55 protein-coding genes and 1 pseudogene (2 of these 56 only partly in view) are annotated in these 56,548 nt (G+C 65.2%); 23 read left to right on the top strand and 33 right to left on the bottom strand.

The window, feature by feature from the left end:
• From sctR to QW887_RS13900, 8 genes are all read right to left on the bottom strand, one after another.
• Window positions 1-373: the 5' portion of a type III secretion system export apparatus subunit SctR gene (sctR, locus tag QW887_RS13865; protein WP_315715073.1), read on the bottom strand. 275 nt of this gene lie to the left of the window's left edge; the window shows 373 of its 648 coding nt (coding positions 1-373); its start codon is at window positions 371-373; the stop codon falls past the left edge of the window.
• Window positions 374-382: 9 nt separating this feature from the next.
• Window positions 383-1,450, bottom strand: a complete 1,068-nt coding sequence (sctQ, locus tag QW887_RS13870) for a type III secretion system cytoplasmic ring protein SctQ (protein ID WP_315715072.1) — start codon at window positions 1,448-1,450, stop codon at window positions 383-385.
• Window positions 1,447-1,899, bottom strand: a complete 453-nt coding sequence (locus QW887_RS13875) for a hypothetical protein (protein ID WP_315715071.1) — start codon at window positions 1,897-1,899, stop codon at window positions 1,447-1,449. The genes sctQ and QW887_RS13875 overlap by 4 nt, the downstream gene beginning before the upstream one ends.
• 32 nt (window positions 1,900-1,931) lie before the next feature.
• Window positions 1,932-3,275: a FliI/YscN family ATPase gene (locus QW887_RS13880; protein ID WP_315729338.1), complete on the bottom strand. Its 1,344-nt coding sequence runs from the start codon at window positions 3,273-3,275 to the stop codon at window positions 1,932-1,934.
• Window positions 3,275-3,892 (bottom strand): type III secretion system stator protein SctL, encoded by a 618-nt coding sequence (sctL, locus tag QW887_RS13885; RefSeq protein ID WP_315715069.1) that lies wholly within the window; start codon window positions 3,890-3,892, stop codon window positions 3,275-3,277. Before sctL ends, QW887_RS13880 begins: the two co-directional genes overlap by 1 nt.
• The gene (locus QW887_RS13890) at window positions 3,889-4,551 is read right to left on the bottom strand and encodes a SctK family type III secretion system sorting platform protein (protein ID WP_315715068.1); all 663 of its coding nucleotides are present in this window, start codon (window positions 4,549-4,551) and stop codon (window positions 3,889-3,891) included. The genes sctL and QW887_RS13890 overlap by 4 nt, the downstream gene beginning before the upstream one ends.
• A 63-nt stretch (window positions 4,552-4,614) precedes the next feature.
• Entirely contained in the window at window positions 4,615-5,472 is an 858-nt protein-coding gene (gene sctJ, locus QW887_RS13895; RefSeq protein WP_315715067.1) for a type III secretion system inner membrane ring lipoprotein SctJ, read from the bottom strand.
• A gap of 2 nt (window positions 5,473-5,474) precedes the next feature.
• Window positions 5,475-5,912: a hypothetical protein gene (locus tag QW887_RS13900; protein ID WP_315715066.1), complete on the bottom strand. Its 438-nt coding sequence runs from the start codon at window positions 5,910-5,912 to the stop codon at window positions 5,475-5,477.
• 351 nt (window positions 5,913-6,263) lie between these two features.
• Between QW887_RS13900 and QW887_RS13905 the strand changes: the two genes are divergently transcribed.
• From QW887_RS13905 to QW887_RS13945, 9 genes are all read left to right on the top strand, one after another.
• Window positions 6,264-6,851: a nodulation protein NolW gene (locus QW887_RS13905; RefSeq protein ID WP_316173581.1), complete on the top strand. Its 588-nt coding sequence runs from the start codon at window positions 6,264-6,266 to the stop codon at window positions 6,849-6,851.
• A gap of 61 nt (window positions 6,852-6,912) precedes the next feature.
• Window positions 6,913-7,125 carry a hypothetical protein gene (locus QW887_RS13910; RefSeq protein ID WP_315715064.1) on the top strand — a complete coding sequence of 71 codons (213 nt, stop codon included), beginning with the start codon at window positions 6,913-6,915 and terminating at the stop codon, window positions 7,123-7,125.
• A gap of 326 nt (window positions 7,126-7,451) precedes the next feature.
• The gene (locus QW887_RS13915; RefSeq protein ID WP_315715063.1) at window positions 7,452-7,904 is read left to right on the top strand and encodes a hypothetical protein; all 453 of its coding nucleotides are present in this window, start codon (window positions 7,452-7,454) and stop codon (window positions 7,902-7,904) included.
• Window positions 7,905-8,417: 513 nt separating this feature from the next.
• The gene (locus tag QW887_RS13920) at window positions 8,418-9,407 is read left to right on the top strand and encodes an FHA domain-containing protein (RefSeq protein WP_315715062.1); all 990 of its coding nucleotides are present in this window, start codon (window positions 8,418-8,420) and stop codon (window positions 9,405-9,407) included.
• Window positions 9,408-9,476: 69 nt separating this feature from the next.
• Complete coding sequence (locus QW887_RS13925; protein WP_315715061.1) at window positions 9,477-11,477, top strand: flagellar biosynthesis protein FlhA; 2,001 nt, start codon at window positions 9,477-9,479, stop codon at window positions 11,475-11,477.
• A 148-nt stretch (window positions 11,478-11,625) separates the two neighbouring features.
• Window positions 11,626-12,246 (top strand): tetratricopeptide repeat protein, encoded by a 621-nt coding sequence (locus QW887_RS13930; protein ID WP_315715060.1) that lies wholly within the window; start codon window positions 11,626-11,628, stop codon window positions 12,244-12,246.
• Between the two features lie 62 nt (window positions 12,247-12,308).
• On the top strand, window positions 12,309-13,595 hold the full coding sequence (locus tag QW887_RS13935) for a type II and III secretion system protein family protein (RefSeq protein ID WP_315768101.1): 1,287 nt from the start codon (window positions 12,309-12,311) through the stop codon (window positions 13,593-13,595).
• Between the two features lie 23 nt (window positions 13,596-13,618).
• Complete coding sequence (locus tag QW887_RS13940; protein WP_315715058.1) at window positions 13,619-14,239, top strand: hypothetical protein; 621 nt, start codon at window positions 13,619-13,621, stop codon at window positions 14,237-14,239.
• A gap of 431 nt (window positions 14,240-14,670) precedes the next feature.
• On the top strand, window positions 14,671-15,177 hold the full coding sequence (locus QW887_RS13945) for a hypothetical protein (RefSeq protein ID WP_315715057.1): 507 nt from the start codon (window positions 14,671-14,673) through the stop codon (window positions 15,175-15,177).
• A 13-nt stretch (window positions 15,178-15,190) separates the two neighbouring features.
• On the opposite strand, the gene QW887_RS13950 is transcribed toward QW887_RS13945, so the two are convergent.
• The 4 genes from QW887_RS13950 to QW887_RS13965 all read right to left on the bottom strand — a co-directional run bounded on the left by QW887_RS13950 (window position 15,191) and on the right by QW887_RS13965 (window position 18,668).
• Window positions 15,191-16,387, bottom strand: coding sequence for an acyl-CoA dehydrogenase family protein (locus tag QW887_RS13950; protein ID WP_315715056.1), 1,197 nt, complete (start codon window positions 16,385-16,387; stop codon window positions 15,191-15,193).
• Window positions 16,388-16,482: 95 nt separating this feature from the next.
• A complete protein-coding gene (locus QW887_RS13955) occupies window positions 16,483-17,496 on the bottom strand; it encodes a formamidase (protein WP_315715055.1) in 1,014 nt (337 codons plus the stop codon).
• 133 nt (window positions 17,497-17,629) lie between these two features.
• Window positions 17,630-18,193: a TetR/AcrR family transcriptional regulator gene (locus QW887_RS13960; protein ID WP_315715054.1), complete on the bottom strand. Its 564-nt coding sequence runs from the start codon at window positions 18,191-18,193 to the stop codon at window positions 17,630-17,632.
• A gap of 13 nt (window positions 18,194-18,206) precedes the next feature.
• A complete protein-coding gene (locus tag QW887_RS13965) occupies window positions 18,207-18,668 on the bottom strand; it encodes a nuclear transport factor 2 family protein (protein WP_315715053.1) in 462 nt (153 codons plus the stop codon).
• A 284-nt stretch (window positions 18,669-18,952) separates the two neighbouring features.
• On the opposite strand from QW887_RS13965, the gene QW887_RS13970 reads away from it, so the two are divergent.
• Window positions 18,953-20,542, top strand: a complete 1,590-nt coding sequence (locus QW887_RS13970; RefSeq protein WP_315715052.1) for an ATP-binding protein — start codon at window positions 18,953-18,955, stop codon at window positions 20,540-20,542.
• A gap of 90 nt (window positions 20,543-20,632) precedes the next feature.
• Window positions 20,633-21,193 (top strand): hypothetical protein, encoded by a 561-nt coding sequence (locus QW887_RS13975; RefSeq protein ID WP_315715051.1) that lies wholly within the window; start codon window positions 20,633-20,635, stop codon window positions 21,191-21,193.
• 27 nt (window positions 21,194-21,220) lie between these two features.
• Here QW887_RS13975 and QW887_RS13980 read toward each other — a convergent pair whose 3' ends face one another.
• Both QW887_RS13980 and QW887_RS13985 read right to left on the bottom strand, forming a co-directional pair.
• Window positions 21,221-22,582, bottom strand: a complete 1,362-nt coding sequence (locus QW887_RS13980) for a UDP-N-acetylglucosamine-peptide N-acetylglucosaminyltransferase (protein WP_315715050.1) — start codon at window positions 22,580-22,582, stop codon at window positions 21,221-21,223.
• Window positions 22,583-22,734: 152 nt separating this feature from the next.
• A complete protein-coding gene (locus tag QW887_RS13985) occupies window positions 22,735-23,004 on the bottom strand; it encodes a hypothetical protein (RefSeq protein WP_315715049.1) in 270 nt (89 codons plus the stop codon).
• Window positions 23,005-23,335: 331 nt separating this feature from the next.
• Here QW887_RS13985 and QW887_RS13990 point away from each other — a divergent pair, with 331 nt between their 5' ends.
• Window positions 23,336-24,157, top strand: coding sequence for a porin family protein (locus tag QW887_RS13990; protein WP_315715048.1), 822 nt, complete (start codon window positions 23,336-23,338; stop codon window positions 24,155-24,157).
• A gap of 81 nt (window positions 24,158-24,238) precedes the next feature.
• Here QW887_RS13990 and QW887_RS13995 read toward each other — a convergent pair whose 3' ends face one another.
• The 9 genes from QW887_RS13995 to QW887_RS14035 form a co-directional block, all read right to left on the bottom strand.
• Window positions 24,239-25,363: an ABC transporter permease gene (locus QW887_RS13995; protein WP_315715047.1), complete on the bottom strand. Its 1,125-nt coding sequence runs from the start codon at window positions 25,361-25,363 to the stop codon at window positions 24,239-24,241.
• Between the two features lie 3 nt (window positions 25,364-25,366).
• The gene (rbbA, locus tag QW887_RS14000) at window positions 25,367-28,114 is read right to left on the bottom strand and encodes a ribosome-associated ATPase/putative transporter RbbA (protein ID WP_315715417.1); all 2,748 of its coding nucleotides are present in this window, start codon (window positions 28,112-28,114) and stop codon (window positions 25,367-25,369) included.
• An 8-nt stretch (window positions 28,115-28,122) separates the two neighbouring features.
• The gene (locus QW887_RS14005; protein WP_315715046.1) at window positions 28,123-29,223 is read right to left on the bottom strand and encodes an HlyD family secretion protein; all 1,101 of its coding nucleotides are present in this window, start codon (window positions 29,221-29,223) and stop codon (window positions 28,123-28,125) included.
• A 152-nt stretch (window positions 29,224-29,375) separates the two neighbouring features.
• Window positions 29,376-31,322, bottom strand: a complete 1,947-nt coding sequence (locus QW887_RS14010; protein ID WP_316194631.1) for a tetratricopeptide repeat protein — start codon at window positions 31,320-31,322, stop codon at window positions 29,376-29,378.
• A gap of 69 nt (window positions 31,323-31,391) precedes the next feature.
• Window positions 31,392-32,135, bottom strand: coding sequence for a di-trans,poly-cis-decaprenylcistransferase (locus QW887_RS14015; RefSeq protein WP_315715044.1), 744 nt, complete (start codon window positions 32,133-32,135; stop codon window positions 31,392-31,394).
• 36 nt (window positions 32,136-32,171) lie between these two features.
• Window positions 32,172-32,552, bottom strand: a complete 381-nt coding sequence (locus tag QW887_RS14020) for a transcriptional regulator (protein ID WP_315715043.1) — start codon at window positions 32,550-32,552, stop codon at window positions 32,172-32,174.
• Window positions 32,539-33,156: a hypothetical protein gene (locus QW887_RS14025; protein WP_315715042.1), complete on the bottom strand. Its 618-nt coding sequence runs from the start codon at window positions 33,154-33,156 to the stop codon at window positions 32,539-32,541. The genes QW887_RS14020 and QW887_RS14025 overlap by 14 nt, the downstream gene beginning before the upstream one ends.
• 144 nt (window positions 33,157-33,300) lie before the next feature.
• The gene (locus QW887_RS14030; RefSeq protein WP_315715041.1) at window positions 33,301-33,594 is read right to left on the bottom strand and encodes a DUF3551 domain-containing protein; all 294 of its coding nucleotides are present in this window, start codon (window positions 33,592-33,594) and stop codon (window positions 33,301-33,303) included.
• Between the two features lie 208 nt (window positions 33,595-33,802).
• Window positions 33,803-34,777 (bottom strand): tripartite tricarboxylate transporter substrate binding protein, encoded by a 975-nt coding sequence (locus QW887_RS14035; protein ID WP_316166327.1) that lies wholly within the window; start codon window positions 34,775-34,777, stop codon window positions 33,803-33,805.
• 111 nt (window positions 34,778-34,888) lie between these two features.
• Here QW887_RS14035 and QW887_RS14040 point away from each other — a divergent pair, with 111 nt between their 5' ends.
• Entirely contained in the window at window positions 34,889-35,299 is a 411-nt protein-coding gene (locus QW887_RS14040) for a VOC family protein (protein WP_316166328.1), read from the top strand.
• 18 nt (window positions 35,300-35,317) lie between these two features.
• On the opposite strand, the gene QW887_RS14045 is transcribed toward QW887_RS14040, so the two are convergent.
• Window positions 35,318-36,646, bottom strand: a complete 1,329-nt coding sequence (locus QW887_RS14045; protein ID WP_316173567.1) for a DUF2330 domain-containing protein — start codon at window positions 36,644-36,646, stop codon at window positions 35,318-35,320.
• The gene (locus QW887_RS14050; protein WP_316173565.1) at window positions 36,643-37,467 is read right to left on the bottom strand and encodes an RnfABCDGE type electron transport complex subunit D; all 825 of its coding nucleotides are present in this window, start codon (window positions 37,465-37,467) and stop codon (window positions 36,643-36,645) included. Before QW887_RS14050 ends, QW887_RS14045 begins: the two co-directional genes overlap by 4 nt.
• A 155-nt stretch (window positions 37,468-37,622) precedes the next feature.
• On the opposite strand from QW887_RS14050, the gene QW887_RS14055 reads away from it, so the two are divergent.
• Window positions 37,623-39,197 carry an AMP-binding protein gene (locus tag QW887_RS14055; RefSeq protein WP_316194632.1) on the top strand — a complete coding sequence of 525 codons (1,575 nt, stop codon included), beginning with the start codon at window positions 37,623-37,625 and terminating at the stop codon, window positions 39,195-39,197.
• Window positions 39,198-39,205: 8 nt separating this feature from the next.
• On the opposite strand, the gene QW887_RS14060 is transcribed toward QW887_RS14055, so the two are convergent.
• The 4 genes from QW887_RS14060 to QW887_RS14075 form a co-directional block, all read right to left on the bottom strand.
• A complete protein-coding gene (locus QW887_RS14060; protein WP_316183721.1) occupies window positions 39,206-40,507 on the bottom strand; it encodes a cytochrome P450 in 1,302 nt (433 codons plus the stop codon).
• Between the two features lie 112 nt (window positions 40,508-40,619).
• The gene (locus tag QW887_RS14065) at window positions 40,620-41,729 is read right to left on the bottom strand and encodes an HD-GYP domain-containing protein (RefSeq protein WP_315715034.1); all 1,110 of its coding nucleotides are present in this window, start codon (window positions 41,727-41,729) and stop codon (window positions 40,620-40,622) included.
• Window positions 41,730-41,947: 218 nt separating this feature from the next.
• Complete coding sequence (locus QW887_RS14070) at window positions 41,948-44,230, bottom strand: xanthine dehydrogenase family protein molybdopterin-binding subunit (protein ID WP_316194633.1); 2,283 nt, start codon at window positions 44,228-44,230, stop codon at window positions 41,948-41,950.
• The gene (locus QW887_RS14075; RefSeq protein WP_316194634.1) at window positions 44,227-44,715 is read right to left on the bottom strand and encodes a (2Fe-2S)-binding protein; all 489 of its coding nucleotides are present in this window, start codon (window positions 44,713-44,715) and stop codon (window positions 44,227-44,229) included. Before QW887_RS14075 ends, QW887_RS14070 begins: the two co-directional genes overlap by 4 nt.
• A gap of 296 nt (window positions 44,716-45,011) precedes the next feature.
• Here QW887_RS14075 and QW887_RS14080 point away from each other — a divergent pair, with 296 nt between their 5' ends.
• Both QW887_RS14080 and QW887_RS14085 read left to right on the top strand, forming a co-directional pair.
• Window positions 45,012-45,326 carry a hypothetical protein gene (locus QW887_RS14080; protein ID WP_410052168.1) on the top strand — a complete coding sequence of 105 codons (315 nt, stop codon included), beginning with the start codon at window positions 45,012-45,014 and terminating at the stop codon, window positions 45,324-45,326.
• 31 nt (window positions 45,327-45,357) lie between these two features.
• Window positions 45,358-46,029, top strand: a complete 672-nt coding sequence (locus tag QW887_RS14085) for a dienelactone hydrolase family protein (protein ID WP_315825632.1) — start codon at window positions 45,358-45,360, stop codon at window positions 46,027-46,029.
• Between the two features lie 99 nt (window positions 46,030-46,128).
• Here the strand turns inward: QW887_RS14085 and QW887_RS14090 are convergent, their stop codons facing one another.
• From QW887_RS14090 to QW887_RS14100, 3 genes are all read right to left on the bottom strand, one after another.
• Entirely contained in the window at window positions 46,129-46,845 is a 717-nt protein-coding gene (locus QW887_RS14090) for a polysaccharide biosynthesis/export family protein (RefSeq protein ID WP_315715029.1), read from the bottom strand.
• 177 nt (window positions 46,846-47,022) lie between these two features.
• The gene (msrA, locus tag QW887_RS14095; protein ID WP_315751818.1) at window positions 47,023-47,679 is read right to left on the bottom strand and encodes a peptide-methionine (S)-S-oxide reductase MsrA; all 657 of its coding nucleotides are present in this window, start codon (window positions 47,677-47,679) and stop codon (window positions 47,023-47,025) included.
• A 184-nt stretch (window positions 47,680-47,863) separates the two neighbouring features.
• On the bottom strand, window positions 47,864-48,181 hold the full coding sequence (locus QW887_RS14100) for a hypothetical protein (RefSeq protein ID WP_315715027.1): 318 nt from the start codon (window positions 48,179-48,181) through the stop codon (window positions 47,864-47,866).
• A 357-nt stretch (window positions 48,182-48,538) separates the two neighbouring features.
• Between QW887_RS14100 and rpsT the strand changes: the two genes are divergently transcribed.
• Window positions 48,539-48,805 (top strand): 30S ribosomal protein S20, encoded by a 267-nt coding sequence (gene rpsT / locus QW887_RS14105; protein ID WP_315715026.1) that lies wholly within the window; start codon window positions 48,539-48,541, stop codon window positions 48,803-48,805.
• 539 nt (window positions 48,806-49,344) lie between these two features.
• Here rpsT and QW887_RS14110 read toward each other — a convergent pair.
• Window positions 49,345-49,665 (bottom strand): hypothetical protein, encoded by a 321-nt coding sequence (locus QW887_RS14110; RefSeq protein WP_315715025.1) that lies wholly within the window; start codon window positions 49,663-49,665, stop codon window positions 49,345-49,347.
• A gap of 154 nt (window positions 49,666-49,819) precedes the next feature.
• Between QW887_RS14110 and QW887_RS14115 the strand changes: the two genes are divergently transcribed.
• The 6 genes and pseudogenes from QW887_RS14115 to QW887_RS14140 form a co-directional block, all read left to right on the top strand.
• The gene (locus QW887_RS14115; RefSeq protein ID WP_315715024.1) at window positions 49,820-49,975 is read left to right on the top strand and encodes a hypothetical protein; all 156 of its coding nucleotides are present in this window, start codon (window positions 49,820-49,822) and stop codon (window positions 49,973-49,975) included.
• A 180-nt stretch (window positions 49,976-50,155) separates the two neighbouring features.
• Window positions 50,156-51,595 (top strand): chromosomal replication initiator protein DnaA, encoded by a 1,440-nt coding sequence (dnaA, locus tag QW887_RS14120; protein WP_315715023.1) that lies wholly within the window; start codon window positions 50,156-50,158, stop codon window positions 51,593-51,595.
• A gap of 311 nt (window positions 51,596-51,906) precedes the next feature.
• Window positions 51,907-53,025: a DNA polymerase III subunit beta gene (gene dnaN / locus QW887_RS14125; RefSeq protein WP_315751817.1), complete on the top strand. Its 1,119-nt coding sequence runs from the start codon at window positions 51,907-51,909 to the stop codon at window positions 53,023-53,025.
• Window positions 53,026-53,082: 57 nt separating this feature from the next.
• A pseudogene (locus QW887_RS14130) lies at window positions 53,083-53,288 on the top strand (GIY-YIG nuclease family protein); the annotation flags it as partial.
• 63 nt (window positions 53,289-53,351) lie between these two features.
• A complete protein-coding gene (gene recF, locus QW887_RS14135; RefSeq protein WP_316166334.1) occupies window positions 53,352-54,488 on the top strand; it encodes a DNA replication/repair protein RecF in 1,137 nt (378 codons plus the stop codon).
• A gap of 131 nt (window positions 54,489-54,619) precedes the next feature.
• Window positions 54,620-56,548 carry the 5' portion of a hypothetical protein gene (locus QW887_RS14140; protein ID WP_316166336.1) on the top strand. Its footprint extends 213 nt past the window's final position, so the window shows 1,929 of its 2,142 coding nt (coding positions 1-1,929); its start codon is at window positions 54,620-54,622; the stop codon falls past the right edge of the window.

Raw genomic sequence — 56,548 nt, forward strand, 5'->3', positions numbered from 1 at the left:
ATAAGCTGCCGGTGGCAGTGACGAAAAACTCCCGCTCCGCGACCGTCGTGAACCGGCTCAGATGTTCGCGAATTGGCTGGCCTGCCCGCTCAGCAGCATCTTTCCAGTCGGTAAAGGTTTGAAACTCGCTGGGACGATCATTGACGCGCTCATACACGGTCTCCACTAGCGGCGCGCTGACATAGGCCGTCAGAACCAGCGCAATGGCATAGAGCACGAGGTTTGGAGGCGTCTGCTGCACTCCCAGCGCGTTCCGGATCAGGAACAGGACCACGGCGATCTTGACGAACGATGTCATCGTCACGACGACAAAGATGATAAGGCCAAGTCCGGCGATGACCGCGAGAACAGCGAACAAATTGAACTGGGTCACGGCTTCAGCTCATTCGTGATTGAACAATCTGGCGATCCGCACGCCGAGTGCCTCGCCGATCCTGACGATCTCGCCCTGCCCGATCCGCCGATTCCCCGCGTGAATCTCAATTGCATGTCGCGGATCCCGACCGAGATTGAAGACATAGCCGGGCGCGATCATGCGCAACTCGCCGAGAGGTATCTCGAGCTGGCCGATCTCAAATAGGAGCTTGATCTGGAGGTCGTCCAGGCTCACATCGTCTGCGCCTGTATCGACGCTTTCATGTGCCGTCATGTCCACAGCCGTCCAATGATGATGAAGATCGCCTCTGATCTGGTGCAACGTGTCCACCACTGTCGCGTCGCTTCCCTCGAAGCGGCATGAGGTGAGACGACGCTCGCCGAAGACGGCGGCGACGCGTCCATCCGGCATCGCGTGTTCGACGATCACGACGTCTCCCGGCCGTAAGCTCGCAAGCAAGCGGGCGCTGACGCGCGTAACACCAAGCCGGAAGGCCGCGCAGATCGGAACTCCGGCGGCAGCAGCCGGACCCAATGCTTGAACTTGATTTGCCAAACGGGATTCGTATGGCTCTGGTAAAGACAGGTAAGCACTGAACGATCGTTCGCCAAACCTGCCGCGACACAGGATTCCAATCGAGTCCGGAACGCTGCCATCGAAGGAAGCATGCGTGAGGGTGACGGGGAGGCCGAGCGTCTCCTCGATTGAATCAAGTATGGCGGCGCAGGCGAACTCGATCAGAAGCAGCAGATCGGGCTCGGCGAGCGTAGTTCGAGGCGGACCATCAATCGCCTGCAGCGTTGCATCGATCACCTCGACAGGCAGACTTACGGCGCATGGATCACCGCCGATCGTAAAATGCAGACGACACGCCGGCCGGCTCGAAACGCCCGAGGAGGCGCCCGAGAAGGAAATCCGCAGCGGCAGACCTGCCAACTCGCAGGTGAGTTCAGCCAGCCGCCGACACCAACGACGGGCACGTAGAACATCAGCAATGGATAGCACGTCCGGATGAAATTCGGTGATCTCACCGTCAGGCGCTCCTCGCCTGCGAGCGGGGAATGGCGCGTTCATGCTTGCCGCCCCGCCGCCCTGCCGTCCGAATTAGCCATCTCCTCTAGCAACGTCTCACGGTCCTCGCGACGGCGACGTGATTGCTGCGATAACTCATCCCACTTGCGACGCCTCCGATGAGCCTTCACGAATTCGAGGCGTAGACCCTGAACTTCGTTACGCGCATGGTCGAGCGTACGGATGCTCGCAAGGCGCTGCTCGGCAAGCGCCATTGCCAGCGACTCGAGGCGCCTGAGTTGCGCGTCAAGTTGGGTGATCTCCCGCGCGGAAATTGGACGCCCTACCATCTGCTGGTAGATCTGACGTTCGCGTGCGCCACGCGCCGCTGCTTGCAACGCGAGCGCATGATTGATCTGCGTCAGTTCCGCAGCCGCTTCGACCTGTGCCTCCACGCCGCGCTGAAGCGCGGAATTCGCCCGCCGCTCCCTCTCTCCGAGAACGATCCGCATCCTGCGTATGCGCGTGAGCAGTGGATCGTACCTCATGACGCGAGCTGCTCGAGTTGATGGATCGTGCGATCCCACGGAACGACCTCGCCGAGGCCCTGCCGCAGAAAGGACTTGATAGCATCCTGCTTGGCGATCGCCTCATCGGCGATCGGATCGGATCCGGCCTTGTACTCCCCAACCTGCAGCAGGAACTCAAGCTCTGCATAGCGAGCTATGAGTTCACGCACCCTCCTGGCTGCAGAGCGATGACGGCTCGTCACGACCTGATCCATGACGCGGCTGAGGCTGGACACGATGTCAATCGCAGGGAAATGCGCCGACTGTGCGAGCTTAGGTGACAACGCGATGTGCCCGTCCAGAATGCTGCGCGTCTCCTCCGCGATCGGATCCGCGGTACCATCCCCCTCAACCAGCACGGTGTAGAATGCAGTGATTGAGCCGGCGACTCCGGGACCGGACCGCTCGAGCAACTCGGGCAATGCCGCAAACACCGACGGCGGAAAGCCCCGGCGCGTCGGCGGCTCGCCCGCGGCCAGTCCGATCTCACGCAATGCCCTCGCAAAGCGAGTGACACTGTCCTGCACCAGGAGCACGCGTGCGTTGCAATCCCGGAAGTACTCCGCGATCGTCACGGCGACATAGGCAGCCGTGACGCGCTCCGTCGGCGGCCGGTCGGAGGTTGCGACAATCACGACTGATCGCGCCCGAGCCGCTCCGGCCAGGCAGCGCTCGACCATTTCTCGAACTTCGCGCCCACGCTCGCCAATCAGTGCGACAACGCAGACGTCGACGTCCGCGTTCTGGACGATCTGGGCGACAAGCGACGATTTGCCCGCGCCGGGTTCGCCATAGATGCCGATCCGCTGCCCCTCGCCGCAGCTGAGCAGACCATCGATCGCCCGGATACCAAGTGACAAAGGGCCGTCAACGAGCCGCCGTGCCAAGGGCGCCGGCGCAGCTCCGCGGACTCGTCGAATCTGGTCGAACTCGGGCCATCCTCGTTCCTGAACGTCGAGAGGGCGCCCGAGCCCGTCGACGACGCGGCCGAGCAGCGCTGGCCCAACCATGATGCCGAGGGCCTGCCTTGTCGAGACGACTTCCGTTCTTGTTGAGAGACCCGCCACGTCTCCGAGAGGCGTCAGCAACGCGACTCCGCCTTCGATGCCCACGATCTCGGCCCGCAGATCAGGCGAGGCATGGGCAGAACGGAGCAAACAGATATCGCCAACACGCGCATCGGGAACGATCGCCCTGATGAGGGTCCCCGACACCTGAATCACGCGCCCGCGGATCGGGCGCAGTTGCGAACGGCCTGCAGCTTCACGCAACTGCGGCAGGATTCGCGCGAGTCGGTGCGTGGCAGAGCCTGCCGGCATCATGGCTCCACGCCCTCGAAACCGGCACGCAGCGCCAAGGCGAGCTGCTCCAGTTGAGCGTCAACGGAAACATCGATCTGCCCGAACTCGCTCCAAAGCATACAGCGCCCCGGCGCAAACTGCGGGTCGGACACGATGGTGAGCTGGTCGGCCCCATCCTCCAGCAGCGTCGCCACTCGTACACGGATGGACTCCATCTCCTGCGGCGCAGTCATCAGCACGAGGGCCGTACCGGAACGGATCTCTTCGAGTGCTCTGGTGATGGCGCGCGCGGCGAGATCGTCCGGCTCAAAACTTCCGAGGATCTCCCTGATGATCTCGACGACGAGCGTGATAAGTTCGTCTTGCAGATCGGCGACGAAATCATCAACCGTGACCTTCGTTTCCGCAATCAGGCGAGCCGCCTCCTCAACTCCCGCGAGACGACCATCCTCAAAGCCTCTCATGCGCTGCTCTTCGAACGCGAGCCGGGCCTGCGCGGCGATCTGCTCGCATTGCCGCCGGGCGTCGGCAAGAGAGGCAGCCGCGGAAAACCAGGTCTCCGCCTCTTCGGCTCGAACCACGGGTCCGAGCGGATGGAACGTGCCGACAGGCTTGTCACTCTCGCGGGCTTTCACGGCACCATCCCATCGGCTAGAACGCGATCAACAATCTCCGGACCAAGCTGCTGGTGTCGCCGCGAGACCGAGGAGCCCAGCGGCGAGTTAATCGGAAATCGAAGAAGGATGCGGCTACGCAAGGTGGCGGGGAGTCGCCAGATTGCGGCATTGAGACATTGCATCCCATCACCTCGGATGAGGTCCGCAAGCGCAGATGGATTCGGGGGGCGATCGGGTTTGGGCGACAGATCGATATTGGCGAGCGCGACCTTGTGGAGTCGGGAATCGAATTCTCCGAGATGCTCCCGGAGCGTAGTCTTGAGGACCATGGAACGAATTGCGTGGGCATGCCAAACACCGCCGGCCAGCTCACCGACGCGGCATAGTTGCTCGCAGTCGAGAAACGCAATGCGACTGCGCGTGTCAGCGACGTCGGCTGCCGTGCAGCAATCAAGCTCGTAATGCACAACGATCCGCTCTGAGATATCTCGGTGGAGTCGGTCGCAGGCGAGTATCCGTGCGGCAAGCCCGGGCGAAACGCCCGGTACGCACGCGAGAAATCGTTCAACGTGGATGTAGCGTGCCGGTAATCGACAAAACGTGTCCATATCCATCACCGGCCAATGCCCCACCGGCGCGCCGGGTTCGCAGCCACCGCCGACCTTCGGAGCACGCAAACCAAGGGATGCTCCAGGTTGCACAAGCCTACTCATTTGCCGGCCAAGCCCACTTCAATCGCACTAGGATACGACACGCAGCGGATCACGCGCCGGCATTCGCGCCTCCCGACGCGGCGCGTTGCGTTGCGCATATCCCACGCGTGCCCGGCGCCAGAGCTGGAAGATTCCGATCGATCCCAGCAGCCCCAGCCCTACCGCGGCTGACACCTGCAGGATGAGCGGACCGTCACGCAGGGCAGATCCGTCGTGAGATAGAACGGATGCCGTCGTCTCGATCGACGTGGAAGGGCTGACTTCGACGGGATCCGAACTGCCACGCACGAAAACCACGGCCACCCTGTCGTACGTCAGTCCTTCGACACTATTGGCAATGAGGGTCTTGATCTGCGGTAGGAGCACGGCGATTTCGGCGCGCGCATCGTGCTTGATGAACACCGATGCCGCCGACGACGGAACCTGATCGTGACGCAACGGGTCTATCTTAGGCAGCACCACGTGGACTCGGGCAGAGATGACTCCGTCGATCTCCATGATCGTCCTTGCCAACTCTTGATTGAGCGCGTGAATCAACCTGACTCGCTCCTCTGTGGGTGACGACACCAGACCATTGCTTGAGAATATGCTGCCCATGTCTTCGAACTTCGCATGCGGCAACCCGGACGCATTCAGCAGCGTCACAGCGTCGGCAAATCGCTCCTGCTCGACCCTGACAGTATTGCTACCGTCCTTTGCCTGGAGTCGGTCGGCGGCGATGCCGTGGTGCAGCAGAAGGGCCATCATCAGATTAGCCTCCTTCTCGCTCAAGCGGCTATAGAGCTCACCCTTGCAACCGCTCAGCATGAACGCCAAGCCCAGCACCAGCGCCAAATTCAATCCGCGCCCTCGAGCGGCCAGCCATTGTTTGCCGCAACCGGCCATTCTCATTGTCCCTTCAAGAACGTGTTGAAGATTCGGGTCGACTCGGTCGAGATTTTCGACATCAGCGTCGCCTCAATGGCAAACGAGAATGCGTGCTCCAGCATTTGCAGGGCCTGACGGCCCGCGTCTGGCTTGTCCGCTCCCAGGGCCGTTCCGCCAATGTTGGAAGATGCTGGACCGGATGCTGCCGGCTCCGGCATGAGATTGAGCTCGGGCGCGGCATTGCGCTGGACCCGCTCGTACGAACTCTCCATCCACTCCATCACCTTGCTGCCGAGTTGGTCGACGGCGTGCTCAGGCTCCATAGGCAGTTTAGTGACCGATCTATGCAGAGCGTCCTGAAACGACTGCTGGGCGGCCGCTCCGGGCTCAACGGCTCCGAAACTGACACCAACTGTTCCGGAAGCTGTGACGCCACCCAACGGCGCAATCGTCGTCATGTCACCGCTCCATGCCGTCTCAGGACCCCTCGTGCTCTCGCCATTGCTCACTCCAAACAAATAATGACTCACAAGGACAGCCGGACCATGGCTTGCACAACAGATCAGACAGAGCTTTGCACGGCGCCCAGCGGGGCAGAGCATAATATTTTCCTAATATATTCTCCGACGCACCCGCGACCGCTGTGATTGAATGAGATGAGCTGATAGCAACAAGTACATGTGAGTTTGCTCGTGGGTACGCGCGATCAACTACACGATTGCCACGATTGTTCCGCGACAAGGTCGCACGAAGGCCACGTTTTCCCATGCGACCATTTGGCATCTCGGGTTCTGGTCCCATTGCGCAGCGTGGCTGCGATCGCGACCGTCTGCCTGACGCTCTCGGCGGCTGCAATCCACACCACGTCCGCAGACGCGGGTGAACCTGCTTGGCCGACCGAGTCCTACAGGTACACCATCGTCGACCAAGACCTTGGCAACGTTCTTCAGGAATTCGGACGGAATACCGGCCTGCGGTTAGAAGTGAGCCCGGAAGTACGGGGACGTGTGCGCGGGCCTCTGCCTGAACTCAAGGCCAGAGAATTCATCGAGCATCTATCCCGGAACTACGGGCTCGACTGGTATTTCGACGGCTTCCGGATTTATGTCACTAGCAACAAGGAAGCTTCGAGCAGGCTCGTTCAACTCGGTGCCGTGCCGCTCCAGCGTCTCGAAGCCGCACTTCGCGATCTCGCGCTCTCCGACGCGCGATTCTCACTCAGATCCATCAAGCAGGCCGACATGGCCCTGGTCTCGGGTCCCCCCCAATACATCCAAGCGGTGGAGCGTACGCTCGCAGCACTGAAGCCTCGAGCTGACCAGCCATCGTCCGTCACCGTCTATCGCGGGGAGCACGTCCAAGTGGTCAAGCTCAACGCCCCAGGCGACGTGCCATGACGCAAATCAACGGGTTCGCAAGTCCTGCCAGATCGACCGGACGGATCAAAGGAGTGTCAGAATGGCCGTAGAAGCATCGAGCATGACGACCGCGACGGCAAGCGCCCCGAGCAGCAGCGAGGCAGTCTCGGCTGAGGATCAAGCAAAGTTCGAGGAGGCGTTTCTCAGCGCAATGCCGCAGGCGGCCGCGTTCATGCTCATGACTGTTGCTCAGGACGGCATTCAGGAGATGGCATCCGTCGGCGACGAGAATAGTGCAACCCCGGATCCGTGACGGAGCATGCCGACTGACGCCTCGTTAGACCCTTTGCTCAGAACAAGACAGATAAGACATCGGATCGCAAACAAGGAGAGAGTTGCATGTCTAGGGTCAGCTCCCACGCATCATCCTCACGTGAAGCTCACACCGGTCACATGATGGGTCCGCACGGACACGCGTCGTCCTGGCCCGGCTTTGCAGGATTTCAGCCCACGCCCGGCGGGTCGTCAGCTCATCCGGCTCATCGCTGTGATGCGGGGGATTGGTGGCAGTCGTCGATGCCGCCCGCTTCGCAGCAGCAAGATCCGCGGACGTCTTCCATAGCATCGGACGTTCTTGGATTGGTCGCGGACGCAAAGACACCTGCAGACAAGGCGGCTCTGATCTCGGCGGCCATCAGCATCCTGAGGGGCGGACCGAGCCAGTGCGACGCGCGGAACAACGGCCGCGTTGCCAAGATCCTTGGTGACCTGACCCATCAGATCACGAATTCCAACGGGCCCAGCGACCCCGCCAAAGGTGAGCTGCTCGACGGGATCGCGAAGATCCTGAAGCAACTCGTGTCCGGCCCATCCCATCACCCCGGCGCGAACAGCTCGATACTCAAGACGCTGAATCAGCTCGTCAGCCAAGTCTCAGAGGCAAAGGGCCTTGACCAAGCGACGAAGAACAACATCCTCGACAAGCTTTCCTCGATCATTCTGCAACTCGCGGATTCAGGCTCGGGATCGCCATGCGACCGCTCCGCGGGACACCTCTCGGCCGACAACCATATCACTGACAGAGCTGAGTAAAGCAACGAGGACTCATTCTCGCAACGCGACGAGAGCGATGAGACCAGGACGTTGAAGGAAGCGCGAGAGGCGTACCTCACAAGGTGCGCCTCGGGACGGGATCCAAGCCGCCGCTTCAGCCGAGAGGTGATCAGCGTGGACAACGCTAACGATCACTTCCCGGCTGGAGGGCATTCCCCGACAGCCCAATCCTCAACGCAACACAAGCATAGAGAGATAAAGCGATGTCCCATTCAACAGGCTCCGTTTCTTCGACGACGTCATCGAACTCGAGCATCGATAGCGCGATCGCAAAGATGAAGAGTGCCTTCGACGAAGCGATCAAGACGAATGCCGAGATCACGACCAAGAAGACGCACTGGGGATCGATCGAGACGGTCGCGCAGCAGCGCCCGAACGTCGGCTGATCCAGCGATCGCCCTCGGACAGCTACCAACCGCTTACGGCACGGGGCGTTCGTACCGAGCGCTCCGCTGCCAACATGGCTGCTAGGTCCTGATGGAGAGGCAGAGAATGCCGGCATCACCGTCCCCATTCGAACTCACGATCCGATCGGGCCTTCATGCCGGGGTCCGGCAAGAACTCGACTCCGGGACCTATCTGGTGGGTCACTCGATGGACGCCGATGTCGTTCTCATGGATGACTGTCTGGCTCCTTTGCACGCGCGGTTCGCGCTAGAGGCGGACTGTTGCGAAATCGAAGGCACCGCAGATAATGTTCTGCTGAACGGCACCCTGCTCGGTGCCGGAGAAGCACGGATCAGTCGTTATCCGGCCGATGTCGTTCTGAATGGAATTCAGCTCCGCTGCACCCGCAAGCGCAGAACAACCCGCTATACCTTCTTGAGGTATGGACTCGGCACCGCCGCGATCCTGGTCTGTCTAGCCCTGCTTCTGCAGGGATTTCCCGCTGGTGCGGACAAGGTGCCCGGCGATGGCGGCTATGCCACAGCTGAGCGGCTGAGATCCCCCCGCTGCGACTCCGACTGTTCGACAAAATATCCGAGCAGGCACGCGCCCAATTCGCCCGCCCCCACCCTTACCCCCGCACGACTGCCCGGCCAGGACAGAACGGGACGGGCCGGCGCGGAGCCCGGCGCGCCGGTGGCGGATTTGAACAGCGCGGCGGACGCGCTGCGCCAGCGATTGCTAACTGCGGGCCTCACGACCGTCGAGATTGTCAGCGACTCAAACGCCATCACGGCGAGAGGAAACATTGAACCCGCGGCGTTAGGCAGGTGGCGCGACATTGAGCGATGGTTCGACGGCACGTTCGGCATTGCCATCGTGTTGACGAGCCAGGTCGAGGCGAAATCTGTAAAGCGTAGCGCCCCTTTGACCGTTCAGGCGATTTGGGCCGGAAATGGGCCGTATGTCATTGATGGACGCGGTCAGAAGCTGTTCGCAGGCGCCGTTATCAGCGAAGGGTGGATCGTCGATCGAATCGAACAAGACCGGGTCGTATTGCGTCGCGGCGCAGACCTGCTCGCCGTGAGCTTGTAAGACCATGCCGCTCTGCGTTTCGATCAATGTGACGAAGGTTTCGATCCCGCTTGGATGGAACCGCAGACTATGACGGCCATTGTCGAGAGCTTGACCCGCTGGTCGAACGACAAGCGCGAGCTTCTCGTCGTCATCCTGATCGTCACCACGATCATGGCGATGATCCTGCCGATTCCGACGGCGCTCGTCGACGTCATGGTGTCCGTCAACATCGGCGCGTCGATTCTGCTGCTGATGGTGGCGTTCTACTTGAACGCCGCGGTCGAATTCTCCGCACTTCCGGCAATCATTCTCATATCCACGGTGTTCCGGCTCTCGATTTCCATCACCATTACGCGCCTAGTGCTCAGCCAGGCCGATGCCGGGTCCATCGTTCAGACCTTTGGCGAGTTCGTCGTTTCCAGCAATGTCGTGGTTGGGCTCGTGGTGTTCCTGATCATCACGATCGTCCAGTTCGTCGTTATCACCAAAGGATCTGAACGGGTCGCCGAAGTTGCTGCCCGATTCACGCTCGATGCACTGCCGGGTAAGCAGATGAGCATCGATGCCGACCTTCGCAACGGCGACATCAACCAGGCCGAGGCCCGGCGCCGCCGACGCCGGCTGGAGCGCGAGAGCCAGCTCTACGGAGCGATGGACGGCGCCATGAAGTTCGTCAAAGGTGATGCGATCGCCGGTCTCATTATCATCGCCGTCAACCTCGTTGGCGGCATCGTTGTCGGCACCGTGCAGCACAGGCTGCGTATCAGCGAAGCGATCCAGCTCTACTCGTTGTTGACGATCGGCGACGGCTTGGTCTCCCAAGTCCCGGCGCTGTTCGTGTCGATGGCGGCGGGAACGGTCGTGACCCGGGTTGCGACAGAAGCGCCGAGCAATCTTGGTTCCGAGATCATGGAGCAGATCACGTCGCAGCCGCAATCCCTGCAGCTGGCCGGTCTCATGATGCTCGGGCTGGCGTTCGTACCGGGTTTTCCGGCGCCGATTTTCCTTTTTATGGCCACCGTGTTCGGCGGCTCCGGCGTTGCGATGCTCTTGGCTCGACGGCGATCACAACGAACCTCCGGCACGGCGCAACCGTCCGACCCGTCAGAGCCCGCGAGAAGTTCGCGGATCGCTATCCCGGCGGCCAAGTCTGCACCGATCATGATCCTCGCGGAAGCCGCCTTGTGCGATGAACTGCGGAGAGCCGGCATTCATGATCGGATCAGGCGGACGCGACAGGACGTGGCAGACTGGCTCGGATGCGCCTGTCCAGGGGCGGCAGTCGACGAAAGCAGCGCCCTGGCGCCCGGTCATTTCAGGATCGAGCTGCATGGCGTGCCTCTTCTGCTCTCGTCCGGTGAACTGGATCAGCCGGCAACCCGAACGGCGGGGGGACCGGCCATCTCCGCAGTCGATGCCGAGCTGCGGCGCGTTCTTGTCCGCTATGCGCCGGAGTTCCTCGGCATACAGGAGACCAAGCGCCTGCTCAACCAGTTAGAGGCTGACTACGCCGACTTGGTGCGCGAGGCCTTGCGTGTGGTCCCTACACAGCGCATCACCGATGTCCTTCGCCGGCTGCTCGACGAGCGGGTCTCCATCCGCAATCTGCGGCTGATTCTTGAGACGCTGGCCGAGTGGGGAATGCGGGAGCAGAGCAGCGTCATGCTGGTCGAGCACGTGCGGCTGGCGCTGCGCCGACAGATCTGCTTCGAAAGCTCAGGCTTTGATCGGACCTTGCGCTGCTTCGTGCTTGATCGACAGACAGAGGAAGCGATCCGAACGGCCGTGCACGCCCTCGATGAAAACGCTCAGACGTCTCTCGATCCTGCCGTCAGCACGCGCCTGCTTGATGCGTTGACCCGGCAGCTTGCCGACGTCGATCATCTTGCCGCATCGCCGAGTATTGTACTGGCCTCCGCCGACCTGCGCCGGGTGGTCTGGACGCTGCTTGCGCCGTCCGGTCTCAATGTGGTCGTGCTCTCCTATCAGGAAATCTCAAAGGACTTTCGGGTCGAGCCGATCGCCGTCCTTGGATTGGATGAATCACGCGAGCAGGCTGAACCTTCCCCGATCTCGGCGATGCAATGAACCAGTCAACCCGCGACGACACCTGCGAGGTTTCGAGACTTGAACTATAAGACAGTGCAATATCCGTAGGAAGTACATGCGTAGCTCTGAAGGCCGGGAAACCGTGTTCAACAACCATCTGACACCGAGTGCCGGTGTTTGCAGGCGAATGGCGCTGGCTGGCAGCATCGCCGGTCTGCTCTGCGCCTGTTCGTCGCTGACCCCAGACATTGGCGGACCGGTGCCGACGCCCACGACCGCACGCGCCTCGGTCGAGGGTCGCAATCTCCCGGCCTCCACGGCAGCCGCAGCAGCTCCCGCCAACCAAGTCGCCGGGATGGAAGACAAGGACGATCGAATCAGAAAAGCGCGAAGCGAGCTCGCCAGACATCAAGCCGAGCCCGCCCTGGCAATCTTCACCAGCGTGCTCACCTCGGACCCCGAGAACATTCCGGCGCTCAACGGCCTCGGAGTGGCTCTCGACATGCTCGGCCGCCATGACGAAGCTCAGACAGCCTATCGTCAGGTGCTCGCAATCGCTCCCGCCGACATGATCGCAAGCAACAATCTGGGACTGTCGCTTACCTTGACGGGCCGGTACGCCGACGCGATGACGGTTCTGCGGCCGATCGCGCTCGGTGAGAGCGCCTCGCCTCGTGCACGCCAGAACCTCGTGATCGCTATGGCGCTGAGCGGAGATCGCGATGGCGCCGCCAAGCTTGCGCGGGTCGACCTTCGGGAAGAGGACGTGAGGCTCAATCTCGAGATGCTCTCGGCGATGCGGCGCTGACGATGGGACCGTTTCGAATTTCGCCATCCGCCTGGCTGACCTCGATCGTGGTGATCCTTACGATGCTGGTTCATTGCGCGCCGGCATCATCCAATGCGCGGCAACAGGTGCGGATCTACGCGTCTCAGGGCGAGATGCTGACCTTGCCCCGTCCGGCTTCCAAGGTCTTCGTCGCCGAGCCGGCTGTTGCGGACGTCCAGGTCGCGGCCGCCAACCGCGTCTTCGTTTTCGGCAAAAAGCCCGGCCGTACGACGCTCTTCGCGCTCGACGATTCCGGCGCGACCGTCGCGACGTTCCGGATTGCGATTGCCTATGACGAGAGTGATCTACGGCAGCTGCTGCGAGCTCAATTCGCAGACCTCGACGTCAGGCTGTCGCGGACGCCGCGCGGCGCGGTGCTGAGCGGGCTGGTGCCCAACGCCGACATCGCCGAGAAGGTCCGCTCCACCTGCGCGCAGTTCCTCGGCGAGGACGAGGTGCTGCTCAATCAGTTGAAGATCGGCGGTAGCACGCAGGTGAACCTGCGGGTCCGTATTGCCGAGGTCTCGCGCAACGCGGTGAAGCAACTCGGCGTCAACTGGGAGGCCGCAGGCTCGGCCGGTGGCTTCAGCTTTGGGCTCTCGTCGGCGGCCTCAGGGAGGATCAATACGCCGGCAAACGGCAGCTACAGCGTGACTGCCATCGTGGATGCGCTCGCTCAGGAGGGACTGGTTTCAATCCTGGCAGAACCGACGCTCACCGCTGTTTCGGGTCAGAAGGCGAACTTCCTGGCAGGCGGCGAATTTCCGATCCCCGTCGCCCAAGGGCTGGACCGCATCTCGATCGACTTTCGTCGCTACGGCGTGGGACTGGAGTTCACACCGACGGTGCTCTCCGATCGTCTGGTCAACCTGCAGGTCAAGCCCGAGGTCAGCGAGCTCTCGAACGAAGGCGCCCTGATCATGAACGGCGCCCGCGTCCCGAGCCTGATTACCCGGCGGGCGGAGACCACAGTCGAGCTCGGCAGCGGGGAGAGCTTCATAATCGCCGGACTGCTGCAGAACAAGTTCAATACCGGCCTGGACATGTTGCCGGGGCTGGGCGACCTACCGGTACTGGGGGCTCTGTTCAGGTCGACACAGTTCCGGAAGAACGAATCCGAACTGATCATCATCGTCACGCCGACAATCGTTCGCCCGATCGGCGAATCGGCACGCATACCGGTCCCGACCGACTTCGTCGGGCCGCCTTCCGAGCTCGAGCGCATCATATTCGGCCGTCTTGGAACGACCCGCCCCGGGGCAGGCCCGATTGAGGTGCCGGTGCCGGGCCGGAGATTGCGTGGCGATGCCGGCTTCCTGATCGAATGACGGTCCTCCAAGGAGCGATAAACATGGCACCGATCAGAAGCGGCCTCGCCATCGCCCTCGCGGTGCTGGCTGCAGGCTGCGCTGTGGACCGGACGGCACCGCCACCGCAGCTCGTAGGTGAGACCGTTCATTACGTCTACGATGTACCTGCAGGACGCTGTTCTGCGGCGAGTTCCGGCGTCGAACACTTCGTGGCCGCGACGGCGAATGGCCGCCCTGAAAGCGTCCGTGCCTGGATCGAAGGACCGCCGGGGCCATGCACGGCGGCGATCGAGCATTCCATCATCCGAGCCGGCGTGGATCGCTCCCGCGTCAGGCACGACGTTGCCTCGGCAATGCACCACGCGACGCGTGTACACATCGATCGCCTGCTCATCAGCTCCGTTCGCTGCCATCTGTCGGATGGCTTCAATCGCGGCATCTTCGCCGACAATGCTGCCGATCCGGCCCTCGGCTGCAGCACGGCTGCGGCCTTTGGCGGCATGGTTGCGGATCCGGAGGATCTTCAAGCCGGAAAAGGACGTAGCCGCGCGGAAGGGGAACCGGCCACCCGCGCGGTCGCGAATTTGCGCGGGGAGCAACCAACCCGTGCCGAACCAACCGGCGAGGACCACCCGCAGACCACGGCTCATCCCGCGCAATGATTGTTCAAGCCGGAGAGCTCAGCCAGTCGCCATTCCGACCTGGAGAAACTTCAGCGTCGCACGTTGCTCAAGGATAAAGCGGAAGCGATGGTGCCGTTGATCCGCAGATTTCTTGATCGCAAGCCCTCGGAGAGCTCTAATATTTTCCTGCGAAAGAGGTCGGGGGCGAAGTATCCAGAGGAGGTACGCCTCCGACTTCCACTTGAAGACGCGGTCGGGTTCGAGACAGCGGATCTCGACGTCGCAGCGTCACGGCGCGCTGGCTCAGCTATCAAGTTGTACGTGTTGGATTACGCGGCTAAGTCGCTCTCTCCCTCGGTCTCTTCGAGTTCGCTGCACGAAGACGTCGCTCCCCCCCCAAAGGACTCTTTTTCGAGCCTGTCCGCGGCGACATTGATGACATCGGCTTTTGCAGCGGCCTGGATCGGGCTTTGGCGCAGCGACCGCCGCGCCAGGAGATCGTCCCTTACGATCACATGTGTTCGGACCGCTTCTTCTCTTTCCGGCCGGACGAGAGCGGCAGCTCACTGGGCAGCGTCGAGGTGAAGGAGGCACTGGTCTACGATCAGTACATGCGCGGCGACATCGACTTCACGGGCTTCAGGGTGACCATCTCGCTACGAGAGCAGGCCTGCCAAGCCTATCTGAGTCACGTCGGCATGCGGCAACCTGAGCTGCGCGATCGCGAGTCCTGGGATGGCCGCCTTCTCTTCCGCATCCCCTCGCGTCCTTTCGCGTTTCCCATGCCGCGCGGAAACTCCGATCCGTGGACGTTCGGAAAACGGGTGGTCGCCCCATTGCAGGTGATCGCCCGGTTCGCCTTCGACGAGATCGAAATCCAACTGCTGCGTGACGACCGAGGCCGCCGCGTGACCATGGGCGAGGCTGCGTGCGACAGAGATCCCGGCTGGCAGGCGCCCTTGCGTCTGCGGGCCTGACGCGCAGCGCGCCTCAGCCGCGCACCACGCCGGCCCGCGACTTCAGGAACTCGCGCGCGACGATCAGCTTCTGCACTTCGGTCGCGCCTTCATAGATGCGCAGCGCGCGGATCTCGCGGTAGAGGCTCTCCACGATCTCACCCTTGCGGACGCCGCGGCCGCCGAACATCTGCACGGCACGGTCGATGACGCGCTGGGCGGTCTCGGTGGCCGTGAGCTTGGCCATCGCGGCCTCGCGCGTGGTCGGCAGCTTCTGCACGTCGCGGCGCCAGGCCGCGCGGTAGGTCAGGAGCGCGGCGGCATCGGTCTCGGTCGCCATCTCGCCGAACGCCGCCTGCGTCATCTGCAAGTCCGACAACGTGGCGCCGAACATCTTGCGGCTCTGCGCATGCGCCTGCGCCTCGTCGAGCGCGCGACGGCCGAAGCCGAGGGCGGCGGCCGCCACCGAGGCGCGGAAGATGTCGAGCGTCTGCATCGCCAGCTTGAAGCCGCCGCCGGGCGCGCCGAGCCGGCGGTTGGCCGGGATGCGGCAATTCTGCAGGCGGAGCGTCGCCAGGGGATGCGGTGCGATCACCTCGATGCGCTCGGCCACGGAGAACCCCGGATCGTCGGGAAACACGACGAAGGCGGAGATGCCGCGCGCGCCGGGCGCCTCGCCGGTGCGGGCGAACAGCGTGTAGACGTCGGCGATGCCGCCGTTGGAAATCCAGGTCTTCTCGCCATCGAGCACGTAAGTATCGCCGTCCAGCCGCGCCGCGCAGGCCATCGCGGCGACATCGGAGCCCGCCTCCTTCTCCGACAGCGCGAAGGCCGCGAGCCATTCGCCGGCGCGCACCTTGGGCAGCACACTGGCGCGCAGCTCCGGCGAGCCGCCGAGCGCGATGGCGCCGGAGCCCAGTCCCTGCATGGCGAAGGCGAAATCGGCCAAACCGTCGGCATAAGCGAGCGTCTCGCGCGACAGGCAGATCGCGCGTGAGTCGATCGCGCCGGCATCCGCGTCGGGCGCCACGACGGCGCTGTCGAGCAAGCCTGCGGCACCAAGCGCGCGAACGATCTTGCGGCAGGCGGTGTCGACATCGCCGTGATCGACGTCGTCGAGAACGCCCGAGCCGACGAAGCGGTCGAGCTGGTCGCACAGAGCGCGGTGACGCGACTCGAAGAACGGCCAGTCGAGCCAGTCGCGGGGGATCACCTTCGCCGAAACACTCATGACAAGACCTGTCCGCCAATTATTTTAAGTATAAAATAATTGGCGGAGGATCGATCTGTCAAGCTTGCGGCGGCCGGGCGCGCCGCCGCATTCGCTCACTCCGCCGCCCTGCCGAGCTTGCCGAAGGCGCGTGTCGGGGCCGGGAAGCCGCAGGAGGTGCCGTCGGTGACCTTGACCTGGTCCTCCCACGGCAGCCGGTAGGTGCCGGCGACCATGTCGTGCATGAAGGTGTAGGGACAATCCATCGCGCCGCCTTTCACCGCGACATAGCCGCGGTGCCAGAGCTGGTAGATGTTGTTCTCGACGCCCCAGTTGATGCGAGCCTCGCGCACGAGATCGGGGCGCACCTCGGCGGTGATGATCTCGTCGGCGCGCCCCGTCGTGCCGTGCGCGATGATGCTGCCGTCGAAATTGACGATCATGCCCTCGCCCATCGAATCGAACGAGCCGTCGGAGCCGCACATGCAGACATTGGCCGTCACCATCAGGTTCTGGAACGCATTGGCCTGATTGGTGAAGCGCCAGCTGTCGCGGATCGGCGCGGTGTAGCCGGCGGTGCGGATCATGATTTCGGCGCCCTTGTAGGCGCATTCCCGCGCCATCTCCGGGAACATGCCGTCATGGCAGATGATGAGCGCGATCTTGGCGCCGCGCGGTCCCTCGATCACGGGTATGCCGAGATCGCCGGGCTCCCACGGCTCGACCGGAATCCACGGATGCAGCTTCCGGTAATACAGCTTGATGTCGCCGCGGTCGTCGATGATCAGACCCGAATTGTAGGGGTTGCCGTCGGGGTTGTGCTCCATGATCGAGAAGCAGCCCCAGATCTTGTTGTCGATGCAGGCCTGCCTGAACGCGGCGACCTCCGGCCCGTCGAGCCGGCACATGATCTCGGGATTGGTGTCCATCGACAGCCCGTGTAGCGAGTATTCCGGGAACACCACGAGATCCATGGTGCCGAGATTCCGCCGGGCCTTGCCGACCATCCAGACGATCTTCTCGGTCTGCCGCGCGAGGTCGTCCTTGGTCACAACGACCGGCAGCTGCAGCTGCACCAGGCCGATGACCACGCCGTTGTCGGATTTATTGAGACCGCCTAACCCGTTCATGCCGGACCTCCCTGGATGTCGCCACTGCTCGAGACGTTGCTCGAGACAACCACGATTTCACGAGAGCCGCGCGCCGATATTTCAGCCCGCCATTTGCCGCTTGCTGAGGCAGCGGTCGCCGGCGTTTCGAGAGTCAGACGACGGATGATCGTTGCAGGCGCGCTTGGAACCGCGTCAGCGCGCGGCCGAAAACGGCCGCCTCACCGGTTGCGCGCGCCAGCACCAGTGCACCCTGGATGCCGAGCACCACCTCCTCGGCGCCGTCGGCGGCCTGTGCCGCCGGCCAGCCGTCGCGGATCAGCGCATCGCGCAAGGCCTCGATCCAGCGTGTGAAGTAGCTGGCGATGGCGGCGGCGAAGCGATCCCGCGTCTCGTCGAGCGCGAACGCCCCGACGAGGCAGACGCGTCGGCCGGAACGGAAGTAGTCGTCGACGCCACGCCACATCCGCGCGATCGACTGCTCCGGCGGATCATCGCGCAGCGGCGCATAGATCTCGCGCTCGAACCAGGCGTCGACATGCGCCAGCACCGCCCGCCCCATCTCGTCCTTCCCGCCTGGAAAGAAGTGATAGAGGCTGCCTTTGCCCAATCCCGTCATCTCGGTGATCCGGCTGAGCGAGGTGCCCTCGAAGCCGAACTCGCGGAACACCTCGGCAATCAGCGGGATGACGTCGGCGCGCTCGTTGAGCGTCCGCATGGCTCTCCCTGCGTCAAAGTCCCAAGTCGGTCAGTCCGGGATGATCGTCCGGCCGGCGCCCGAGAGGCCAGTGGAATTTGCGATCGACCGCCTTGATCGGCAGGTCATTGATGCAGGCGTAACGGCGCTGCATCAGCCCCTGCGCGTCGAACTCCCAGTTCTCGTTGCCGTAGGAGCGAAACCAGTTGCCGCTGTCGTCGTGCCACTCATAGGCGAAGCGCACCGCGATCCGGTCATCGCTGTGGGCCCAGATCTCCTTGATCAGGCGGTAGTCGAGCTCCTTGGCCCATTTGCGGGAGAGGAAGGCGACGATCTCGGCGCGGCCGGTGATGAACTCGGCCCGATTCCGCCACCGGCTGTCGGGGGTGTAGACCAGCGACACGCGCTCGGGGTCGCGGCTGTTCCAGCCATCCTCGGCCATGCGCACCTTCTGGGTGGCTGTCTGCAGCGTGAACGGCGGGGCGAGAGAGCTCACGGGACATCTCCTTGTGTACTGTACTGTATAGTATAGACTATACCGATCGGTACACATCGTCAAGCCTCAGATGTCGAGCGGAGCTCCAGGCACAGGCTCGGCCGTGCGCAATCCGCGTCGACGCGCGAGGGCCTACTATCCCTGCGGTGCCCCTCTACCAAATGTGCGCGTCGCGACAGTCAGGACCCTTGTGTGCTCAACGGAAATTCGATGATCTGCTAAGGGAACCGACCGCGCCGCGGGGGCGACACGGTCCGTCGGCCACACTTTTGGGGATATCGGACATGTCGATGCTCACGCCGCATGGCGAGTGCCTGCTGTGGACACCTGAGCTGATCTGGGTGAACACGGTGTCCGACATCCTCATCTCCTTCGCCTTCTTCACCATCGCGTTCGTGCTCGCCTTCATCGTCTATCGCCGCCGCGACTTTCAGTTCAGCTACATCTTCTGGGCCTTCGCGCTGTGGGTGTCCGTCTGCGGGCTGACACGGCTGATCGAGGTGCTCACGATCTGGGTTCCGGCCTACAGCCTGGAGGCGGCCACCAAGGGCTTCCTGGCCTTCCTGTCGGTCGGCATCGCCGCCGCGCTGTTGCTGCTGCTGCCGCGGGTGCTGACGATGCCGTCCCGCGCCGAGCTGCGGAACGCCTATGCGCAACTCGAGGAGGAGACGCGGCAGCGGCGCAGTGCGGAAGCCATGGTCCGGCGGTTCCAGGAGATCGAGGCCACGGAGGCGCAGGTGCGGCAGGCGCAGAAGATGGAGGCGATCGGCCAGCTCACCGGCGGCGTCGCCCACGACTTCAACAACATCCTCACCGTGATCACCGGCACCATCGAGATCCTGGCCGAGGCGGTCAAGGACCGGCCGCAGCTGGTGCAGATCACCAGCCTGATCAACTCGGCGGCGGCGCGCGGCGCCGACCTGACGAAGCACCTGTTGGCGTTCGCCCGCCGCCAGCCGCTGCAGCCGCGCAGCGTCGACATCAACGGCATGGTGGTCGACACCGCGCGCCTGCTGCGCCGGACGCTCGGCGAGCAGATCGAGATCGAATCCATGCTGGCGCACGATTCGGCGCCGGCGATGATCGACCCCAGCCAGCTGTCGACCGCGATCCTGAACCTCGCGCTCAACGCGCGCGATGCCATGCCGAACGGCGGCAAGCTCACGCTGGAAACCAAGAACGTGCTGCTCGACGCCGCCTATGCGCGCATGAACCCGGAGGTGATCCCCGGCAACTACGTGATGATCGCGGTCAGCGACACCGGCGAGGGCATTCCCGCCAACCTGCTCGACAAGGTGTTCGAGCCGTTCTTCACCACCAAGGACGTCGGCAAGGGCGTCGGCCTCGGCCTCAGCATGGTCTACGGCTTCGTCAAGCAGTCCAACGGTCACATCAAGATCTACAGCGAGCCGGGGCACGGAACCTCGGTCAAGCTGTACCTGCCGCAGGCCAATGCCGATGCCGATGCGGCACTGTCGACCATCGGCGCCGAGGGCATGGAGCGCGGCGACGAGACGATCCTGATCGTCGAGGACGATTCGCTGGTGCGCGAATATGTCATCGCCCAGATCAAGCGGCTCGGTTACACGACGCTCGCGGCTAGCAAGGCCGACGAGGCGCTGGCGCTGATCGACAGCGCGACGCGGATCGATCTTTTGTTCACCGACATCATCATGCCCGGCGGAATGAACGGCCGCCAGCTCGCGATCGAGGCGCTGAAGCGGCGTCCCAGCCTCAAGGTGCTGTACACGTCGGGCTATACGGAGAACGCGATCGTTCACCACGGCCGCCTCGATGCCGGTGTGCTGCTGCTCACCAAGCCGTATCAGAGCGCCGATCTCGCACGCATGCTGCGGACCGCCCTGAACTCTTGACCGTGCGATGCGCGACGCATGATCCGGCCTGCAGGCGCGCGCGTTTCCGGGCCGGTGATGCGCACCTTCTTGCGGAGCTGAGGGACTTGAATGGCTGAGATGTTTTCACGCGGGCTGGCCGCCGTGCAGGCCTATGCGTCGGCCGATGACCCGCAGTCCGACATCGCCGCCAAGGTCGCGCTGATCATCGTCTCCAACCAGCCGTTCTATCCGCTCTATCTCCATGCCATCGTGGGCGCGGCGGCGTGGCCGGCCTGGCTGACGCTGCTCACGACGCCATTGTTCGCCAGCGTGCCGATGCTCGCGCGGCGCAATCCGTTCGCCGGCCGCGCCTTGATGGTCCTGACCGGCACGGCCAACACGGTGTTCTCCGTCAAGCTGTTCGGCGCGCAGAGCGGCGTCGAGCTGTTCCTGCTGCCTTGCGCCCTGCTCGGCGCGCTGCTGTTCAGGCCAGCGGAGCGCCTGATGTCGTTGCCTTTGTTGGGACTGCCATTCGTGTCCTATCTGCTGATCGATGCCCGCCTTGGCGCGCCGCTGATGAAGGTCGCCAACTCCAATTACGGGTCGCCCGTCGCAATCAACGCGACCAGCGTCGGCGCGCTGACGGCCCTGATCGGGATCCTCGCTGCCGGACGCATGGCGACGCAGTAAGGCGCAGCAAGCCCGCCTCGTCCCTGCTCAAGACTTCGACGCCCAGATCGGCCCTGGCGCGCCGCCGCTGCTGCGGCGGTGCCACATCTGGTCGTAGAGATCCTGCAGCGACCGGGCATAGGCGGCAGCGTCGAACAGCGGCGCGGCCGGCCGGTTGCGCCAGAGCCTGGCCTTGGCCGCCCGCAGCAGATCCGGCTCGGCGGCGAGCGTCAGCGCCACCGCCAGATAGTCGGCCTCGTCCGATGCAATGAGCTCGGGACATCCGACCGCATGTAACAGGCTGCCAGCCACCCGCGAGGCAAACGTATCCCCGGCGCAGCTCACGATCGGCACGCCGGCCCACAGCGCGTCGCTCGCCGTGGTGTGGGCGCCATAGGGCGCGGTGTCGAGCACGAGATCGGCGAGCTGGAGCCGGCGCAGATGCTCGCCTTGCGTCGTTTCCGGCGCGAACACCAGGCGACCGGGCGCCACGCCGCGCCGAAGCGCCTCGCCGCGCAGATTGCCCTCGGCCCGATCGGACGCCAGCAGCCACAGCACGCTGTCCGGCGTCGCGTCGAGCAGGCGGCACCACAGGTCGAACACCGCGGGCGTGAACTTGTAGGCCTGGTTGAAGCAGCAGAACACGATGCCGGCGTCCGGCAGGCCGACCTCCGCACGGGTCGGCGCCGCGCCCAGCGCCGCCCGGCCGTGCGGCTGGTACGAATGCGGCATGTAGGCAAAACTCTCCGAATAATCGCCCGCAACGGCCAGCGGCGTCATGAACGGATCGGTGATGATGTAGTCGCAGATGTCGCCGCCCAGCGTCCCGGGATAGCCGAGGAAATTCACCTGGACCGGCGCCGGATGCAGCATCAGGATGCCGGTCCGGGCGCCGCGCGTATAGCCCTTGAGGTCAACCAGAATATCGATCTGCGCGGCATGCACCGCGGCCGCAGCGGCGCTGTCGCTCTGCGCGGTCACATCATGGAAGCCGTCGAAGACGGCGTGCAGCCGGCCCCGCATGGCGCCGCGATCGTCGGCGCCGAACGAGAACGCATGCAGCTCGCAGCGATCGCGGTCATGCGCCTCGAGCGCTTCGATCAGCAGATGCGCCGTGGCGTGGTCGTGGAAGTCGTTTGAAAGGTATCCGACACGAAGCTTGTCGCGGAATGTCAGATCGAAGCGAAAATCCAGCCGCGCCCGCTCGGCGCTGCTGGCGGCGATCCGGTCGCGGGTCCACAGCTCGGAGCAAAGGCGATGCTCGCCGGCGCTCATGCCGGGCACCGATAGCAGCAGGAATGGCGGAATTTGCCCCGATCGCGCCTGCGCCAGCGACAGCCGGGCATCGGTCGACGACCGGGCGAAATCGTCCCAGGCACACATGCCGCGGTCGCGCCCGAGCGATCTCATTCAGGTCCATCCATGGCGGAGCTGACATCAGACCCAGCAAGTCCTGCGCCAGACCCCGGCCTGCGGATGAAATGGAGACGCGCTGTGACAACTCCCTCACTGTCGCTCGGGCGCCGATCGCGCCGCAGGAATGACGCGCTGTGCCCGAAGAACTACGCGGCCGCCATCTGCCGGTGCGACGGCCGGTAGGAGCCCCCGTGATGGCCGATATTGTAGTTGATGTTCGCCGGCGGTTGCGACGGTGCCTGGCGAGCGACGAAATAATCCTCGAGCTCGGCGACCGCACGGCTTTCCCATTCGGCCGCCTGCGCCAGCAGCGAGTCACGCTGATGTGGGCGAAATGCCGCAGTCTGGCGGTACAAGGAGGCGATGGTCCGATAGCGCCGCACGTTCTCGAGAACCGCTTCCCCATTCATCATCATGATGCTCTCCCCTCTCCGTCCCCCAGGACGCGCCGAAGGTGCACGCGCCCGATTTGCGAAATCGTTAGCGGGCAAGACCGCGTGCCCGGATGGTTGGCGAATCCTTGACTAACGCGGTGCGGCCGATTGTCCGCTTCGTCGAAACGGCTCGGTATCAGTTGACCGCCTCGTCGGATTTACAATGACTTAAGGTTAAGACCACACGCGCGGAAAGTGACGTCGTCACAGATACTTACGCTCACGAGTGTTGTAGTTGAACTACAGCCTAATCGGCCGAATTGTGAGAAAAGCTTGTCTCAATGTTGCTGATTTTGATTGAGGATTGTGACCGATGAAAACCCTTGCCTCAGCCGTCTCTTTGCTCCTCGCCAGCTCGCTCGGCGCATTCGCCGCGGATCTGCCGGCCCGCTACACCAAGGCTCCCCCTCCGGTCGCGATCTACAACTGGACCGGCTTCTACTTCGGCGGCAGCGTCGGCTACGGCTGGGGCCGGTCGAACTTGAACACGACGCTGGACCAGACCAGCAGCTGGGCGGTCGAGGGCGCCGCCTTCCAGAATGAGTTCGTCAACATCAGCAACAACCGGCTCAATCCGGCCGGCGTGCTCGGCGGTCTCCAGGCCGGCTACAACTGGCAGAGCGGCGCCGGCGTCTTCGGCATCGAGGCCGACATCAACGGATCGGACCTCAACAAGCGGACTGTCTACACGGCGGCCAACCCGCCCACGACCCGCACCTTCAACGAGAGCATCCGGAACGACTGGTTCATGACCCTGCGCGGCCGCGCCGGTTACGCGGTCGATACGACGCTGTTCTACGTCACTGGCGGTCTCGCGGTCGGCAATGTCAAGGGCAGCTGGGATCTGACCTCGGCAAACGGCTACACCAAGACCGCCTCGGCCAACGAGACCCGGGTCGGCTGGACCGTCGGCGCGGGTGTCGAGCATGCGTTCGCACCGAACTGGACCGTCAAGGCAGAGTATCTCTACACCGACCTCGGCAGCATCAACTACACCTCGGCCTACGTCCCGGGCAGCACCTTCGCCCCGCCCGGCTCGAACTACGTCGAGCGCCTGTCCCAGGACTTCTCATTCCACACGGTCCGGGTCGGCGTGAACTACAAGTTTGGCGGCCCGGCGGCCGCGCGCTACTGATCGTCGTCATCCATAGCGACGCCATTCAAGGAAAAGCCTCGGCCCAGTGCCGAGGCTTTTTTGTTGGGGTCGATGGCGGGCTCAGGCCGCCGCGATCGCCGCCCGGAAGCGGCGCAAGGTCAACGCCAGGACCACCGCGCCGATCGCGGCCACCGCTGCGAATTGCGGCCAGACGACATCGATGCCGGCGCCGCGATAGAGGATCGACTGGGCGAACGACACGAAATGCGTCGACGGCGATGCCTTCATGATGGTGGCGAGCCACACCGGCTGGCTTTCCACCGGCGTCATCCCGCCCGACAACAGGTTCATCGGCACGGCGACGAGGATATAGAGCAGACCGAGCTGGGGCATCGACCGCGCGATGGTGCCGAGAAACAGCCCGACGGCGGTCGCGAAGAACAGATACAGCACGGTGCCCACCATGAACAGCGGGATCGAGCCCATGATGGGCACGCGCAGATACCACCGCACGACGGCGTAGAGCGCGATGGCGACGGCGACCGCGATCACCAGCGCATTGGCCCAGATCTTCGACATCGCGATCTCGAAGGGCGACAGCGGCATGACCAGCAGATGATCCATGGTGCCATGTTCGCGCTCACGCACCAGCGCCGCGCCGGCCAGGATGATCGCGAGCATGGTGACGCTGTTGATGATGCCCATCACGCCTTCGAACCAGGCCGTCGTGACGTTGGGATTGAACGCGATCCGCGTCACCAGGTTGACCGGGGCGGACGAGGATGTCTCGGAGCGGGCGACGAACCAGGCGACCTCCGTATTGATGATCTGCAGCGCATAGCCGGATCCGATTCCCGCCTGGATCATCGCGGTCGCATCGACGTTCACCTGCACCGACGGCTTGCGCCCGGCAAGGACGTCACGCTGGAAATTCGGCGGGATGTCGAGCACGAACGTGAAGCGGCCGCTGTTCATGAGCCGCTCCACCTCGCCTTGGCTGATGTAGACAGGCGGCTGGAAGTAAGGCAGCTGGAATACGCTGGCGATCCGGCGCGACAGCTCGGAGCTGTCCTCGTCGACGACGGCGATCGAGGCGCGATGCAGCTCCTGCGAACTGCTCTGCGCCTGGCTGATCACCGCCACGGTGAACGAATAGATCACGAGCCCGATCAGCACGACGTCGCCGAACAGGCTACGCAGCTCCTTGGTTCCGAGCCAGAACACGTTGGAGAGCGAGCGCATCATGGCTCACGCCTCCTGCTTCGGCAGCATCGCCAGGCTGAACCCGGTCAGGACGGGAATGAAGATCAAAAGGATCAGGATGTCGGCGCCGACATCGGCAAAGCCCAGCCCCTTGGTGAAGGTGCCGACCGCGATCGGGCGGTAGTACGTCATCGGGAAGACCATGCCGATCAGCTTGGCCACGCCGGACAGCGACGACACCGGGACCAGCATGCCCGAGAATTGCGTGGCCGGCAGCACGGTCAGGATCGCGGTCCCGAACAGGGCCGCGATCTGGGTGCGGCAGAAGGTCGAGATCAGCATGCCGAAGCCGGTCGTGGTGACGACGTAGACCAAGGTGCCGACCATCAGCGGCAGAAAGGCGCCCTTGAGCGGGACTCGGAACAGGACCATCGCCATCACGTACATCAGCGCGAAATTCACCAGCGCGACGGCGATGTAAGGCAGCTGCTTGCCAAGCAGGAATTCGAGCCGCGTCACCGGCGTGACATAGAGATTGGTGATCGACCCCAGCTCCTTCTCGCGCACGACCGCGAGCGCCATCAGGATGGCCGGAAACAGCGCGAGCAGCAGTGCGATCGTGCTTGGGGCCATCGCGTAGATGCTGTCGAAGGACTGGTTGTACTTGAACCTGATCTCGACATTGACCGGCGAGGCCGGCAACGGCTGCGTCGTCTTGACGGCGGGATCGGAGAGATAGAGCTGATGCGTGCCTTCGAGGTAGCCTCGGATGGTCTCGGCGCGGAACGGCATCGCGCCGTCGATCCAGGCCGACACGAAGGCCGGCCGGCCGCGCTTGATGTCGACACCGAAGTTCGGCGGGATCTCGATCGAGGCCTTGATGTCGCCGCTCTTCATCCGCCGTTCGAGCTCGGCATAGTTGGCGAGCGGTGGCCTTTCGACGAAATAGCGCGAGCCTCTGAGCTCCGACAGATAGGCGCGACTCTCTGGCGACTGATCGCGGTCGAGCGCGGCGAAGGTCAGGTTGTTGACGTCCGTGGAGATGCCGAAGCCGATCACGATCATCAGGAACGCCGTTCCGAACAGCGCGAACATCAGCCGGATCGGGTCACGGATCAGCTCGAGACCTTCGCGGATCGTATAGGCGAGCAGCCGCCGCGGGCTGACGGCGGCCTGCCGTTGCTCGTCCCGCGGCCGATCGGCGGGGCGTGGATAGGGTCGCGCCTGGGTCAGCGTGACCGGCGGATCGGCGACGCCGGCATCCTGCTCGAGGAAGGCGATGAACGCCTGCTCCAGCGTCTGCGCGCCCTTGGCGCGGATCAGGCCGTCCGGCGTGTCGGTCGCCAGCACCCGCCCCTCATGCATCAGCGACAGCCGGTCGCAACGCGCCGCCTCGTTCATGAAATGCGTCGAGACGAAGATCGTCATCTCATCTTGACGCGAAAGTTCGATCAGCAGGCGCCAGAACTGATTGCGCGCGACCGGATCGACGCCCGACGTCGGCTCGTCCAGGATCAGCAGATCGGGTCCGTGGACGATCGCCACCGCGAGCGACAGGCGCTGGCGGATGCCGAGGGGAAGATCGGCCGCGAGGCTGTCGATATGGTCGGTGAGGTCGCAGCGCTCGACCAGTTCGGCAATCCGCTTCCCGGCAGCGGCCAGCGGCAGATGGAACAGCCGCGCATGCAGCACCAGGTTCTGCCGCACGGTGAGCTCGCCATACAGCGAGAACGCCTGCGACATGTAGCCGACGCGGCTGCGCGATTCATGATTGCCGGCCTCCATGGAGCGGCCGAAGATCAGCGCCTCGCCGGCGCTGGGAGGCAGCAGCCCCGTCAGCATCTTCATCGTCGTGGTCTTGCCGCAGCCGTTGGAGCCGACGAAGCCGAAGATCTCGCCCTTGCGGATCTGGAAGTTCACGCCGTCGACCGCGGTGAAATCGCCGAAGCGGCAGGTCAGGTCGCGCGCGACGATCACGGTCTCGTGGCTGCCGTCGAGCTCGGACTTGGCCGGCATCTCGGCGCGGTCGCGCGCCGGCCGGTCGGGCAGCAGCGCGACGAACGCGTCCTCGATCGACGCCGCGTGGGTCTGCGCCTTGAGCTCCGTCGGCGTGCCGGTCGCGAGGATGCGCCCGTCGTTCATCGCGATCAGCCAGTCGAAACGCTCCGCCTCCTCCATATAGGCGGTGGCGACGATGACGCTCATGCCCGCCGCGCTGCGCGCGCGCAGACGGTCGATCAGGTCCCAGAACTGCCGGCGCGACAGCGGATCGACGCCGGTGGTCGGCTCGTCGAGGATGAGCAGATCGGGATCATGGATCAGCGAGCAGCACAGGCCGAGCTTCTGCTTCATGCCGCCGGACAGCTTTTTTGCCGGCCGGTCGGCGAAATCGGACAGCGCCGTCGCCGCCATCAGCTCGGCGATGCGCCAGTCGCGCTCGGACCTCGACTGGCCGAACAGCCGGGCAAAGAACGCGATGTTCTCGCGCACGCTGAGATCAGGATAGAGATTCTTGCCGAGACCCTGCGGCATGTAGGCGATCCGCGGACACACCTGCGTGCGGGCGCGCCGGTCCGTCATGTCGGCCCCGAGCACGCGCGCCTGCCCGTCCTGGATCGCGCGCGCGCCGGCCAGGATCGACAGCAGCGACGACTTGCCGACGCCATCGGGACCGATGAGCCCGACCACGCGGCCGGCGGGAATGTCGATCGAGACGTTGTCGAGCGCGATCACGCCGCGATAGCGCTGCGAGACGTTCCTGACCATCGCGACCGGAGACGCATCGCCGATCATGTCGGCCATCATGGCGAGACTTGCAGACGCGCCGGCCATGCGACGTCGGGATTCCACCTGACATACGCCACGCCCGGCAATCCGCTCCTCACGGCATCGGCATGCGCAGCCAGTCTGTCCGGATCGACTCGTACACGGATGCGAAACATCAGCTTGTCACGCTCGCTGCGGGTCTCGACCGTCTTCGGCGTGAACTGCGCCTGGCTCGCCACGAACGCAACTTTCGCCGGGATCGGACGATCCGGATAGGCATCGAGCACGATCCGCGCTTCGGTGCCGATCTTGACCTTGCCGACCTCCTCGGTCGGCAGGAACACGTCCATGTAGACATAGCCGATGTCCAGCATGGTGAAGACCTTGCCGCCGGCGGCGAGAACTTCGCCGACATTGGCGAGACGATATTGAATGCGGCCGGGCTTCGGCGCGATCAAGGAATTGTCGGCGATCTGAACGGTGTAGAGCGCGACGTCGTGACGAACCGCTTCGAGCCCGCGTTCGGCTTCGAAAATCCGCGCCTGCGCGCCGGCAAGGCCGGCGGTCGCATTGTCGAGCGCCTGCTGGCGCTGATCGGCCAGCTCGCGTGTGGTCCAGCCGCTCTGCAGCAGGCTGCGGGTGCGCTCCATCTCCTGCTCGGCGAGCGTCTTCTGCGCCTGCAGTTGCGCGAGATTGGCACGGGCCTGGTCGACGACGTGCTGCGCCTGCTCGGCCTGGGCTTGCGCCTTCGACAGCGATTGCTGCAGCTCCTTCGTGTCCATCCGCGCCACGATCTGCCCGGCCTCGACGCGATCGCCGATATCGGCGCGCAGCTCGGCAACGCGCCCGGCATATTTGGTCGCGATGTCGATCTCGTCAGCCTCGATGCGGCCGTTGCTGACGCTGATGCCCACCGGCAGCGGCGGATGCAGGCGCTGCCACCAGACGTAGCCGCCACCACCGGCTGCCCCGACGGCGAGCACGAGCAGCAGAAACGGCCACAACGCCCACCTGCGCCGCGGCTGATGGGACACGGGAACAGGCACCGCCGACGAGGGAACGACAGCGCCGGGCGCAGCATGCGCATCCCGAACAGGCCGGATGTCACTGACAAGCTCGGATTCCTGCTGATTCATTCCAAAAACGCCTTCGTCGCTGAAGCAGGCGTACCGTGTGCCATACGCACGCAGAAATCCGTTGACGCAGCTCAATCGCCATCGGGCGGCACGTGCCGGCGGCTCAGCCAGCCGATCACGTTTCAGTTATGGCGTCGTTGATGCTCAAACGTTCAGCACACGCTGACCGTCGCGAGCTGTGCGGCGAGCGCCTCGCGCACGCGCGCGACGACGTCGGCATAGTCACGTCGCGCGTCCTGGCGGAACAGCCGCACGCTCGGATACCAGGGACTGTCGTCACGGCCGAGCAGCCAGCGATAGTCCGGCGTGAAGGGCAGCAAGATCCAGGTCGGCTTGCCCAGCGCGCCGGCCAGATGCGCCACGCTGGTATCGACGGTGATGACCAGGTCGAGATTGTCGATCAGCGCCGCCGTATCGACGAAGTCACGGATGTCAGCGGTGAGATCGAGAATGTCGTCGCGCGCGGCGAGCGCGGCCTTGTCGGACGGCCGAGGCTCCTTCTGCAGACTAACGAACCGCGCGCCGGTCTCGAGCAGCGGCGCGAGCGTCGGCAACGGAATCGAACGGTTGTGATCGTTGAGATGCGCGGGGTTGCCCGACCAGACCAGGCCCACCCGCAAGCGGTCATGCGGACCGAGTCGCTGTTCCCAGATCGCCCGGCGCGCCTCGGGAGGGCGCGGCAGATAGCACGGCGCAACAGGGATGGTGTCGAGCCGGGTGGCGAAGGCGAGCGGCAGGCTCGACAGCGGGCAGTGATAGTCGATGGCAGGCAGCGCATCGATGCCGCGGGCAAGGCACTGCGCCACGCCGTCCAGGCCGGACAGAAGCGGCTGCAGCGGCGCGTCCACCTCGAACACGACGCGCGCGCCCTGCGCGGCCACCAGGGCGGCGTAGCGCGAAAACTGGATCGTGTCGCCGAGCCCCTCGTCGCTATGGAGCAGGATCGTCTTGCCGGCGAGGGGCGCGTCCGCAAGCCACAGCGGCGCCTCGAAGCTGCGCTCGACGAAGCCGACGGCGCGACATTTTCGTCCCCATTCGCGCGCCGCCCAGCCACGGGCGAAGTCGCCGGTCAACAGCCGGAACAGCGCCGCGTTCCAATGCGCATCGGCCAGATCAGGCTTCAGCGCGACGGCGCGATCGAAGCTTTCGAACGCCTCTGCAAAGCGATGCAGCTCGGCCAGCGACGTGCCGCGATGATTGTGGAAATCCGCGGTCTGCGGCCGGAGCGCGATCGCCTTGTCGAACATGGCGACGGCGTCATCGTGACGGCCGAGGTTCTGCAGGATGCATCCATAGCCATTGGCGAAGTCGGGATTGTCGGGCGCCAGCACCTGCGCGCGATGGCCGAGAGTCTCGGCTTCCTGGTAGCGGCGCAGCCGCCGCAGCGCGATGCCGTTCAGGTACAGCACACCCGCCTGATCCGGCATCACTGCCAGCGACTGCCCGAAGCGCGAGATGGCCTGCTCGTAATGGCCGGCATCGAAATGAAGCGCTCCGGCCTTGTTGGCCGCCTCGACGTGATCTGGCTTGAGCTGCGCCACCTGATCGAAGGCCAGCGCCGCCTCGTCACGCCGGCCCTGGGCTTCGAGCACCTCGCCGAGACGAAACCAGGTCGCAGCACGATCGGGCGCGAGCTGCAGCAGCCGGTCACAGGCCAGCGCCGCCTCGGCGTGTCGCTGCCTCAGTTGCAGCAGTTCGCCAAGCGCATCCCAGCTCTCGATCGCGTCCGGCTGCAGCTGCAGCGCGCGATCATAGGCCTTGATCGCTTCATCGACGCGGCCGGAGCCCCGCAGCGCCTGCGCCAAGCCGACGAAGGACTCCGCTGCGGACATGTCCTGCCGAACGGCGCGGGCAAACCACTCGATCGCATCATCGACGCGCTTGAGCGCCAGGCAGACCTGTCCCATCGCACGCAGCGCGTCGAGCGAGGCCGCGTCCAGCGTCAGCGCGCGGCGGCACGCATCCTCGGCCTGCGCGAGCCGGCCGGCGCGCAGCAGCCGCAGCGCGGCGGCGCACAGCGCATCGGGCGTATCGGTGTGGCCCATCGATCCGGATCTGACCGGAGGCTTGCCGGCAGGCCGGCGCTGCTTGTGCTTCATCAGGGGATCTCTGCGCTCGTGCTGCAAGCGGTAGATGATTCCCCGATGTGCGGAAAGATTGGGCCGTCGTCAGGCGACCGGTGCCGGCGCCAGCGGCACCGCCTCGAGTCCTCCGAAGCGGCGCTCGCGGCTGCGGAACGAGGCGAGCGCCTGCGCGAGATCTGCGGCATCGAAATCGGGCCACATCCGCTGGGTGAAATGCAGCTCGGCATAGGCGCCTTCCCAGAGCAGGAAATCGGACAGGCGCTGCTCGCCGGAGGTGCGGATGATCAGATCGACGTCGCGCAAGCCGGCTTCGCCGGTCACGAGGTCGGAGAACGCCGCACGCGTCAGGCCGTCGATTTCGCGGGCCTTCGCCGCGGCCTCGAGGATCGCGTCGCGCGCCGAATAGTCGACGGCGATGCGCAGATGCAGGGTGCTGCCGTCGCGGGTTGCCGCCTCGGCCCGGCCGATCGCGTCGGCGATGCCGCCGGGCAACCGGTCGCGACGGCCGATCACGGTGAGGCGGACGCCGTTGCGTACCAGCGACTCCACCTCGCTGGCGAGATAGACCCGCAACAGCGCCATCAAGGCGGCGACCTCGGCACGTGGGCGTCGCCAATTGTCGCTGGAGAACGCATACAGCGTCAGCGTCCCAATGCCCTGGTCGGGCGCGGCTTCGACGACGCGCCGGATCGCCTCGACCCCCGCCTCGTGCCCGCGCAGCCGCGACAGGCCCTTGCGCGTCGCCCAGCGGCCGTTCCCGTCCATGATGATGCCGACATGCAGGCCATCCACCACAGCAGGCGATTTAGGTTGCAGACTACTTTGCATTGCAAAGCTCCAGGTCGAAAAAGTGCGATGCGCGATTCAGATGCGGCCCGGGATCAGGCCGACCGACGATGGCGTATGTTCCTTGCCGGCAGCCGCCGCGGCGTCGCGGACGAGGCGCTCGAGCACGGCGAGATAATCGAGGAAGCGGCGGCGTCCCGCCTTGGTCAGCCGGCAGGTGGTATGTGGGCGATTGCCCTCATAGCCCTTGGTGACCTCGACGAGACCGGCTTCCTGCAACACCTGCAGATGGCGGGACAGATTGCCGTCCGTCAGCCCGCAGAGCTGCTTGAGGTCGGCAAAAGCGAGACCCTTCGGGTGCGCCATCAGCGAGGTGAGCAGGCCGAGCCGTGCCTTCTCGTGGATGACGCGATCGAGGCCGTCATAGGAGAACGGCGCGCTGCCGTCAGTCTTCGACATCGGACTCTCCGGTCGCAAAATACAGAATGCCCGCCATCAGCCCCTGTCCGATCGCGAACGGAAGCCCCATCGTCCATGGCGACAGCGCATGCGTGGCGCTGCCGACCAGCAGCACGGCGAAGCCGGCCATGAAATAGAACGCCCCGGCAAGCGCCACCGTGCGTGGCAGCGAGCGCACCGACGCGAACACGCCGAGCGACATCAGGATCTGCCACAGGCCCGGCAGCATCCACAGCGCCTCCGGCGCGAACTTCCACAGCAGCACCGCGAGCAGGACGCCAGCGATGCCCGCTGGCAGGAACTGCTCGACCGCCTGATGAATCATCGCGTCCGCAAGGCCGGAATGATGCCGGCGCGACCGCGCCCGCATCTCGAACCAGATCATCGTCAGCGACACGCAGGCTGCCGCCGCCCATCCGAGCAGGAACGTCCACGCGTCGGCCGTCGGGTCGCGCAGAAACAGCTGCTGAAGCAGCGCAGTGACCAGCGCTACGGCCGAGGTCGCGGCCATCGTCGCCGGCCCGTAGCCGCGAAATGCCGTGCCCGCCGCAAGCTGGCTGCGGATCGCGATGATGTCCGCCAGCGCCTTATCGAGGTCGCGCATGTCTCACCTGAGGCCCGGAACGGCTCGTTTAACTTTGCAATACAAAGTATATACGAACGCAAAGTCGATGCAAGCCCGCGCGATTCCGGAAGCGCGCCTGCGTCAGCCGCTTGGCCGCGCGTGCCGACCCGCTCCGTAGAGGCGTCAGTAATACTGATAGCGGTGCACGCGGCGCGGCGGCGGCATGTCGACATAGACCGAGGGGCCGCGGCGGGCAGGATCGAACGCGACGCGCGGATTGATGCCACAGCCTGCATTGCGCCCGGAGGCACTCGCCCGGCATTGCTCGAAGGTCTGATAGGAGCAGTCGCCGGGGTAACCGACGCCTCGGCCCTGCACACACCAGGGATAGTCGTAACCGCCTGCGGAGGCCGGCGCGATACCGCCACCAAGTGCAACGCCGACGAGGCCGGCTGCCATCATCATAACCTTGCGCATGATCTGTTCCTCTTTTGGCCGGAGGGTTGCACCACACCGGCATGGTCAAAAAACGACAAATCGGCGGAACGGATCACCAACCAAGGCCGTGACGTGTCGCATGCGCGGCACGTCACCTTCAGCCCTCGACGCCCGTCTCGCGGGCCGGCGCCTCATCGAAGACCCGTCGCGGCACGCGGCCCAGCGATTGCGGCGTCGCCAGGTCGACTCATTCGACCTTCAGGCCGGCGAACTCGACGACCTTCTTCCACTTCTCGGTCTCGGCGGCGATCTGGGCGCCGAACTGCTCCGGCGACTGGATCAGCGGCTCGCCGCCGAGATCGACCAGACGGGCCTTGATCTCGGGCTCGGCCAGGATGGTGTTGACCTGCTTGTTGAGCTTCTCGACGATCTCCTTTGGCGTGTTCTTCGGCGCGCCGATGCCGAACAGCGCGCTCGCCTCGTAACCGGGTACGGTCTCGGCGACGGCCTGGACGTCCGGCAATTGCGGCGAACGCTGCTGCGTGGTGACGCCGAGCGCTCGCAACGAGCCGGAGCGGATGTGCTGGATGATGGAGGGCATGTTGTCGAAGATGACCTGCACCTGGCCGCCGAGCATGTCGGTGATCGCGGGCGCCGCGCCGCGATAGGGCACGTGTTGCATCTTGGTTCCGGTCATCGCCATGAACATCTCACCCGACAGATGCACCGAGGTGCCGTTGCCGGACGAGGCCATGTTCACCTTGCCGGGGTTTGCCTTGAGATAGGCGATGAACTCGGCGACGTTCTTGGCCTCGATGTCCTTGTTGACGGTCATCACGTTGGGGACGCGGTTGAACGAGGCCACCGGCGCGATGTCGCGGACGAAGTTGAACTTGAGATTGGTGTAGAGGCTCGCATTGATGTAGTTGGCCGGATTGACCAGCAGCACGGTGTAGCCGTCGGCCGCCGCGTTCACGACGGCATCGGTGCCGATATTGTTGCCGGCCCCCGGCTTGTTCTCGACGATGAACTGCTGACCGAGCGTCTCGGACAGCCGCTGGCCGATCAGCCGCGCTAGGATGTCGGTCGCGCCGCCCGGAGGATAACCCACCACGAAGCGGACGGGACGGGTGGGATAGTCGGCCGCGGACGCCTTGCGAACGCCAGCGATGGACGGGACGGCGGAGGCGATCAGACCAAGCGCGGTACGACGTGAAATCATGCGTTTCCTCAGGCATTATCGTTGAGCGGCGGTTAACGAGCCGCCGGGATCGATTGTAGCAGAGTGCCGCGATTGCGGCGAGATCGATGCCCCATCAGGAGGGAAGAGCCCATGCCGGTCAAGGTCGATGCGCTCGATCATCTGGTCATCAATGTCGCCGACGTGGACCGCACGACGGCGTGGTACCAACAGGTGCTGGGCATGACGGTCCAGGTGTTCGATCCCGGACAAGGCAAGGCGAGGCGCACGTCGCTGCTATTCGGGAACCAGAAGATCAACGTGCGACCGAAGGACGCGGACAAGGTCGATTGGTTCACGGCCGACCATGTCGCGGCCGGCAGCGACGACCTCTGCTTCCTCACCACCAGCACCCCCGACGAGGTGGTGGCGCATCTCAGTGCGCTCGGGATCGCCATCGAGGAAGGCCCGGTCGCCAAGCAGGGCGCGCGCGGCACGCTGCGGTCGGTGTATTGCCGCGACCCCGACGGCAGCCTGATCGAGATCTCGTCGTATCAGGATTGAGCCGAGGCCGCCCTTAGGTCATTTCGTCACGGTCTCGCCGCTCTTGTCCATTTTCGCGATGATCTCGCTGCGCGACCATCCGGTCAGTTGCGCGAGATCCGTCGCCTGCGTGGCGAAACGCGCGGCGAGACTGTCCCGGTAGGTCTTCGCCGCGGCACAGGACGCCTCGCCGCGCCAGGGATGGTGCTGGACATAGCGACCCTGGAAATTGCTGCGGTCCTTGGTCTCGGCGAAGACGATGTCCTCGGGGAAGGACTTCGCATCGTAGCGCACGTGCAGCCGGGTCACGAAGGCGCTGGCTCCGGCCGTGCCCCGGCGGAGACTGAAGGCGGTGTCATCGTCGCTGCCGATCCAGCGCGCGCCGAGCTCGACCAGTTCCTTGTTGCTCATGGGATCGGCGGCGCAGGGGTCGCACCATCCCATGTCCCAGGCATATTCCACGAACACCGCCTGCATGTTCTCGCGCGCGACCGCCCGCTCGAACAGCGCCTTGTAGAACGGCCCGAACTCGTCCTTCACATAGAGCGGAACATCGATATCGGATGGGATCTTCACCGTTCGATAGTTGGCCGCCTCGATGCGGCCGCTCCTGGTGAGCGCATAGATGATCAGGTCCTGCGGTCCCCTGGCGTTGACCGTGCCGAGCCGCAGCGGCACCATGAACTTGGCGCTCCGGTAGCGCACCTGCAGGGGCCGCAGGGAGCCGTTGCCGATCCCCTTCATCCGCTCGGCATTGACCTTCGCGACGAAGAACCGCATGCCCTGCCTGATGTAGCTGCCGAGCACGGCCTCGGCGCCTTGCGGGATGCGATAGTCGTTGTCGGTCAGCCAGCGCGTCAGTCCGTCGCTCTCCTGCGCCGACAGGATCAGCACGTCGTATTCGGCGACGTCGTAGCTGGCCTCGACGGTGACGCCGTAGTTCCGCCGGGTCATTTCGTAGACAGCGCCTGCCATCATCGGCGCCGCCGGCATCGCCCGCGCCGCAACGACGACCGGCGCGCATGGATCGGCATCATGATATTCGACCAGCCGCGGCGCGGTGTATTTGTCGAGATGGTCGATGGTCTTCGGCTCGACCACGCCGATCTGCTTGCGCTCGATGAAGGTCGGCACGGGGACGACCACCGCGAACTCCTTCACGTCGCCCTCGAAGTCGCTGGCCATCGTGATCGCCGTCTGCTCGCCGTCGCGGGCCAGCACGACCTTCGATGACTGGTTGAACAGCTTCGCGTCGGCCTGGGCGACATAGAAGCCGCAAAAGGCATTCGCGGGCGCCATCGCTGCGTTCGCCAGGATCGCGGCGGCCGCGACGCCGGTGCGGAAGAGCTTGCTGTAACGCAGGGTCATGTCGACACTCCTTCGGGAACGGGCGAACGCCAGGAAAAGCGGGTCTCAGGGACGAGCCGGTCGAGCAGCAGCGTGAGCGGCGACAGCGCGATCAGCGACACGTAGAGCGCCGGCCGCATCTGCATGGCGAAGGTGAGGTAGTGCGCCGCGACCGCAACGCTCAGCGCGAACAGCAGCCGGCCGACGCGCGAGTCCGGCGAGGTGCGCGGGTCGGAGATCATGAAGAAGGTGAAGATCAGCAGCGAGCCGCTCTGCAACTGATGCAGCGGAATCGCCAGGGGATCGCCGAGCCAGGCGGCACGCAGCAGCAGCAGTGCGGCATGGCTGGCGAAGAAATAGACTGCGATGTCCGCGCGTCGGGAGGCGCCGAGCACCAGGATCGCGAAGAAGCCGGCGAGGCTCGCGAACCAGATCTCCGTCCCCCATTGGCCGGGCGAGATCCACACGCCCTTGGAGCTGAACAGCAGCACCACGATCGCCAGCCCCGCCGGGTTGAACACGTGCTTGCCGTCGACGCGCAGCACGAATTTCGAGCCGATGGCGATCACGGCTGCCGCCGCATGCAGCCACAGCGCGTCGGCGCGCAACAGCAGGCTGAGCGACAGGCCGGTGATCAGCGGTGACTTGAGATCGAGCGGCGCGCCGGAGATGCGGCAGCAGACCACTTGCGCGAGCAGCGCCATGGCGACCGCGACCACGCTCGCTGCGGGACGCGCGCCGAAATCGATCATGGCGAAATTGATCGCCAGCAGCGTCGCCAATGCCGCGATCTGGAAATAGCGGGCATCGGGCAGCCGCCATGGTCGTGGCTCGGCCTGCATGCAAACCTCCGGGCGTGTCTTGCCGCGCCATTGGTCGCCCGCGAACGGAGACGGGTTCAATCCCGATTTGATCGCGGCGACGCAAGGTGGCAGAAGATGACGACGAGAACGAAGCGGCCGGAGACAGGCCGTACTCAAGAACGACGGGAGCGAAGATGAAGGGAACGACAATGGCAGCGGGCACGGTGACGCCGTTCGACGGCATGGACGTGCCGTGGCTGTTGAAGCTGCGCAGCGACACCCGGCGCGATCATCCGTTCCTGATCTCGGCGCCGTTCGATGCACCGGCGCGCCGCTGGACCTATGGCGCGTTTCACGAGCGTGTCGGCGCATTGGCGGCCGGGCTGGCTAAGCGCGGCGTGCAGCCCGGCGATGCCGTGCTGATCCATCTCGACAATTGCATCGAGGCGATGCTTGCCTGGTTTGCCTGCGTTGAGCTGGGCGCGCTCGCCGTCACGACCAACACGCGCTCGGCAGCCGCCGAGATGAGCTATTTCGCGGAGCACTGTCGCGCGGTGGCTGCGATCACGCAGCCCGCCTATGCCGAGATGATCGCAGCGCGTTGCCGCGGTCTCAAATGGATCGCCGTGATCTCGCACGATCCGGGTCAGGCGGAGGCGTCGGCCGTCGAACGAGGCGAGCGCTTCGAAGCGCTGTTTGCCGACAGCGCCGATCGGCCGCGGCGGCCGGCCGATCCGCTGGCGCCGTGCAGCGTGCAATACACCTCGGGCACGACATCGCGGCCGAAGGCGGTGCTGTGGACGCATGCCAACGCGCTGTGGGGCGCCAAGGTCAACGCCGTCCATGAGGATCTGCATCAGGGCGACGTGCACCAGACCTATCTGCCGCTGTTCCACACCAACGCGCTGGCCTATTCGATGCTTGCCACACTCTGGGTCGGCGCGACCTGCGTGATCCAGCCGCGCTTCTCCGCGCGCCGGTTCTGGAGCGCGGCGCTCGAGCATGGCAGCACCTGGACCTCGACCATCCCGTTCTGCATGAAGGCGCTGCTCGACCAGGAGGTACCGAAGCATCACAAGTTCCGGCTGTGGGGCACGGCGGTGTCCGAGCCGCCCGCCTTCGCCAAGTTCGGCATCAAGATCATCGGCTGGTGGGGCATGACCGAGACCATCACCCATGGCATCGTCGGCGAGGTCGATCAGCCGAACGCGCCGATGTCGATCGGCCGCGCGGCGCCGGAATACACCATCCGCATCACCGACGATGACGGCCGGCCGACCGAGGTCGGCGCCACCGGCAATCTCGCCATCAAGGGCGTGCCCGGCCTGTCGCTGTTCGCCGAATATCTCTACAACGACGAAGCGACGCGCACGAGCTTCGATGCCGACGGCTTCTTCCTGACCGGCGACCGCGTCACGCGCCTGCCCGACGGCTTCATCAAGTTCGGCGATCGCACCAAGGACATGCTCAAGGTCGGCGGCGAGAACGTCGCGGCGTCCGAGATCGAGCAGGTCATCATCACCGTGCCCGGCGTACGCGAGACCGCCGTCGTCGCCAGGAAGCATCCGATGCTGGACGAGGTGCCGGTCGCGTTCGTGATCCCGCAGCCCGGGATCGCGCGGGACGAACTGCCCGAGAAGGTGCTGGCCGCCTGCCGCGCCGGGCTCGCCGACTTCAAGGTGCCGCGCGAGGTCAAGCTGGTCGACGAGATGCCGCGCTCGACCCTGGAGAAGGTCGCAAAGGCGGAGCTGCGCAAGCTGCTGGATTGAGCGCCGCGTCAGCCCATCGTGACGCGGATCGGCAGCTTCTTTGGTCCGTTCACGAACGTTGCCCGCGTCATCAGCACCGGCCCCGCCGGCGACAGCGATGTGAGCCGCGGCAGCAGTTCCTCGAACAGGATGCGCATCTCGAGCTTGGCAAGATGCTGGCCGAGGCAGAGATGCGCGCCATAGCCGAACGCGACGTGGCGGTTCGGCTTGCGGTCACAGCGGAACGTGTCGGGCTGCTCGAACACCGCCTCGTCGCGATTGCCGGACGCGTAGCACAGCATCAGCCAGTCGCCCTTGGCGATCCTGCGTCCGCCGAGCTCGGTGTCGGCGGTGGCGCTGCGCATGAAATGCTTGACCGGCGTCATCCAGCGGATCGCCTCGTCGACGAGGCCCGGGATCAGCTCGGGATTGGCTTTGACGCGCGCGAACTGCTCGGGATCTTCCGCCAGCGCCCAGATCGCGCCTGCCGTGGACGACGACGTCGTGTCGTGACCCGCGGTCGCCACGATCATGTAGTAGCTGGTGCGGTCGTGCAGCGGCATGTCCTCGCCATTGATCCTGGCGTTGGCAATGACGGTGGCGAGATCGTCGCGCGGATGAGCCTTGCGGTCTTCGGTGATGCGCTGGAAGTAGGCGGCGAAATCGGCCACCACCGCCTGCAGCATCGCCGCGAACACCTCGGCCGACAGCGCCTCCCGCACCCGCGCCGTGTCCGGATCCTGCGGGCCGAACAGCTCCTGCGTCAGCTTGAGCATGCGCGGCTCGTCCTCCTCCGGCACGCCGAGAATCTCCATGATCACGTGCAGCGGATAATGGAGCGCGACGTCGGCGACGAAATCGCAGACGCCGCCATTCGCCGCGGCCTTCGCCGCCATGCGGCCGACGGTCGCCCGCGCGATCTCGCGAATGCGCGGCTCGAACTTGGCGATGTTGGCCGGCATGAACCAGCCCTGCGTCAGCGCGCGATATTTCGGATGGTCCGGCGCATCCATCTGCACCAGCGAACGCACGAGATTGGGCTGGCCGGTAATCTTGTGAACGCGCTCCAGCACCGCCTTGTTGGTCAGCGTGGTCGCACGGTCGGCATTGTGGAACAGATCGTTCTGACGGCTGATGGCGAGAATGTCAGCGTGCCGCGTCACCACCCAGAACGGATCGAACGCATCGAGCTCGGCCCGCCCGAGCGGATTGTTGGCGCGCAGCCAGCGATAGGCATCATGGATGCGGTGGTCGGCATAACAGGCCGGATCGACCAGCGCGGCGGCGATGTGCCCGGGAATGACCTCGCCGGCCTGTTCGGCTGCGCCCATGCTGCTCCTCCCGCCTTTCACCGATTGGCGGGTAGGATAGTGCGCCTCGGCCGAGATGCACTTGCGTCGAGCGGCTACCCTCGGGCGATGGATGCGCTCTCAGGCGATCGCGTCAATGCGCGCCCATCGCGACCGGGCGGAACGCCTGTAGCAGCTGCTGGTCGAGCTTCGGGCCCATGTTCTCCATGATCTGGAACGCGCGCGCATGGGTGAAGGCCGGCCGATAGGCGCGGTGCTCGATCAGCGCGGCGTAGATGTCCACGATCGTGGTGAGGCGCACGATGTCGCTGATCTGCTCGTTGTGCAGCGCGTCGGGATAGCCGGAGCCGTCGAGGAATTCGTGGTGATGCAGGATGACGTCGAGCATCTCCGGCGGGAAGCCGCCCTGCCGCCACAGCGCCTCGTAGCCGCGGCGCGGATGCTGGCGAAGCAGCGCGATCTCTTCCGCCGTCAGCTTGCCCTGCTTGTCGAGGATCGCGACCGGGATGAACGCCTTGCCGACGTCGTGCAGCAGCGCCGCGCGGACCAGCCGGCGCTGGTCGTCGTCGCGCATGCCCAGATGAATCGAGAAGCCGACCGCAAGGCCGGTCACGAACAGGCAATGCCGATAGGTGTCGTTGTGATGACAGCCGACCACGGTCATCCATTCGCGCAGCGAGGAGTGCTTGATCGCCTTCAGGATCTTGTTCTCGGCCGCGACGATGTCCTCCATCGTCAGATGCGCGCCGGTGGGCAGCTTCTCGAAGATCTTGACCATGATGGCCTGCGCGGCCTCGACGCCGCGATTGAGCAGCTTGCCGCGATCGGTCTCGTCATAGCCGTCGTCGGCGGGAAGCGCCGAGCGGATGCGCTGCAGCACGTCGGCGGGGCTGAACGGCCGCGCGATGGTATCGGTGGCGCCGAGCGCCCATGCCTGCATGGTGGCGTGGTGCAGCGCCTCCGCGAGCACGAACAGCCGCGGCACGTCGCTATAGGCGCGTGACGACAGCTTCTTGCGCACCCGCTGCACGCTCTCGGGCGAACGCAGGTTGATGTCGACGATGACGCCGGAGAAGCGGTTGCCGGGGTTCTCGGGGATTTCGGTGGTCGGCATCATGTCGACGTCGCCGACCGAGCGCAGGATGCGCGCCAGCTCGCTGCTCTGGTCACCGCGATCCGACGCGAGCAGGAGATGGCGCCTGTTCGCGGTCTGGGTCACGGTCTGCTTGGCTGTCGCGCTCATACGTGCTCGCCCCCTGCGGTTTGCTGCCCATGCAAGTTACCGGGATACGGGTTCGTCGCGGCTTAAGCCGATCATTCAAGCTGTATCGTTTCAGGTGAGCGAGACGTTAAGGGGATCATTCAAATCGTGCCGCGCGGGAACCTGACCGCAGCGCAAAAAAGAACCGCCGGAGACGAGCTCCGGCGGTTCCCAGATACAGGAATGGTCTCGCGGCGACGCTAGGCCTTCATCGCCGCCTTGACCGCTGCGGCGGTGATCGGCAGCGAGCGCAGCCGCGCGCCACAGGCATTGTAGATGGCGTTGCCGAGCGCCGGCGCGACCACGGTCACCGCAGGCTCGCCGACGCCGGTCGCCTTCTCGCCATTGGCGATCACGGCGATCGCGACCTCCGGCACCTGGCTCATCCGCAGCGGCGTGTAGCTGTCGAAATTGGTCTGCTCGATGCCGCCGTCCTTCAGCGTCGCCTTCTCGTACATCGCCAGCGACAGCCCCCACAGCGCCGCGCCCTCGACCTGGGCGCGGATGTTGTCGGGATGCACCTGGGTGCCGACATCGGTCGCCACCGTGAGCTTCTTCACCGTGACCGCGCCCGTGGGCGCAACCGCGACATGGGCGACGCACGCCGTCCAGCTCGCCGTGGCACGCTCCTGCGATGAAACGCAGGAGACGCCCATGCCTTCGCCTGGCGGGAGCTTCCTGGCGCCGTAGCCGGACAGGCCCATCGCCGCCAGCAGCGTGTTGCGCAATCGCTGCGCGCCGCCGTCGTTCTTGCCCTTGCCGTCGAGCAGCGCAATGCGGAACTGCGCCGGGTCCTGCCCCGAGGCCACCGCGATCTCGTCGATCATGCTCTCGACCGCCCAGAACGTCCAACCCGGCGCCACCGAACGGAGTTGTCCCGATGGCGTCGCATTATGCGCGAGCTCGTTCTTGATCGCGCGCACATGGTGATTGGGCACGGTGTAGAAGAAGTCGGCGCCATTGACCGTGAACGAGTCGAGCGGGCCCTTCTTGTCGACCGAGGGCGACAGGAAGTCCGGGATGCCCCAGCGCGCCGTCGGCCAGGCCGAGACGACGTCATGGCTGAGCGCGATCAGCTTGCCGTTGCTGTCGAGCCCGGCCTTGACCTTCTGGTAGGTGAGCGGCCGCGAGTAGTCCATCGTCATGTCGTTCTCGCGGGAGTAGATCACCTTGACCGGCTTGCCGACCGCCTTGGCCGCCTGCACCGCCGGCACCATCATGTCGGCATCGAGCCTGCGGCCGAAGCCGCCGCCGAGCCAGGCCTGGTGCATCACGACGTATTTCGGATCGATCCCGGCCGCAGCCGCCGCAATCGCGCCGGAACGGGTCGCGAACTGATTGCCGGTGTAGATGTGCAGGATGTCACCCTTGAACTCGGCGGTCGCGTTCATCGGCTCCAGCGGCGCATGGATGTTGATGCTGGTGGTGTACTCCGCCTCCAGCACCTTGGCCGCGCCCGACATCGCTGCAACTGGATCGCCGTCCTTGACGAAGAACTGCCCGGCATCGTCCTGCGCCTGCAGCCGCATCGCCTCGGTGATGATGGTGTCGGTGCTGACATTGGCATAGGGGCCTTTGTCATAGCTGATCTTGAGCGCGTCCGCCGCCTTCCTGGCGTTGGCATAGGTGTTGGCGACCGCCACCACCCAGCCCGAGGTCGAGCCGGTCTTGTCGTCGAGCGTCACCGCCTTGATGAAGCCCGGCACCTTCTTGGCCTCGGAGTCGTCGACCGCCGTGACCGTCGCGCCGAAGCGCACCGGCGGCGTGACGACCTTGCCGTAGACCATGCCCGGCAGCATCGTATCGATGCCATATTTCGCCGTGCCGTTGGTCTTGGAGGGAATGTCGAGCTGCGGCACCGAGACGCCGATCATCGTGTACTGATCGGGCGTCTTCAGCGTCAGCGCCTTCAATTCGTCAGGCGTGAAGCTCTTGGTGATCTTGCCGCTCCTGACGATCTCGGCGTAGCTCATCTGCTTCTTGGACTTCGGATGCATCACGACGCCGTCGCGCACCACGAGCTCCTTGGCCGGCACGCCCATCGCGGTCGCAGCGGCCTCGGTGAGCGCGATGCGGCCCGCGGCGCCGGCGCGGCTCATGGCATCGAAGTTCATCATCGTGCTCCAGCTGCCGCCCGTGATCTGGGCGCCGAGCACGGGATCGTTGAACTTCGGATCGTTGGAGGCGAGCTGGACCCGCATGTCCTTCCAGGCCGCGCCGAGCTCCTCGCAGACGATCTGCGCCATGGTGGACGCAATGTGCTGGCCCATGTCGGCCTTGCCGCAGGTCACGGTGACCAGGCCATCCGGCGCGATCGCATACCAGACGCTGGGTTCGAAATTGGCCGGCGCCGCGGCCGCCAGTGCGCTGTCGGCGAGGCCGGCATAGCCGAGCACGAGGCCGGTGGCGGCGGTGCCGACCAGAAAGGAGCGGCGGCTGAGATCGGTCGCGACCGAGGAATTGGTTTTGACGTGCTGGTTCATGTCGCTCTCCGGTCGCTCGAGTTGGACGCGGTGCGCATTTCGGACGCGGCGCGCTGGATCGCCTTCTGAATCCGCGAATAGGTCATGCAGCGGCAGAGATTGCCGTCCATATGCGCGACGATCTCCTCCTTGGTCGGGCTCGTGGTCTTGGCGAGCAGCGAGGCCGCCTGCATGATCTGGCCGGACTGGCAGTAGCCGCATTGCGGCACCTGCTCGGCGATCCACGCCTTCTGCAAGGGATGATCGCCCTTCTGCGACAGCCCCTCGATGGTGGTGATCTTCTTGTTCGCGACGTCGCCGACCATGGTCTGGCACGAGCGCACGGCCTCGCCGTTGACATGCACGGTGCAGGCGCCGCACAGCCCGGCGCCGCAGCCGAACTTGGTGCCGGTCATCTGCAACTGCTCGCGGATGACCCATAGCAGCGGCGTGTCGTGCGCCGCGTCGACGGACATGGTCCGCCCGTTGATGGTGAGATTGGGCATTTGGTTTCTTCCCCGCCCGGCGTGCGACTTCGCTTACGGCGAAGTTCGGTTTTATCGATTCGCTGGGACCCACCGGATAGATGCCAGCCATCATAAGAATGATCGCGTTGCGACGGCGACGCAACGGGATTTGAACGCCGGCCTGCCACATGAAACGGCATTTGCGTTGTGCAGCGCGAACGATGCTGGGCTGGTGACGCCGGGCACGCTAAGAAGGTGCGGCCAACGCCGACAGCGAAAGGAGATTTCAGCCCATGAGACCATCCGTACGTATGACGCTGTGCCTGGCTGCGGCCATGCTGCCGAGCCTGTCGGCCCTAAGCCCTGCTGCGGCGGGGCAGACGCTCGGCGTCGCCGACGCGCCTTTCACAGCGACGTTATCCAACGTCGCGCCGCTTGCCTTCGGCATGGATGTCGGTGAGACATCGCGCGTGCTGGAGCAGCCGTTGATCTATCTGAACGGCGCGCCCGGCAACGAGACCTTTCTGGCACTGCGTAATCTCGGCGGCAGCGGACTGGTCCCGCACCATCACCGCCTCTACCTGAAGTTCCGCAGGGGACGGCTGACCGGCTGGAAAGAGGACTACGGCACCAACTGGATGTGGCGCTGACGCGCGCCTGACGACCGCAAGAGGACAGAACGTGGGACAAGATATCAAGCTGACGGCATCCGACGGCTTCCAGCTCGGCGCCTATCGCGCCGATCCGACGGGAACTGCAAAGGGCGCGCTGGTCGTCATCCAGGAGATCTTCGGTGTCAACCATCACATCCGCAACGTCTGCGACCGCCTCGCCGCCGCGGGTTACGTTGCCATCGCGCCGGCGATATTCGACCGCGTCGAGCCCGGCTTCACCTCAGGCTATTCGCCCGACGAGATCGCGGTCGCGCGCAAGTTCGTCGCCAATCCGGATTGGGCGGCCTTTTTGCGCGACACCCAGGCCGCAATCGACGGCGTGAAGAATGTTGGGCCGGTCGGCATCATCGGTTTCTGCCTCGGCGGCAGCATCGCCTATGCGGCTGCGACCAAGCTGTCGGGCCTCCGCGCTGCCGTCGGCTATTACGGCGGCGCTGTCGCGCGGTTCGCCGACGACAAGCCGACGGTGCCGACCCAGCTACATTTCGGCGAGAAGGACGCGGGCATCCCCTTGCGCGACGTCGAGGCCATCAAGGCCAAGCGGCCGGACGTCGAGATCTTCGTCTATCCCGGCGCACAGCACGGGTTCGGTTGCGACGAGCGCGCCAGCTACGACCAGCCGAGCGCCGATCTTGCCTGGACGCGCAGCCTGGCGTTCTTTGCGCAGCACCTGCACTGAACGTCCAACCACCGTCATTGCGAGGAGCCTCGCGTCACTCAGCGTCAGGTCGACGCAGGTGCTCAGGTAGGCGTTGAGCCGCAATCACTCGTGCGGAGATCAGAACCAGCGCTCGCCGACCTGGATGGTGTCGCCCGGCTTGAGCGAGGTGCCGAGCGGCACCTCGTAGCGCGCGGCCCCGGAAGCATCGGTGTGGGTCAGGGTGACGACGTCGCGCCGCGCCCGAGGCGAGAAGCCGCCGGCGATCGCGATCGCGCTCTCCACCGTCATGTTGGGCACGTAGGGGTATTGGCCGGGCGCCTGCACCTCGCCGAGGATGAAGAACGGGCGATAGGCTTCGATCTCGACGGCCACCGAGGGCTCGCGGATGTAGCCGTTGCGCAGCTTGGCGGTGATCTCGGCAGCGAGGCCGGCGGTGGTGCGGCCGCGCGCCGGCACGCTGCCGATCAGCGGCATCGTGATCGATCCGGACGCATCGATCGCATAGGTGTTGGTCAGGCCCTCCTGGCCGTAGACGACGACGCGCAGCTTGTCGCCGGCGTCGAGATGATAGGCGGAGTCGCGGCGCGCTGGCGCATAGCCGGCGGGAACGACATAGGCGCCTGCGCCGGTGGCGGCAGCGAACGAGTTGCGCAGCGCCGGGATCGCCCCGCCCTGCCCGGTGGCGGCAACCGGGCCGGTGGAAGGCGTTCCATAGGCCATCGCGTCGAGATCGCTCTGCGGCTGGACGGCAGCGACGGGGGAGATCGTCTGCATGCAGCCCGACAACAGGATCGCGGACAGGACGGCAATGACCGGAACAAACAACGCGCGCACTCGAACAATCCTTGAATGAGGATGTGCGCTAGTCATGCGCGGTTAAGGTTAACAAACCGTTGGCGCGTGTAGTCCCCGTCGCAAGCGGGCGACGGTCAAAGCCGCCCGAAAAAATCCCCCTCCCACGGCGTGGGAGAGGGATCCGATGTTCACCGTGATCGGGCGCGCTCAGCCTGCCTATGCGCTCACGCCGACTCCGATCGGGCACGCGACGCCCGTTCCGCCCAGGCCGCAATATCCGGCCGGATTCTTGGCCAGGTACTGCTGATGATAATCCTCGGCGAAATAGAACGGCCCTGCCGGGACGATCTCCGTCGTAATCGCTCCGAGCCCCTTGGCGCGCAGCGCCGACTCGTAGGCCGTCTTCGACGCCTCGGCCGCCTCGCGCTGCGCGTCGCTGAACGTGTAGATCGCCGAGCGATATTGCGTGCCGACGTCGTTGCCCTGACGCATGCCCTGGGTCGGGTCGTGGCTCTCCCAGAACGTCTTCAGGAGGCGCTCGTAGGACATGATCTTGGGATCGAACACCACCAGCACGACCTCCGTGTGCGCCGTCTGCCCCGAGCACACCTCCTCGTAGGTCGGGTTCGGCGTATGGCCTCCGGCATAGCCGACGGCGGTGACGTGGATGCCGTCACCGAGCTGCCAGAACTTGCGCTCCGCGCCCCAGAAGCAGCCGAGCCCGAACACGGCCTGCTCGAGGCCGTCCGGATAGGGCGGCAACAGGCGGCGACCGTTGACGAAATGCGTCGCGGCGGTGGGGATCGGCTGGGCGCGGCCGGGCAGCGCCTCGGCGGCAGACGGCATGACAGGGGCTTTGCGCATGAAGAACATGGGATGTCTCCGCTCATGGCCAGCGCCCGCGGGACGGCCCACGGCGCGATGACCTCTTGTCAGGGGAATATATAGGGCTCTACGGGTCCGGCAGTAGCGCTGTTACGCCGCGCCAGCGGTTCCCGCGCCGCGCTGCCAGCGGAATCCAAGACAGCTGCCGGCGCGGCGAGACGAACAGCCGCGCTCAGTCGCGCCCGTAGCCGATCAGCGGCTTGCGCGGCCGGAACAGCAGCATCAGCAGGATTCCGAGCAGGCCAAGCACCGCAAACACTGGCTGATCCAAAAATACCTTGACGATCCACTCCCACAGGAACGGGGCCTTGGCCTCGATCCAGGCCTTGAAGGCGGCCTGGCTCGCCTGGTGGACGTCGTTCCAGAGCTGGCCGAAACGGGTGAACTGCAGGGTCTGGTCGGCCACCCAGCGCGCGCCGTCATAGACCAGGAAGATGAAGCTTCCGGCCAGCAGCAACAGCCCTACCAGACGGAAAAAACCGCGGATCATGCCTCACCTGCCCTCTCTCGCTCGCCCTTGCGGGCAGCAAGGCCATAGCGGGGGCCCCGCAGAAATTCAACCTCGTCAGGGGCTTAGAAGCGGGTTTTGGTCGATTCCGGCCGCCGCGGGCGCGCCGAGACCGTTGACGCTCGGCAGGGCTGCCCCTATAAGGTCGCCATTGGCGGTGGGCGCAATCCCGCCGCCGCTGTTCTTTGAGCAGCGCCGATCCGCCGAGCATCCGCTCCGGTCATGGCATTCTCAGAGAGGCGTCCGAACAACCCACCGCGTCGATGGGGCCGCGTCAAGCGGGCCGCGCGCGTACCCGCAAGAGCGGCGACTGCTCGCCGCCGAAGGATATTTGAGAGCATGGCCAACACGACCTCCGCGAAGAAGGCGACGCGCAAGATTGCCCGCCGCACCATCATCAACAAGTCGCGCCGCACCCAGATGCGCGGCGCGGTTCGCTCCGTCGAGGACGCGATCAAGAAGGGCGATCGCGACGCCGCGCTGAAGGCGATGGCCAATGCCGAGCCGCAGCTGATGCGCGCCGCGCAGCGCAACATCATTCACAAGAACAACGCGAGCCGCAAAGTGTCGCGCCTCACGCATCAGATCGCCAAGCTCGCGAAGTGACGCGACCGCGCGGCTGACGAACTATCAAGATGCAAACAGCCCGGCTCGCGCCGGGCTTTTCTTTTGTGCCATCTTCAATTGCGCGTTCCGCTGTCGCGCATCCCTCCATCGCTCGCCGCGCCTTCTCCATTTGATGGTCACATCTTGATGGTGATATCGCATCGCGAATACGATCTTCGCGCGTGGTGGAACCCGCGCGATGTCGTGCGCGCCTGACACATGTTCCGTCGGAACTACACGAAGTTCCGTATTTTTACGCAGTGACAATATTGTCTCATCTGAAACAGCTGCGAATCTGCGCGCCGCGCTTGCGCATCGATGTCAAGAGCGCGCGATGCGCCGCTCACTTTGCGCACCGCGCATCGCGGGAGTTACCCGCTTCGAGCAATCGCGAAAAACATCGTTTCGAAAATGACTTAAGTGCATAGCGCGACCAAGTGATTGGAAAAGCGGGTGAGGCCGGTCGAAACATAAAAAAATTATGAAGAAATTTTGGGCAGACGATGTTGTTTGTCACATCCGAGATTCCTCGCGATGATTCAAAACGTTGCTTTCTTAACGCGCAACACCGCGTCGCAACCGCTGCGAAGACTCGTAACGCGTGCTCCGATCTTATGGATTGCGAGTCCTGACGCATCGTGTATTTCTTTAATCACTCGCGGCGCCCACGATCTTGAGACCAGCGCGGTTTTAGAAACGGGGCGGACGTGCAAATCGGCGGCGGTGTGCGCGTTGGCGACGCTTTCCAAAGCGATGGCCGGATCTGTACCCATAGCAATATGGGGAACGATCGAACTTTGTCGAAATTTCTCGGGCGCAGCATCATCGTTGCGCCGCTTTGAACAAGAGAAATACGACATCGGTCGACCCGGCTGGAGCTCCTGGCGGCTTCGCTCACCGAGTGGACAAGTTGGACGGGGATGTACGGCGGTGCGGCTGAATCTTGGGGTTCGGGCGCGGCGGCATTGGGATGACAACTTGCCGTGAGCAATCACGGCAGGGCGGGGAGGTTGCATGTTTTACGGACACATTGCGGGCACACACTACAGGCTGGTTCCGGACAACGCACCCTTGGCGGTCAACACTGAAGTGATCGACATCTCCAGCCCGGCCATTGCCAGCACGGCGATCGGCCCTCCCGCGTCCATCGCGCATCTGAGTATGCGCTGACCTCGCGGAGAAGCTTCTTCCACCAGCATTGATGGCCCGACGGCGTCCACGCCGAACGGCGAGCCATGTCTGGAGTTGAGCCTCCGCTCGAGGTCTCGCTGCGGCACACGTGTCCTTTCACGGGACGTCTGCCCGGCGATCACACGACACCACCACTCAATTCGAAAAGTTGCGACTGCCATGACAAATTCGGAACAGGAACGCTGGTCTCGCGTGAAGGGCCGGCTGCGCTCGACCGTCGGCGAGGACGTCTATACGAGCTGGTTCGCGCGGATGGACCTCGAAGCCGTCCAGGACGAAAGCGTTCATCTGTCGGTGCCGACGCGTTTCCTGAAGAGCTGGATCCAGGCGCATTATGCCGAGCGCGTGCTGTCGTGCTGGCAGGCCGAGATGCCGGAGGTGCACCGTATCGATCTGTCCGTTCGCACCGCGATGCGCTGCGCGGCGCCGGTCAAGGAAGCTCCCGTCGCCGTCGAAGCCCGCCGCGCCGAACGCAACGACGCCAGGCCGGCGACCAGCGCCGACGCGCGAACGGCGTCGGCTGCGGCTTCGCTCGCCACGAGCCATGATGCGCTCGGCGGCTCGCCGCTCGATCCGCGGCTGACCTTCGCCAGCTTCGTCGTCGGCCGCGCCAACACGCTGGCCCATGCGGCGGCGCGCCAGGTCGCCGACGGTCGCCGCGGCGATCCCGTGATGTTCAACCCGCTCTACATCCATGCCGGTGTCGGGCTGGGCAAGACGCATCTGCTGCAGGCCGTGACCTGGGCCGGCAACGCCGGCGGCGAACGCAAGGTGCTGTACCTCACCGCCGAGAAATTCATGTACGGCTTCGTCGCAGCGCTGAAATCGCAGACGGCGCTGGCCTTCAAGGAGGCGCTGCGCGGCATCGACGTGCTGGTGATCGACGACCTGCAGTTCCTGCAGGGCAAATCCACCCAGGCGGAGTTCTGTCATACGCTGAATGCGCTGATCGACGCGGGGCGTCAGGTTGTGATCGCAGCCGACCGGCCGCCGTCCGACCTCGAAAGTCTCGATGATCGCGTCCGCTCGCGGCTTGCCGGCGGCCTCGTCGTCGAGATGGCAACTTTGGGCGAGGATCTGCGCCTCGGCATTCTCAAGTCGCGCGTCGCGGCGGCCCGCGCCCATCATGCGAGCTTCGACGTGCCGGAGCCGGTGCTCGACTATCTCGCCCGCTCCATCACCCATAACGGCCGCGATCTCGAGGGCGCGATCAACCGCCTGCTGGCGCATTCCAAGCTCAACAACCAGCCGGTCACGCTCGACATGGCCGAGCGCGAGGTGCGCGACCTGGTGCGGCCGCAGGAACCGAAGCGCATCAAGATCGAGGACATCCAGCGCGTCGTGGCGCGGCAGTACAACGTCAGCCGCTCCGACCTCCTGTCGTCGCGCCGCACCGCCAACGTGGTGCGCCCGCGCCAGGTCGCGATGTACCTCGCCAAGACGCTGACCCTGCGCTCGCTGCCCGAGATCGGCCGCCGCTTCGGCGGGCGCGACCACACCACCGTGCTGCATGCGGTGCGCAAGATCGAGGCGCTCGTCGGCAAGGACGTCGCGCTGAACGACGAAGTCGAGTCGCTGAAGCGCCAGTTGCAGGATTAGAGGGCACGCACGGCCAGGGGAGCGGACAGAAGGTTCGCCCCCAGCCGGGCCGTTGTCCCGGCCGTTCGACGCTGTCCTCGGACGTCATGCTCGGCCCCCGCCTCCGGGTCACGGAAGAGCCTGCCGAAACATGGGAAATCGGCTCCGCATCCCTTGCGCTTGAGCCCCATCCGCGCCACTTTACGCCTCCCCCTCACGCTCCTGGACGCTGGCCAAGCGCCGTTCGGGCGCGAGGTGCCATCGGCCGCGGCGCTGCTATAGCCCGCCGGCATTCCAGGACAAGCTCAGTTGGAACGGGCGGGTATAATACAATGAAGGTGACCGTCGAACGCGCACAGCTCCTGAAGTCGCTGGGCCACGTCCATCGTGTGGTCGAGCGCCGCAACACCATCCCGATCCTGGGCAATGTGCTGGTGCGCGCCGAGAATGCCCGGCTGTCGCTGCGCGCGACCGATCTCGATCTCGAAGTGACGGAAACCCTGGCGGCCGAGACCGCCACCGCGGGCTCGACCACAGTTCCGGCGCACATGTTCTACGACATCGTCCGCAAGCTGCCGGACGGCTCGCAGATCGTGCTGGAGAGCGACGGCGAGCGCGCGGTGCTCGCGATCCGCGCCGGCCGCTCCAAGTTCACCTTGCAGACGCTGCCGGAGAGCGACTTCCCGGATCTCGCCGCAGGCGACATGACGCATGCGTTCGGGGTTCCCGCCAAGGACATCAAGAGCCTGATCGACCGCACGCAGTTCGCGATCTCCACCGAGGAGACGCGCTATTACCTGAACGGCATCTATCTGCACGCCGGCGGCACCGCCAAGCAGCCGACCTTGCGCGCCGTCGCCACCGACGGTCACCGCCTCGCCCAGGTCGACCTGCCGCAGCCGGCCGGCGCCGCCGAGATGCCCGGCGTGATCGTGCCGCGCAAGACCGTCGGCGAGGTGCAGCGGCTGATCGAGGACAATGACAGCGAGATCAGGATCGAGCTGTCGCAGGGCAAGATCCGCTTCACCTTGGGGCAGGTGGTGCTGACTTCGAAGCTGATCGACGGCACCTTCCCGGATTACGGCCGCGTCATTCCGCAGAACAACGACAAGGAGCTGGTCGTCGACAAGGCCGATTTCGCCGCCGCCGTCGACCGCGTCTCCACCATTTCCTCCGAGCGCGGCCGCGCCGTGAAGCTGGCGCTGGCGCCCGGCAAGCTGGTGCTGTCGGTGACCAATCCGGATTCCGGCAGCGCGACCGAAGAGCTCGAGGTTGAATACGCCGCCGACGCGCTCGATATCGGCTTCAACTCGCGCTATCTGCTCGACATCGCTGCCCAGATCGAGGGCGAGGTCGCCGTGCTCCGGCTCGCCGATCCAGGCTCGCCGACGCTGATCCAGGACCGCGACAACAGGAACGCGCTGTACGTGTTGATGCCGATGCGCGTGTGACAAGTGATCCGCTGCGAGCTCTTAAGTTAACTCGTCATGGCCGGGCGTGACCCGGCCATCCATCTCGATCGCGAAGGACTCGCCGAGAGCTTCACCCGACGCTACGGCATCAGCGCCTGGTGTATTTCGAAGCGCATGAGACGATCGCCGCGGCATTGCAGCGTGAGAAGAACATCAAGCACTGGTCACGCGAATGGAAGGTCGACTTGATCGTCGCAAACAATCCGGACTGGCGCGATCTCTATGATGAAATCGTCCGCTGACGCGGACGATGGATTGCCGGGTCAAGCCCGGCAATGACAGAACTGGGCTTGCAACTCCACCCCATGACCCCCTCCCGCATCCACCGTCTCGCGCTGACGCATTTTCGCAGCTATCGCGCTGCCAGCGTCAGCGTGCAGGCGGACATGGTCGCGCTGGTCGGGGCCAACGGCGCCGGCAAGACCAATTGCCTGGAGGCGATCTCGTTCTTCGCGCCGGGCCGCGGCCTGCGCCGTGCCACCCTGGAGGACGTCGCCGACAACCAGGGCGACGGGTCGTGGGCGGTCTCGGCGGAGGTCGAGGGCGCGCTGGGGCTGACGACCTTCGGCACCGGCATCGAGCCGCCGCGCAGCGATGCCAACACGACGCGCCGCTGCCGCATCGATCGCGAGCCGGTCGGCTCGGCCGCCGCCTTCGGCGATCACATCCGCATGGTGTGGCTGACGCCTTCGATGGATGGCCTGTTCATGGGCGCGGCCTCGGAGCGGCGGCGCTTCTTCGACCGCCTGGTGCTCGCGATCGACAGCGAACATTCGAGCCGGGTGTCGGCGCTGGAGCGCTCGCTGCGCTCGCGCAACCGGCTGCTCGAGGTCCGCAATTTCGACGATCATTGGTGTGACGCGATCGAGCGCGAGACCGCGGAGCTTGCGGTCGCCGTCGCCGCGAGCCGCGGCCAGACCGCGGTGAAGCTCGCCGCGATGCTGCGGCAGCGCGGTCAAGCCTCGGCGTTCCCGTCCGCCGAGATTGCGCTCGACGGCTGGATGGAGAATGCGCTGCTGAGCGAGCCGGCCCTCGCCGTCGAGGACCGCTATCGCGCTGTCCTGCGCGACAATCGCGCGCGCGATGCCGCCGCCGGCCGCACGCTCGACGGTCCGCATCTCACCGATCTCCATGTCGTCTATGCGCCGAAGAACATGCCGGCGCGCGACGCGTCGACCGGCGAGCAGAAGGCGCTGCTGATCGGCCTCATCCTCGCGCATGCGACCTTGGTCGCCGAAACCACCGGCATCGTGCCGATGCTGCTGCTCGACGAGATCGTCGCCCATCTCGATCCCGGCCGCCGCACCGCTTTGTTCGCCGAGCTCGGCACGCTCGGTGCCCAGGTATGGCTGACCGGCGCCGATCCCGCGGCGTTTGCCGAACTACGCGAGCTCGGCGAGATCTTCGACGTCGAGGCGGGGCGGATCAGCGCGCGGCGGTAACTCATTCCGCCGTTGAACCTATCAGTTCGCCGGTTCGACTAGTTGTCGTTGGATGGCACGCCGGCGCCAACCGCTCTCCTCCAGCGCCCGAGGGCCCAAGCGCCCCGAACTCGAAATCCCGGAGATCGATGATGTCAGAGCTTTGGCAGCAGGCCATCGCCGCGCCGCGGCTGCGTCGGTTTGCGTGTGGGCTGTTGCTGCTCGCGAGCTGTGCCGGACCTGCGCGCGCCGATGACGCCATCGTCGACGTCCACGCGCTGCCGCGGCTCGAGGGTGCGGTGGAAGACACGTCGCATCCCGACCGCTACCGCGCCATCTATCGTCTGCCGGCGCCTGTCGCAGCGGCCAATACCGCCACGCAGCAGTTGCTCGGCGCCGACGGCTGGGTGCGCTATGTCAGGCCGCTCGAAGAGCGCAATCCGACGCTCACCTACAAGAAGGGCAAGCAGGGGCTCCTGGTCTTCTTCACGGGCAGCGCCGGCCGCGCCGGGCAGTCGGAGGTGACCTACTCGCCGCAGCGGATCTACGCCAATTTGCCGTTCCCCGATGGCGCCGCTGACATCGTGTTCGACGAGACGCGGCCTTATCTGTCATGCATCGCGCCGATGACGCTGGATGCGGCGCGGACCTTGTTCCGCAAGCAGATGTCCGCCCTCGGCTGGGAGCCGCTGACGGCCGGGGCCGCCGCGCGCTGGCCCAATGCCGATCTGAGCGAGACCGCGCCGGGCGGCGTGCGCGCCTTCTACGGCCATGACGACGGCGACGGTTATCGCCGGCAGAATCCGGTGATGCTGACGCTGACCCGGCGCGACGACGGCCGGACCCATGTCGAGATCCGGATCGCGCCATTCGCGCTGCCCTCCACCCTCGAAGCCGGCGACGACCACGCCGGCCTGCCGATGCCGAAGCCGACCAAGTGGTCGCAAAGCCTCGGCAGCGCGGCCTCGTCGAGCCGCCAGGCCAATGGCGCCGTCATCGCCGAGCTGCCGGCCGTGCTCGCCTTCTACACGCGGGAGATCCCCGCGCGCGGCTGGCGGATCGAGACGGCCGGTCCGGGAACGCCGGACGAGGTCACGCTCAAGGTCGTCGCGCCCGAGGACACCGGGACCTTGAAGCTGTCCCGCAAGTACGATCTCACCATGGTCGAGCTGTCGATGCGCACCACCGAAGCCGCCCTGGCCGCCCGCGCCAAGGCGAAGAAGGACGCCGACGACAGGTTCATGGCGGATGCCGCCGCGATGGCCAAGCAGGTGATCGCCGCCGACGAGGCGCGCCGCGCCGTGCAGGCCGGCGCCATGTCGGATGCGCCCGTGAAGCCGCTGGCCGGCAATCCGGCGCCGATCGCGCTGCCCGAGACCGCCGAGGCCGTGAGCTTCGATGGCGACCGGGGACAGCTCGCGTTCAAGTCGGCTTCGTCGGTGAAGACACTCGCCGGCTTCTTCCGTTCCACGTTGAAGACGGCCGGCTGGAAGGAGTCGCCGACCGTGATCGACAATCCGACCATGGCGCGCCTGGAGTTCTCGGCGAAGGGCAAGTCGGTGGCGTTCACGATCATGCAGATGGGCCCCAAGGTGAACGTCACGGCCGACGGCACCGGCCTGCTCGCCGCCGCCAGGCCTTCGGCCGCGGCCCGACCGGCCAAGGACGCGACGCCGCTCGAGGCTGATCCCGACTCGGCGCTGCCGGTGCCGAAGCAGCACAGCGCGACCGCGCTGTCGCGGTCCAGGGCGCCGGGAACGGACACGCCGCTGCGGCTGGAGCTGGAGGCCAGCGTCCCGGCCGAGCTCGGTGCCGTCACGGCCTTCTACCGCGCCGAGCTGACCAGGCTCGGCTGGCGGGAGAAGCCCGAGGACGCGCAGGCCAGCCCCGATCGGGTCCGGCTCACCTTTACCTCGTCGCAGGGACCCGCCGTGCTCACGCTCGGGCGCGCCAAGGGCGAGACCTCGGTCAACCTGGTGCAAAGGAACGCAGAAGCGGCGGCCAAGGCCGGCATCCTGCCGAAGCCTGGCCGGGCCAAGCTGATGCTCGGCAATATCGGCGACACCGACGCCGTGCTGACC

The organism is Bradyrhizobium sp. SZCCHNRI3052, from assembly GCF_032484895.1.
In the GTDB taxonomy this organism is placed as follows: Bacteria; Pseudomonadota; Alphaproteobacteria; order Rhizobiales; family Xanthobacteraceae; genus Bradyrhizobium.

Excerpts from the sequence above, each read along its gene's own strand:
- sctQ (WP_315715072.1), bottom strand. The coding sequence starts at position 1,450 with ATGAACGCGCCATTCCCCGCTCGCAGGCGAGGAGCGCCTGACGGTGAG.
- QW887_RS13875 (WP_315715071.1), bottom strand. The coding sequence starts at position 1,899 with ATGCGGATCGTTCTCGGAGAGAGGGAGCGGCGGGCGAATTCCGCGCTT.
- QW887_RS13880 (WP_315729338.1), bottom strand. The coding sequence starts at position 3,275 with ATGCCGGCAGGCTCTGCCACGCACCGACTCGCGCGAATCCTGCCGCAG.
- sctJ (WP_315715067.1), bottom strand. The coding sequence starts at position 5,472 with ATGGCCGGTTGCGGCAAACAATGGCTGGCCGCTCGAGGGCGCGGATTG.
- QW887_RS13900 (WP_315715066.1), bottom strand. The coding sequence starts at position 5,912 with ATGACGACGATTGCGCCGTTGGGTGGCGTCACAGCTTCCGGAACAGTT.
- QW887_RS13910 (WP_315715064.1), top strand. The coding sequence starts at position 6,913 with ATGGCCGTAGAAGCATCGAGCATGACGACCGCGACGGCAAGCGCCCCG.
- QW887_RS13920 (WP_315715062.1), top strand. The coding sequence starts at position 8,418 with ATGCCGGCATCACCGTCCCCATTCGAACTCACGATCCGATCGGGCCTT.
- QW887_RS13925 (WP_315715061.1), top strand. The coding sequence starts at position 9,477 with ATGACGGCCATTGTCGAGAGCTTGACCCGCTGGTCGAACGACAAGCGC.
- QW887_RS13930 (WP_315715060.1), top strand. The coding sequence starts at position 11,626 with ATGGCGCTGGCTGGCAGCATCGCCGGTCTGCTCTGCGCCTGTTCGTCG.
- QW887_RS13935 (WP_315768101.1), top strand. The coding sequence starts at position 12,309 with ATGCTGGTTCATTGCGCGCCGGCATCATCCAATGCGCGGCAACAGGTG.
- QW887_RS13940 (WP_315715058.1), top strand. The coding sequence starts at position 13,619 with ATGGCACCGATCAGAAGCGGCCTCGCCATCGCCCTCGCGGTGCTGGCT.
- QW887_RS13950 (WP_315715056.1), bottom strand. The coding sequence starts at position 16,387 with ATGAGTGTTTCGGCGAAGGTGATCCCCCGCGACTGGCTCGACTGGCCG.
- QW887_RS13955 (WP_315715055.1), bottom strand. The coding sequence starts at position 17,496 with ATGAACGGGTTAGGCGGTCTCAATAAATCCGACAACGGCGTGGTCATC.
- QW887_RS13960 (WP_315715054.1), bottom strand. The coding sequence starts at position 18,193 with ATGCGGACGCTCAACGAGCGCGCCGACGTCATCCCGCTGATTGCCGAG.
- QW887_RS13970 (WP_315715052.1), top strand. The coding sequence starts at position 18,953 with ATGTCGATGCTCACGCCGCATGGCGAGTGCCTGCTGTGGACACCTGAG.
- QW887_RS13975 (WP_315715051.1), top strand. The coding sequence starts at position 20,633 with ATGGCTGAGATGTTTTCACGCGGGCTGGCCGCCGTGCAGGCCTATGCG.
- QW887_RS13980 (WP_315715050.1), bottom strand. The coding sequence starts at position 22,582 with ATGAGATCGCTCGGGCGCGACCGCGGCATGTGTGCCTGGGACGATTTC.
- QW887_RS13985 (WP_315715049.1), bottom strand. The coding sequence starts at position 23,004 with ATGATGATGAATGGGGAAGCGGTTCTCGAGAACGTGCGGCGCTATCGG.
- QW887_RS13990 (WP_315715048.1), top strand. The coding sequence starts at position 23,336 with ATGAAAACCCTTGCCTCAGCCGTCTCTTTGCTCCTCGCCAGCTCGCTC.
- QW887_RS13995 (WP_315715047.1), bottom strand. The coding sequence starts at position 25,363 with ATGATGCGCTCGCTCTCCAACGTGTTCTGGCTCGGAACCAAGGAGCTG.
- rbbA (WP_315715417.1), bottom strand. The coding sequence starts at position 28,114 with ATGATCGGCGATGCGTCTCCGGTCGCGATGGTCAGGAACGTCTCGCAG.
- QW887_RS14005 (WP_315715046.1), bottom strand. The coding sequence starts at position 29,223 with ATGAATCAGCAGGAATCCGAGCTTGTCAGTGACATCCGGCCTGTTCGG.
- QW887_RS14010 (WP_316194631.1), bottom strand. The coding sequence starts at position 31,322 with ATGAAGCACAAGCAGCGCCGGCCTGCCGGCAAGCCTCCGGTCAGATCC.
- QW887_RS14015 (WP_315715044.1), bottom strand. The coding sequence starts at position 32,135 with ATGCAAAGTAGTCTGCAACCTAAATCGCCTGCTGTGGTGGATGGCCTG.
- QW887_RS14020 (WP_315715043.1), bottom strand. The coding sequence starts at position 32,552 with ATGTCGAAGACTGACGGCAGCGCGCCGTTCTCCTATGACGGCCTCGAT.
- QW887_RS14025 (WP_315715042.1), bottom strand. The coding sequence starts at position 33,156 with ATGCGCGACCTCGATAAGGCGCTGGCGGACATCATCGCGATCCGCAGC.
- QW887_RS14030 (WP_315715041.1), bottom strand. The coding sequence starts at position 33,594 with ATGCGCAAGGTTATGATGATGGCAGCCGGCCTCGTCGGCGTTGCACTT.
- QW887_RS14035 (WP_316166327.1), bottom strand. The coding sequence starts at position 34,777 with ATGATTTCACGTCGTACCGCGCTTGGTCTGATCGCCTCCGCCGTCCCG.
- QW887_RS14040 (WP_316166328.1), top strand. The coding sequence starts at position 34,889 with ATGCCGGTCAAGGTCGATGCGCTCGATCATCTGGTCATCAATGTCGCC.
- QW887_RS14045 (WP_316173567.1), bottom strand. The coding sequence starts at position 36,646 with ATGACCCTGCGTTACAGCAAGCTCTTCCGCACCGGCGTCGCGGCCGCC.
- QW887_RS14050 (WP_316173565.1), bottom strand. The coding sequence starts at position 37,467 with ATGCAGGCCGAGCCACGACCATGGCGGCTGCCCGATGCCCGCTATTTC.
- QW887_RS14055 (WP_316194632.1), top strand. The coding sequence starts at position 37,623 with ATGAAGGGAACGACAATGGCAGCGGGCACGGTGACGCCGTTCGACGGC.
- QW887_RS14060 (WP_316183721.1), bottom strand. The coding sequence starts at position 40,507 with ATGGGCGCAGCCGAACAGGCCGGCGAGGTCATTCCCGGGCACATCGCC.
- QW887_RS14065 (WP_315715034.1), bottom strand. The coding sequence starts at position 41,729 with ATGAGCGCGACAGCCAAGCAGACCGTGACCCAGACCGCGAACAGGCGC.
- QW887_RS14070 (WP_316194633.1), bottom strand. The coding sequence starts at position 44,230 with ATGAACCAGCACGTCAAAACCAATTCCTCGGTCGCGACCGATCTCAGC.
- QW887_RS14075 (WP_316194634.1), bottom strand. The coding sequence starts at position 44,715 with ATGCCCAATCTCACCATCAACGGGCGGACCATGTCCGTCGACGCGGCG.
- QW887_RS14080 (WP_410052168.1), top strand. The coding sequence starts at position 45,012 with ATGCTGCCGAGCCTGTCGGCCCTAAGCCCTGCTGCGGCGGGGCAGACG.
- msrA (WP_315751818.1), bottom strand. The coding sequence starts at position 47,679 with ATGTTCTTCATGCGCAAAGCCCCTGTCATGCCGTCTGCCGCCGAGGCG.
- QW887_RS14100 (WP_315715027.1), bottom strand. The coding sequence starts at position 48,181 with ATGATCCGCGGTTTTTTCCGTCTGGTAGGGCTGTTGCTGCTGGCCGGA.
- rpsT (WP_315715026.1), top strand. The coding sequence starts at position 48,539 with ATGGCCAACACGACCTCCGCGAAGAAGGCGACGCGCAAGATTGCCCGC.
- QW887_RS14110 (WP_315715025.1), bottom strand. The coding sequence starts at position 49,665 with ATGTCGTATTTCTCTTGTTCAAAGCGGCGCAACGATGATGCTGCGCCC.
- QW887_RS14115 (WP_315715024.1), top strand. The coding sequence starts at position 49,820 with ATGTTTTACGGACACATTGCGGGCACACACTACAGGCTGGTTCCGGAC.
- dnaA (WP_315715023.1), top strand. The coding sequence starts at position 50,156 with ATGACAAATTCGGAACAGGAACGCTGGTCTCGCGTGAAGGGCCGGCTG.
- dnaN (WP_315751817.1), top strand. The coding sequence starts at position 51,907 with ATGAAGGTGACCGTCGAACGCGCACAGCTCCTGAAGTCGCTGGGCCAC.
- recF (WP_316166334.1), top strand. The coding sequence starts at position 53,352 with ATGACCCCCTCCCGCATCCACCGTCTCGCGCTGACGCATTTTCGCAGC.